Below are 57,134 nucleotides of genomic sequence, written 5' to 3'. Positions count from 1 at the left end.
AAGCCGTCGACGCGGTTCGCGCCTCCGACCTGGACCGCCCCACGCCGTGTGCGGAGTGGACGCTGGCCGATCTTCTGGCGCATATGACCGTGCAGCATCATGGGTTCGCCGCCGCCGCCCGCGGAAACGGTGCCGACGAAGCGGTCTGGAAGGCGGCGACGGTGGCCGACGCCGTACGCGCCGACCCGGCAGGCACCTATGCCGCTGCCGCCCACGACGTGCTCGACGCGTTCGCGGCCGACGGAATCACCGAGGCGACGTTTACCTTGCCCGAGTTCGGACCGGATGCGACATTCCCGGGCGCTTTGGCGATCGGGTTCCACCTTGTGGACTACGTGGTCCACGGCTGGGATGTCGCCGCCACCCTGGGGTCGGCCTACGAGTTGCCGGACGACGTGGTCGCCGCCGCGCTGCCACTGGTCATGCAGATCCCCGACGGAGACTTCCGCGAGACCGCAGCCTCGCCGTTCGGCCGCGCCGTCAATGGTTCAGCGGCAACAGATCTCGACAAAATCCTGGCTCACCTCGGCCGGACGCCGGGGTGGCGTCAGCCGTAGCTGACCGTCACCGGTGAGTGGTCGGACCACCGCAGCGCGTACAGCTCGGCCCGGTCCACCCGTGCCGAACTGGCCCTGGCGGCCAGTGTCGGGCTGGCCAGGTGATAGTCGATGCGCCAGCCGGCGTCGTTGTCGAAAGCCTTGCCGCGCCATGACCACCAGCTGTAAGGCCCGGCCACGTCGGGATGCAGCACCCGCACCACGTCCACCCAGCCCGTGCCCAAGAGCTCGGTGAGCCAGGCCCGCTCACTGGGCAGGAAGCCGGCCTTCTTGACGTTGCCCTTCCAGTTCTTGATGTCGTTCTCGGTGTGCGCGATGTTCCAGTCACCGCACAGCACCGCGTCCCGGGCCTGCAACTCGGCCATCCGGGCGGCGATGGTGGCCATGAACCGTTCCTTCTCCAGCTGGCGGTCCGTCTCGGCCTCACCGGTCGGGACGTACACGCTGGCCACCGTCACTCCCGCGGTATCCACCTCGAGGTAGCGCCCGTGGGCCTCGAACTCGTCGGAGACCAGCAGCCGGGCCGCCTCGATGGGATGCCGGGACAACACTGCAACCCCGTTGCGGCCCTTGACATGCGGAACCGCTGAGGCCAGGTGCCAGCCGTCGGCCAGGGCCGGCGCCAAGGCATCGTTGAGCTGCTCGTCGTCGGCCCGGGTCTCCTGCAGACACACCACATCGGCCTCGGTCTCCTTGAGCCAGGGCAGCAGGCCGAGATTGTCCGTGGACCGCTGTTTGACCGCGGCGCGAATGCCGTTGACGTTGATGGTGCTGACGGTCAGGGTTGCCGGAGATGCCACGGCCCAGACCCTACCGACCCCCGCCGACACACACCGACGGCCTCTTGCGGTACCGGCGGTATCACCTTAATGTCGGGCGGCATGGCCGAACGTGCACCCATCCACCTGGGATCAGGCGAGCCCCTCCTGCTCCTGCATCCGTTCCTCCTGTCACAGAGTGTGTGGAAGTACGTCGCACCCCAACTCGCACAGACCGGGCGCTACGAGGTGTTTGCACCCACCATGGCCGGCCACCACGGCGGCGCGCACGCCCCGCTCCTGCTCGACGTCGCGACACTGGCCGACGACGTCGAACGCCGGCTCGACGAACTGGGCTGGTGCACCGCGCACATCGTCGGCAACTCGCTCGGCGGCTGGGTGGCCTTTGAGCTGGAACGCCGAGGGCGGGCCCGCACGCTGACCGGCATCGCCCCCGCCGGCGGCTGGTCGCGGTTCACCCCGGCGAAGTACGAGATCATCGCCAAGTTCGTGGCCGCGCTGCCGATCGTGCTGTCGACTGCGGTGTTGGGCCAGCAACTGCTGAAACTCCCACTGACCAAACAGATCTCATATCTGGCCGTGAGCGCCACACCCGACGTGCTGAACGACAGCGATCGCCGCGACCTGATCGAGGACCTGGCTCACTGCCCGGCGTACTTCAAGCTCATGGTCAAGGCACTGACCACCGCGGGCCTGATGGAGATCAAAAACTCACGAACCCCAACCCAACTCGTGATCTGCGAGAAGGACCGGGTGCTGCCGGCGCCACGCTTCAGCCGGCATTTCACCAAGAGCCTGGCTGCGGATGCCGTGGTGAAGACACTCGAGGGCGTCGGACACGTCCCGATGTTCGAAGCGCCCGACACCATCACCCGGGTGATCACCGAATTCGTGGACCCGCACATCGGTAAGGCGCGCGCCACGGGGTGACGCGCGCCCTACCGCCTAAGCGTTCTCGGCCTCCGCCAGGACGTCGTTGAGCGTCTTGCTCGGCCGCATCACCGCGGCGGTCTTCTCGGCGTCCGGGTAGTAGTAGCCGCCGATGTCGGCCGGCTTGCCCTGCGCCGCATTGAGTTCGGAAACGATGGCCTGCTCCTGCTCGCCGAGCGCCTTGGCCAGCTGCGCGAAGTGCGCGGCCAGTTCCTTGTCCTCGGTCTGCTCGGCCAGCGCCTGCGCCCAGTACAGCGCAAGGTAGAACTGGCTGCCGCGATTGTCGAGCTCCCCGGTCTTGCGCGACGGGGACTTGTTCTCGTCCAACAGCTTTCCGGTCGCGGTGTCGAGCGCGGTGGCCAGCACCTTGGCCTTCTCGTTGTCGAGCTTGTTACCCAGATCCTCGAGGCTGGCCCCCAGCGCGAGGAACTCGCCGAGCGAATCCCAGCGCAGGTGGTTCTCCTCCACCAGCTGATGGACATGCTTGGGTGCCGAACCACCGGCACCGGTCTCGTACAGGCCACCGCCGGCCATCAGCGGCACGATCGAGAGCATCTTGGCGCTGGTGCCCAGCTCCAGGATCGGGAACAGGTCGGTCAGGTAGTCGCGCAGGATGTTGCCGGTCACCGAAATGGTGTCCTTGCCCCGGATCAGACGCTCCAGCGTGTAGCGCATGGCCCACACCTGCGGCAAGATCGTGATCTCCAGGCCCTCGGTGTCCTCTTCCTTGAGGTATGCCTTGACCTTCTTGCGCAGCTCGTTCTCGTGCGGACGCTCGTCGTCGAGCCAGAACACGGCAGGCATGCCGGACAACCGGGCGCGGTTGACAGCCAGCTTGACCCAGTCCCGGATCGGGGCGTCCTTGACGATCGGCATCCGCCAGATGTCGCCCTCTTCGACCTCCTGGCTCAGCAGCACCTCACCGGAATCGATGTCGACGATCTTGGCGACACCGGCCTCCGGAATCTCGAACGTCTTGTCGTGGCTGCCGTACTCCTCGGCCTTCTGCGCCATCAAACCGACGTTGGGAACCGTGCCCATAGTGGTGGGATCGAACTGACCGTGGGTCTTACAGAAGTTGATCACTTCCTGGTACATCCGCGAGAACGTCGACTCCGGGTTGACCGCCTTCGTGTCCTTGGTGCGGCCGTCGGCGCCATACATCTTGCCGCCGAGACGGATCATCGCCGGCATCGACGCATCGACGATGACATCGCTCGGCGAGTGGAAGTTCGAGATGCCCTTGGCCGAGTCCACCATGGCCAGCTCCGGCCGGTGCTCGTGGCAGCGGTGCAGGTCCTCGATGATCTCCTCACGCTGCGAAGCGGGCAGCGCCTCGATCTTGCTGTAGAGATCGGACAAGCCGTTGTTGACGTTGACGCCGAGCTCGTCGAACAGCTTCTGGTGCTTGGCGAAGGCGTCCTTGTAGAAGATCTTGACGGCGTAGCCGAACACGATGGGGTGGCTGACCTTCATCATGGTCGCCTTGACATGCAGAGAGAACATGACGCCGGTCTTGTAGGCGTCCTCGATCTGCTCTTCGTAGAAGGCGCACAGGGCCTTCTTGCTCATGTACATGCTGTCGATGACGTCGCCCGCGTCGAGCTTCACCTCTGGCTTGAGCACGACGGTCTCGCCGCCGGCCGTCTCGAGCTCCATGCGTACGTTGTGGGCTTTGTCCAGCGTGATCGACTTCTCACCGTGGTAGAAGTCGCCGGTCTTCATGGTGGCCACGTGGGTCCGCGACGCCTGCGACCAATCGCCCATGCTGTGCGGGTGCTTGCGCGCGTACTCCTTGACCGCCTTGGGGGCCCGGCGGTCCGAGTTCCCTTCGCGCAGAACGGGGTTCACCGCGCTACCGAGGATCTTGGAGTAGCGGTCCTTGAGCGCCTTCTCCTCGTCGGTCTTCGGGTCGCCCGGATAGTCGGGGATCGCGTACCCCTTCTCCTGCAACTCCTTGACCGCGGACATGAGCTGCGGAACCGAAGCGCTGATGTTGGGCAGCTTGATGATGTTGGTCTCAGGCAGCTGAGTGAGACGGCCCAGCTCACCGAGGTTGTCCGGGACCCGCTGATCCTCGGTCAGGTAATCGCCGAATTCGGCCAGGATGCGGGCCGCGACCGAGATGTCACTGGTCTGGACATCGATACCCGCCGGCTCGGCGAAGGCACGGATGATCGGCAGGAAGGAGTACGTCGCAAGTAGCGGCGCCTCGTCGGTCAGCGTGTAGATGATGGTCGGCTGCTGGGCAGTCATGGTTGCTCTCCCGGCGTCAGTCTCGTTCGACGAGGATCACTCGTTGTCACTCGTGGTTATTCGCTGCTCTTGTATCGCGGCCAGACTACAAGGAGGGGAACCGCCCGGAAGGGGCAGCTTTCATTACTGACCAGTAACTTTGGCTTCCGTTCGGGCGCCCGACACCTCCATGCGACCGCCGAACCGAACCTGTTCCAGCCCCGCGCGCGCAAGAACCGGCAAACACCCCGGACAACCGACTGGCACGGCCTCAGCGCGTTGCGATAAGCTGCAAGCCGGTCATGAGTGCCAGCGTCAAGCCCCGGCTTGCTGGCCGGCAACCCTCCAACCGCGGTGGGGTGCCCTGGGTGATGACCAGGTTGAGTAGCCGACGGAATTTTTCCGGCCGGCTGCAAGGCAAGCGCGGGTCCGAAGGTACGGGCCCCCAGACAGACAGGGAAACCTGATGGAGGCCAGCCATGTGTATGTGTCCGTGACCTGTTGGTGTCCGCATGTCGTCTTCGACGACGCGCCCAACCCCCGGTAGCCGACCACGCCCCTTCTTTCCTCATCCCTCACCAGGAGGAGACACCGAGCCATGACAACCCCCGAAAACGTCGACAGCTGGTCGTTCGAGACCAAGCAGGTCCACGCCGGCCAGACCCCGGACAGCGCCACCAACGCCCGGGCCCTGCCGATCTACCAGACCACGTCATACACATTCCGCGACACCGACCACGCCGCCGCCCTGTTCGGCCTGGCCGAGCCGGGCAACATCTACACCCGCATCATGAATCCGACCACCGACGTGGTCGAGCAGCGCATCGCCGCACTCGAAGGTGGCGTCGCCGCACTGCTGCTGTCCTCCGGGCAAGCTGCCGAGACCTTTGCCATCCTCAACCTGGCCGGCGCCGGTGACCACATCGTCTCCAGCCCGCGCCTGTACGGCGGCACCTACAACCTCTTCCACTACACGCTGCCCAAGCTCGGCATCGAGGTCAGCTTCGTCGACAATCCCGACAATCTGGACAGCTGGCGGGCGGCCGTGCGGCCGAACACCAAGGCCTTCTTCGCCGAAACCATCTCCAATCCCCAGATCGACATCCTCGACATCCCGAACGTGTCCGCCGTGGCACACGAGAACGGCGTCCCGCTGATCGTCGACAACACCATCGCCACGCCCTACCTGATCCAGCCGATCGCCCTCGGCGCCGACATTGTGGTGCACTCGGCGACCAAGTACCTGGGCGGCCACGGCTCGGCGATCGCCGGTGTGATCGTCGACAGCGGCAACTTCGACTGGACCAACGGCAACTTCCCCGGATTCACCACACCGGACCCCAGCTACCACGGCGTGATCTTCGCCGAGCTCGGGGCGCCCGCCTACGCGCTGAAAGCCCGGGTGCAGCTGCTGCGCGATTTGGGGTCGGCGCTTGCGCCTTTTAACGCCTTCCTTATCGCGCAGGGATTGGAAACGCTGTCGCTGCGTGTTGAACGCCACGTGGAGAATGCGCAACGCGTCGCTGAGTTCCTGGCCGGGCATGACGGCGTCACCTCGGTGAATTACGCCGGACTCCCCACCTCGCCCTGGTACGAGCTGGGCCAGAAGCTCGCCCCGAAGGGCACGGGCGCCGTGCTCGCCTTCGAGCTGAAAGGCGGAATCGAGGCCGGCAAGGCGTTCGTCAACGCGCTGACTCTGCACAGCCACGTCGCCAACATCGGTGACGTGCGCTCCCTGGTGATCCACCCCGCCTCGACCACCCACGCACAGCTCTCCCCCGAGGAGCAGCTGTCCACCGGTGTCACGCCCGGTCTGGTGCGGTTGGCAGTCGGCATCGAGGGGATCGACGACATCCTGGCCGACCTGGAGCAGGGATTCGCCGCCGCGCGTCCGTTCAGCGGCGTCGCGCAGACTGCGGCGACGGTGTAGGACGGCGAGAGAAGACCGGCATGACGATCACCGAAGAACCGGCCGTGTCCACCCTCCAGTTGCCTGCCGAAGGCGAGATCGGCGTGGTGCGCATCGGTGCATTGACGCTCGAGAACGGCACCGTCCTGCCTGACGTGTCGATCGCCGTGCAGCGATGGGGCGAACTGTCACCCGCACGCGACAACGTGGTGATGGTGCTGCACGCGCTGACCGGCGACTCCCACGTCACCGGACCGGCCGGCGACGGCCATCCGACCGCGGGTTGGTGGGACGGGGTGGCCGGACCGGGCGCCCCGATCGACACCGACCAGTGGTGCGCGATATCGACCAACGTCCTCGGCGGCTGCCAGGGCTCCACCGGGCCGGGCTCCCTCGCGCCCGACGGAAAGCCTTGGGGCTCAAGGTTCCCCCAGATCACGATCCGCGACCAGGTCGAGGCCGACCGGGCCGCCCTGGCCGCCTTCGGCATCACCGAGGTGGCCGCGGTGGTCGGTGGGTCGATGGGCGGAGCCCGGGCGCTGGAATGGCTCGTCGGGCACCCCGACGAGGTGCGATCCGGCCTGGTGCTGGCCGTCGGAGCCCGTGCCACCGCCGATCAGATCGGCACCCAGAGCACCCAGGTGGCCGCGATCAAGACCGATCCCGACTGGCAGGGCGGTGACTACTACGAAACCGGCCGGACACCGTTGGCCGGCATGGAGATCGCGCGACGCTTCGCGCATCTGACGTATCGCGGTGAAGAGGAACTCGACGACCGCTTCGCCAACGACGCTCAAGGCGACGAGGACCCGAGGACCGGCGGCCGCTACGGCGTGCAGAGCTACCTCGAATACCAGGGCGGCAAGTTGGCCCGCCGATTCGACCCGGGCACCTACGTGACCCTGTCCGATGCGCTGTCCACCCACGATGTGGGCCGGGACCGTGGCGGCGTCGCCAAAGCGCTGCACAGTTGTCCGGTGCCCGTCATCGTCGGCGGAATCACCTCCGACCGGCTCTACCCGATCCGCCTGCAACAGGAACTGGCCGAGTTGCTGCCCGGCTGCAACGGCCTGGACGTCGTCGACTCGGCCTACGGTCACGACGGCTTCCTGGTCGAGACGGAAGTGGTGGGCAAATTGATCCGCCGCACACTGGAGCTGGCACAGCGGTGAACGCGCCCAAGCAGCGTTCCCTGTCCTTCGGCTCGGAGGCCGCAGCCTACGAACGCGGCCGGCCGTCGTATCCACCGGAGGCGATCGACTGGCTGCTTCCCGAGGGCGCCCACGATGTACTGGACCTGGGTGCAGGTACCGGCAAGTTGACCACCCGGCTCGTAGAGCGCGGACTGGACGTCATTGCCGTCGACCCCATCCCGGAAATGCTTGAGCTGCTGTCGAACTCGTTGCCGGACACCCCGGCACTGCTGGGCACGGCCGAAGAGATCCCACTGGCCGACAACAGCGTCGACGCGGTGCTGGTGGCGCAGGCCTGGCACTGGTTCGACCCGGAGCGGGCCGTGAAAGAGGTCGGCCGGGTGCTGCGCCCCGGCGGCCGGTTGGGCCTGGTGTGGAACACCCGCGACGAGCGGTCGGGCTGGGTCAAGGATCTGGGCCGCATCATCGGACCCGAACACGATCCGTTCAACAGCGAGGTGACACTGGCCGAGCCGTTCGGCGCGATCGAACGCCACCAGGTGGAGTGGACGAGTTACCTGACGCCCCAGGCGCTCATCGATCTGGTGGCCTCGCGCAGCTACTGCATCACCTCACCGGAGAAGGTGCGCACCCGGACGCTGGAGCAGGTCCGGGAACTGCTGGCCACCCACCCGGCGCTGGCCAACTCTTCGGGGCTGGCGCTGCCCTACGTCACGGTCGGGATCAGAGCCAGCCTCGCCTAGTTACGTGGCACGGCCCAGAATGAACTCCCCGATGAGTGCAGTACCTGAGCCGGGCCGGGCACCTGGACCGGCCGTGGCCGAGGTTGTCGCGGCGTCCAGTTCGCCACCGCATTCGGCACAGACCGTTTTTGCCGTTGTGACGCAACCACATCCGGTGTGCACGAGTAGCGCAGGCGGCCCGTCCGCACCAGCCTGCCACTTGTCACCCCAGGCAAGCAGGGTCGCGATCACCGGGTAGAGATCACGTCCCTTGTCAGTCAGGACGTACTCGTGGCGCGGCGGTGCGCTCTGGTACTGCCGCCGTTCCACCACCCCGTGGCCTTCGAGGTCGTCGAGACGGGCGGCCAGGATGTTCGACGCGATACCCAAGTCACGACGAATGTCTTCGAACCGCACCAATCCGGCGAACAGGTCACGCAGGATCAACGGCGTCCAGCGTTGTCCGATCACGTCGACGGCCCGCGCGATCGAACACGCGATGTCGCCGAACGACTGCTTGGGCACCTCTCCACCCTAGTCCATTGCTAATTGCAACGGACTAGGGTTAGGTGGATTGCACATCGCAATCGACCTGGAAGGGCATGTCGATGACCGCTACCACCGACTCGGTTACCGCGTTCTGTGAGGCCACCCGCTCCAACGACATCGACCGATTGATGACCACGCTGGCTCGCGACGCAGAGCTCGTCTCACCGTTGTCCGGCCGCATGGTTTTCCGCGGACACGATGATCTCCGCACACTGCTCACCGCGGTGTACGGCGGTTTGCGAGAGCTCACCTGGGACGAGGTGATCGGCGAGGGTCCGACGCGCGTGGCCGTCAGCGAAGGCCGGGTCGGGGGCCTGAACATCACCGACGCGCTGGTGTTCGAACTCGACGACAATGGTCAGATTCGGCGTCTGCGACCGCACCTCCGGCCGTGGTTGGCGATCACCGCGTTCGCACTCATGGTCGGGCCGAAGATCGCCCGCCGTCCCAGCGTCCTGCGCCGCGCCCTCAGGCGCTGAGTTCCGCCAGATCCGTCTCGGGCCCGAACCAGCGCTCCAGCGCAGCATGCAGACGCTCCGGGTCGGCTTCGGTGGATTCGTCTGCAGCCCAAGCGATATAGCCGTCGGGCCGGATGAGGAGAGCCGCGGCAGGACCCCCCGCCGACGACACGCAGGCATCGACGCGATCGCGCCAACCCTGTGCCACGGCGGCGTACTCTCCGCCGGACAGGTCGAGCAAGACCGGTCGGCCCGCGCGCAGCAACTCGGCAACCCGACGCCCGTCGTCGAGCGCGAAGTCGGGAACGAAGTATCCGGACAGCCGGTGCTCATCGCCGACGTCATAGCGGACATCGGAGCCGGAGAGCAGCCCGGCGATGTGCGCCGAGCCGTCCGGCGTCGCCAGCAGCTCACCGAAAAGTGTTCGCAGCGCAGTGACTTCGGGACCAGCGGCCATCAGGGCGGCCTGGGCCATCGAGTGCATCATCACCCGCTGTCCGGCCGGCCAGCGCTCGCTGTGATAGCTGTCCAGCAGGCTGTCGGGTGCCCAGCCCTGCACGGCCGCGGCCAGTTTCCAGCCCAGGTTCATCGCATCCTGCATGCCCAGGTTCAGCCCGGGCCCGCCCATGGCCGAATGCACATGCGCCGCATCGCCGACCAGGAAGACATTGCCGGCGCGGTACTGCGAGGCCTGACGGGTGTTCTGGCCGTTGATCCGCCGCAGAGCATGCGGGCCAGGCCAGTTCGGGGGCGCTATCGGCACGTCGGCGCCGACAACCCGGTTCACGCTCGCCCGCAGTTCGTCGATGGTCATCTCCGGAGCGGCGTCGGGCAGCAGCGACCCATACTCGATGGTCCCGACCATCGACCGTCCCGGCTGGAATTCCGCATAGATCAGCACACCACCGTCGAAACGATTGTGCCCAAAGGGGATTCGCCCCAGACCGGGAACATTCAATTCTCCGTACCCGCTGCGCAGTTCATCCGGCACGCTGACGTGGGCCACCCTGGCGACCACATCCGTCGTGAGCCCGGGAAACTCGATACCCGCCTGCTTCCTGACCGGGCTGCGGCCGCCATCGGCCCCGACCAGGTAGGTGGCCGGCAACCGGTAGTGACCCGACGGTGAGGCGACGTCTATGAAGACGCCTGCAGCGCCCTGCTCTAGACCGACGAGCTCGTGGCCCCAGCGGATCTCGACCCCGAGGCTCTGCACCCAGTCCACCAATTGCCGCACCACGCGCGGCTGCTGGATCAGCATGCCGTACATCGGGTTGTCGACGACATCGATGAACGGCACCTGCATGCCCGCGAAGATGTAGCCGGCCATCGGCTCCGGCGCCTGACCCGTCCCGCTGAGCTCCTGGTAAAGGCCGCGCAGATCGAGGACTCGGTTGGCCTGTCCGACAATGCCGTTGGCCTTGAGCTCCGCACTGGGCTCGGGCAATTGCTCGAGCACCACCGGACGCACCCCGGCCAGGGCCAACTCTCCCGCCACCAGCAGGCCGTTGGGGCCGGCGCCCGAGATGACGACATCTGTTTCGGTCATGATTTCTCTCCATATGTTTCGTGCCCCGTGTGCGTCGGTTGCGACGCCAGGGCAGTTGACTGGCGGCCGCCGCAACCCTCAGGTAGAAATCGGCGGTGATGGTTCAGGCAGGCCCGCAGCGACCGCCGCGAACCCTTTGCGCAGCAGTGACGTGAAAGACACTGGCGGATCGGCGATCCCGTACTCGTCCATCGCGACATCGCCGACCGCTCGCACCACGGCGGCCACCAGACGCGGGTACATGTCCCGTTCCGGGTCGGTGCCGGTCCGTTCGGCGATCGCCGTCACCCACTCGTCGGACATCCCCCGGAAGGTCGCATCGCGAATCTCCGGGATCATCAGTAGTTTTCGGACCTCGCCCAGCTGCTGGCGGGTCGGCAGCGCGTTCTCCACACCGTAGACGTCAGACATGTCGGCATCCACCGGATTGAGCACGGACTCAGTGATGGCGGTCCACAGCGGTTCGTCGGCCGGGCGGGACCTCAGCAGGTCGATACTGCGGCGCAAGCGCTCCTGCTGCCGGTATGCCAGCGCGTCGTACTTGCCGGCGAAGTAGTTGGTGAAGGTGCGCAGGGAGACCCCGGCCAAATCGGCGATGTCCTCGCGGGTGACGTTCTCCAGGCCGCGCTCGAACGCCAGGGTCAGCGCCGCATCGCTCAGCGCCCGGCGCGTGTCGAGCTTCTTGCGTTCCCGCAGTCCCGGTGCCATGCCACCACGGTAGACCAATTCTTGCCCACTAGGCAATCTTGCCTGCTGGGCATTTCCTGTGAGGATCCGCAGTGGATGAAATCGCCAAAATGGCTAAAATGGCCACATGGCTACTCTGACTTTCCGCAACCGCGCCGGCGAGCTGGTCGACGTTCCCAGCGTGGCGGCCACCCGGTTCAAGAACGAGTTCGCCGCGATCGTCGAACAGGCGGCCCTCGGCGGCGCCGTCACGATCACCAAACACAATGCCCCCAAAGCGGTGCTGATCTCCTACGCCGAGTTCGAGGCGCTCACCCACGCCGGCGCCCCGGCCCTCGACGAACTGACCGACGAGTTCGACACCCTGCTGGCACGCATGCAGGCACCGGAATCCAAGGCCGCCATGGCGGCAGCTTTCGACGCCACACCCGAACAGCTCGGCGCCGCGGCACAATCGGCAGCTCACCGAGGCTGAGCGCGGCAGGTGCCCGGTATCTACGTCCTTGCCGGCGTCAACGGCGCCGGCAAGAGCAGCATCGGCGGTGCCGCCATCCGCTCCTTCGGAGGCGACTACTTCAACCCCGACGAGGCCGCCCGCAAGTTGGTGGCCGCCAACCCTGAACTCGACCAAACCCGGGCCAACAGCCTGGCCTGGCATCAAGGCAAGCGGCTGCTGGAACGCGCCGTCGCCGAAAAGCTCGACCTGGCCATCGAATCCACGCTCGCCGGCAGCACCATCCCCCGGCTGTTGACCGAGGCCGCCACCGAAGGCTTCGAGGTGCGCATCTGGTACGTCGGGCTGTCCTCACCCGAATTGCACATCGCGCGGGTGCATCACCGGGTCGGCACCGGCGGTCACGACATCCCCGAATCCTCGATCCGGCGTCGCTGGCGGCACAGCAGGCAGAACCTCGTCCAATTGATTCCGGTGGTCACCGAACTGCGCGTCTACGACAACTCCGCCGACGCCGATCCGGCCGGCGAGCAGGCACCGCTGCCGGTGCTGGTCCTACATGTGGCCCGCGGTGAGGTCGTCGGGCCGGCCGACCTGTCGAACACCCCGGACTGGGCCAAGCCGATCGTGGCCGCCGCCCTGAAGGCCACGCCGAAAATCAGTTGAAGCTGCATCACCACCTACCTACAGTGGCAGCCATGTCAGTGACCTACATCCGCTTGCGCATCGCATAACGGCGGATCTTCACTTTCTCCGAATCGTCCGCCGCAGCAGCTTTGTCCCTGCGTCTGCGGAGTATCCGTGTCTTCAACTCATCACGGCCGGCACGAGTTCGGCCAAAATTTTCTGTGCGACCGTCGAGTGGTCGCCGATATCGTCAGATTGGTCTCGCGCACAACCGGTCCCATTGTCGAGATCGGCGCCGGTGACGGCGCACTGACCCTGCCGCTCCAACGGCTGAACCGACCGCTGACCGCCATCGAGATCGATCGCCGAAGAGCAAGACGACTGGCTGCCCGAACCTCGGCCGAGGTGGTCACCACAGACTTCCTGCAGTACCGGCTGCCGGCGATGCCGCACGTGGTCGTGGGTAACCTGCCCTTCCACCTGACCACCGCGATCCTCCGGCGGCTGCTGCACGACCCGGGGTGGACCGACGCCGTACTGCTGACGCAGTGGGAGGTGGCCCGCCGGCGGGCCGCAGTCGGCGGCGCCACCATGATGACGGCGCAGTGGTGGCCGTGGTTCGAATTCGGTTTGGCACGAAGGGTTTCCGCGGACGCCTTTCGGCCACGGCCCGGGGTGGACGCCGGGCTGCTGATCATCGAACGCCGCGGCGAACCTCTGATCCCCTGGGCCGACCGTCGCCGATATCAAGCACTGGCGCACGAGGTGTTCACCGGCCGGGGCCGCGGCATGGCGCAGATCCTGCGCCGTCACGTCGACCGGCGGTGGTTGCTCGCCAATGGAATTCAGCCGTCGGCACTCCCACGGGATTTGACGGCACAACAGTGGGCGGCGTTGTTCGCCGCAGTCGGCTAACTGGTGCCGAGCGGGTCGATGGTCCAGGCGATGTAGAGCACGATGGCACTCACCGTCGCGGTGGTCGTGAAGTCGATGGTCTTCGAACGCACCACCAGGAGCCCGGCCCTGTCATCGGTCAGGGCCAGCCGCAGCGCCGCCGCCGCGCCCACGCCGATCCCGATGACCAGCGCGCCACGGCGCCAGTAGCCCGCCACCACCAAAGCGAACGCCGCGATGAAGATCAGCCCGACCGACAGGATCGGCCACTGCCCGGCGAACACCTTGCGGACGAACTCGTTCACGGTCACGCCAGTTTCGACTCTTCGAGCTCGACGACGTTGGTCAGCAGGAACGCCCGCGTCAGCGGACCCACCCCGCCCGGGTTGGGTGACACGTGCCCGGCCACGTCCCAGACATCGGGCGCGACGTCGCCGGTCAGCTTGCCGTCCACCCGGCTCACACCGACGTCGACGACGGCCGCGCCGGGCTTGACCATGTCGGCAGTCACCATGTGCGGTACACCGACCGCGGCGATGATGATGTCGGCCTGCCGCGTCAGAGCGGGCAGATCACGGGTGCCCGTGTGACACAGCGTCACCGTGGCGTTCTCCGAGCGCCGGGTCAGCAGCAGGCCCATCGGCCGACCGACGGTGACCCCGCGGCCGATGACCACGACATGCGCGCCGGCGATCGGCACGTCGAACCGGCGCAACAGGTGGACGATGCCGCGGGGCGTGCACGGCAGCGCTGCCTCCTTACCGAGCACCAGCCGACCGAGATTCGTGGGATGCAGACCGTCGGCGTCCTTGGCCGGATCGATGCGCTCCAACGCGGCGTTCTCGTCCAGATGCTTGGGCAGCGGCAGCTGCACGATGTAGCCCGTGCAATCCGGGTTGGCGTTGAGCTCGTCGATCGTCTCGTCGAGCTGGGCCTGGGTGATGTCGGCCGGCAGGTCGCGGCGGATCGAGTTGATCCCGACCTTTGCGCAGTCGGCATGCTTGCCGCGCACATATGCCTGTGACCCGGGATCGTCGCCGACCAACACGGTCCCGAGCCCGGGCGTCCGGCCCGCTTCGGTCAATTTCGCGACGCGCTGCTTGAGATCGACGAAGATCTCGTCGCGCGTGGCCTTACCGTCCAACACAATGGAACCCACGGGTGCCATTGTGTCAGTCGCGTGGCAGGCTCAGCATATGAACACCCAGCCCAATGTGTTCACTGATGTTTTCAGTGAGGCCAAACTCGGTCCGGTGACGCTGCGCAACCGCATCATCAAAGCCGCGACCTTCGAAGCGTCCACTCCCAACGCGCTGGTCACCGAGGATTTGATCAACTATCACCGGCTGCCCGCAGCCGGTGGCGTGGGCATGACCACCGTCGCCTACTGTGCCGTGGCCCCCGGCGGCCGCACCGACGGTTGGCAGATCTGGATGCGGCCCGAGGCCGTGCCCGGACTGACCCAACTCACCGAGACCGTCCACGCCGAAGGCGCGGCGATCAGTGCCCAGATCGGCCATGCCGGGCCGGTGGCCAACTCGCGCACGAACAAGGCCAAGGCGCTCGCGCCGGTGCGGTTCTTCAACCCGCTGTCGATGCGGTTCGCCAAGAAGGCCTCGATCGACGACATCCGCGACGTCACCGAAGCGCACGCGAACGCCGCGCGACTGGCCATCGACGCGGGATTCGACGCGGTCGAGGTTCACCTCGGCCACAACTACCTCGCCAGCTCGTTCCTGTCCCCGCTGATCAACCGGCGCACCGACGAGTTCGGCGGTTCACTGGAGAACCGGGCGAAGGTGGCCCGCGGTGTGGTGCGCGCGGTGCGCGACGCCGTCGACAAGCACGGCGGCAAGAAGATCGCCGTCATCGCCAAACTCAACATGAGCGACGGCATCCGCGGCGGCATCCCGATCGACGAGTCGCTACAGACCGCGAAGTGGCTCGAGGAAGACGGCGGCCTGGACGCCATCGAGCTCACCGCAGGCAGCTCGCTGGTCAACCCGATGTACCTGTTCCGCGGCGGCGCGCCGGTCAAGGAGTTCGCCGCGAACTTCAAACCCCCGATCAGCTGGGGCATCCGGATGAGCGGCAACAAGTTCTTCCGCGAATACCCGTACCACGAGGCGTATCTGATGCGCGACGCCGAGAAGTTCCGCGCCGAGCTGACCATGCCCATCATCCTGCTGGGCGGCATCACCAACCGCGAGACCATGGACCGGGCGATGGCGGCGGGCTTCGACTTCGTCGCGATGGGCCGCGCACTGCTCGCCGAGCCGGACCTGCTCAACCGGATCAAGGCAGAGAACGAAAAGGGTTCGGTCAGATCGCTTTGCACGCACTGCAACGAGTGCATGCCGACGATCTACAGCCACACCCATTGCGTGGTGACAGGAGCTCCGGACACACTCGTGAAGTGAGCACCGATTTCACCAGCGACACCATGGTGACCTACCGCTACGTGCGGGTCGGCCTGGTCGCGCTGGTGGTTTTCCTGTTGGCCTCACTGGCGTTGACGTGGACGCACAGTTGTCCGCAGGGGTCGATCAGCGCGTTCTTCTACACGCGCACCCACGCAGTGTTTCTGGCCTCCCTGTGTGCGATCGGCATCTGCCTCATCGCCTACAAGGGCAGCCGGATCGGTGAGGACGCCCTGTTGAACTACTCCGGGTTCATGGCCTTCATCGTGGCGCTGGTGCCCACCGGTCCCGGCGACGACCTGTGTCAGCCATGGCTTCCCACGGTGGCCGACCCCTTCGGCGGCGTCGCCAACAACGTCGCCGCGTTGTTCGTGGCCGTCGCCGTCGGCACCGGGATGTACCTGGCGCTCGGTCGCTGGCGTCGCCCGCAAATGCCGCCCGTGCCGTCCGAACCGTCCTGCGCTGAGGCCGCCACCCTGTGGAAGACCGTCGCCACCGCGCTGCTTCGCGTCGAAAAATGGCTCCCGACAGCACTGTTGGTCATCTCCATCGCCGGCGCCCCGTTGATGCTGTGGGACTGGTTCGCCCAACACGCACACGTCATCGCCGCGGTGGCGATGTTCCTGGCCATCACACTCGTCGCGGTCTACCACGCGTGCTACGCGCGGGCCGCCGTGCGCCGGCACCTGGCCCGGTTCTACGCGACCATCGCCGCGCTGATGCTCGTCACCGTGGTGGCCGGTGTGGTGTTGCTGATCCTGGGATGGCATTTCGGCGTGATCACCGTCGAACTCATCCTCATCGTGCTGTTCGCGGTGTTCTGGGCCGTGCAGACCTGGGACGTCTGGGACGCCCAGGACCGCTACCCGGCAGAAGCCGTACCCACACTGGCCGAGACACCCACTTAAGCGGTGTACCCGTCGATCTGCAGCGTCTGCCCGTCACGCCGCAGCACCAGCACCGTGCCAGGCACCGGGAGTAGTCCTTCGACCGATTCCGCGGGGACCGCCGCGGTCTGAGCGCACGTCTTCGCGTCGAAGGTACGCAGCGATCCTGCGCCGCCCCGCGAACCGCGGTCGGCGAGGAGCAGCGCGCCAGGGAACGAGACAAAGGCAGGTTGATCCACGCGGAGACTCGGCACGTTCATCCGAACCGGCTCGACACCATCGGGAATCTGGCACCGTTGACGCCCGTCAGGACCGAACAGGGTCAGCCGGGCATTCCCGTCGGTCAGATACCACACGACGAAATCATCACTGGGACCGTATGATTCGGCGAAGCGACCGTCTGCCGGCAATGCGGTGACGGTGCGGTGCACGATGTCGGCATACAGGGCACTGTCCGGCGTACCGGAGCCGAGCAGTGAAACGAATACTCCGATACCGTTGGCCGGGCGGGCCCCGAGTTTCAGGTAGCGCTGCTCGATCGGCGCCTTCGGATCGATCTTTCGCTCCGTCAGCACTGTGTCCCAACCGATTTGCCCGGTTTCGGGATCCAGCACACTCAACCAGACCTTGCCGTCCTGGCACTGCACCGTGGACACCACACCGGACGCGGCCACCACGGGTTCGACAACACCGCAACCAGGATGAGGTGCGGGCACGCTCCACAACGCGCGGCCGGTCCGGCTGTCATACCGGGTCCAGATGCGCTCGTCGTTCCAGCCCACGATGAACGGACCGGTTGCGGACCGAAAACGTCCGCGGGCCGCTTCATACACGTCCGCATCGGCACTGGCCCAAAGTTGCTCCCCGGTGAGGGCATCCAACCCGACCAGGCCACCTCCGATGAACGCCAATATCGTGGCGCCATTGTCGACCACCCGCATCCCGTTGACGCCGACATCGGTCGGTCCGGTACGCGCGTAGTGCCAGCGCTCCTTGCCGTCGGAACCGTACGTCGTGATGCGGCCGTCCCGATACACCGCGAAACCGGCCCCGGCAGAACCGATGTCGTACACCGGCACACCTTTGTCGGCGAACGCATCGGGCGCCGACACCGTGAACGTCCGCTTCCCCAGCACGGCCGGCATTGCCTCCGCATCGGTAGCTGCAGCTTTCGTGGCGTCGATGAAGCGTCCATCGTCACCGGCGCGCAACGCACCCACGGTCACCACCGCGGCAACCACGACAGCGATCGCTGCACCGACCGCCAGCAACTTCACCGAGCCGCGGTCCAAGCGCGGGATGGCCCGGGCCGCCAATAAGGTCGCCGCTGCACCGGCCAGGCACAACCACCACGCCCCCGCACCGAGAGGCAACGCCGTGGTGACCGGGGCGCTGTCCATCACCCTGCGGTAGAACGCCGGAATGCCCTGACTGACGTAGGCGATGACCAGCAGCGCCGCCACACCCGCCGCGCCCGCCGGGGTGGCCGCGAGGTCGCGGTCGGTGCGTCCGCGCCAGAGGCTGTAGGCCATCGCCGCGATCAGCACCACCGCGATCACCACCACCATCAGCGCCATCCGGTTCGGCAACGCATCACCCCAGCGGTGCAGGGTGAATACGTACCAGGCACTTTCACCTGCACTGCGGGGTGCGACCAACCGCGCCCAGGCACCCAGCACCGCCGCCCACACCAGCCACACCGCTGCCGCGCCGGCCAGCACCGTGCCCACCCACCGCAGCACGCCGAGCACCCGGCCGGCCACCTTCTGCGCCCCGTCAGAAACCATGCGTGTCATCGTCACACGCCGCGACACCCCCGCAACGGCCCGGCCCCGGTGAAAACTACCGATAGAGTTGAGCACGATGAGCCCTGCGCTGACCGTTCGTTACGACGGATCGACCCGTACCTTCGCCCCGGGCAACGATGTCGTCATCGGCCGGGACCTCCGCGCCGACGTCCGCATCGCCCACCCGCTGATCTCGCGTGCCCATGTGGTGCTGCGCTTCGACCAAGGTCGATGGATCGCGATCGACAACGGCAGCCTCAACGGCATGTATGCCAACGGCCGCCGGGTGCCCACGATCGACATCCACGACGGCCAGGTCGTCAACATCGGCAACCCGGACGGCCCGCAGCTGACCTTCGAGGTCGGCCGGGTCCAAGAGGGGTCCGTCGGCCGCACACCGACCGCGGCGGTGCCGATCGCGAACCGGCCCAGTGGTGCCTGGCCCACCCAGGCCGCTGCCCCCGCCCGGCAGCAGTACGGCCCACCGCCGGTGGCGCCGCGCCCCGGCCACTCCTCCGGTCCCCAACCGCGCTACCCGACGCCGCCGACCGGATATCCCAGCGGCCCGCAAGGCGGCTACCCGAGCGGACCGCAGAGCGGGTATCCCAGTGGCCCCCAGACCGGCCTCCCCAGCGGGCCCCAGGCCTATCAGCCCCAGCCGGTTCGCAACTCGAACCCGGCCGCCGCACCGACGACGATGGGCCCGGCCGCCACCTCGGACCGCGGTAGCAGCGAGCCCGGCGGCAACATCGCGACCAGCATGCTCAAGATCCTGCGGCCCGGGCGCACCACCGCGGCGCCGGCAGGTGCAGTGAAGATCGGCCGCGCGACCGACAACGAGATCGTCATCCCCGACGTGCTGGCCTCGCGGCATCACGCCACGTTGATCCCGATGACCGGCGGCACCGCGATCCGCGACGAGCGCAGCATCAACGGCACCTTCGTCAACGGCGCGCGGGTCGATTCCGCGGTCCTGCACGACGGTGACGTGGTCACCATCGGCAACGTCGACCTGGTGTTCTCCGGCGGCACCCTGGTGCGCGGCAGCAAGACCGAGGCCGACACCCGCACCGGAGGGCTCGAGGTGCGGGCCCTGACCTGGACGATCGAGGGCAACAAGACGCTGCTCGAGAACATCTCGCTCGACGCGCGACCGGGCATGCTGACCGCCGTCATCGGCCCGTCGGGTGCGGGCAAGTCCACATTCGCCCGACAGGTCGCCGGCCTGACCCATCCGACGAGCGGCACGGTCACCTTCGAGGGCCACGACGTCCACGCCGAGTACGCCTCGCTGCGCTCCCGGATCGGCATGGTGCCGCAGGACGATGTCGTGCACGGTCAGCTCACCGTCCGGCAGGCACTCATGTACGCCGCCGAGCTGCGGCTGCCGCCGGACACCACCAAAGCCGACCGCGAACAGGTCGTCATGCAGGTGCTCGAAGAACTCGAGATGACCAAACATCTCGACACGCGGGTCGAAAAGCTGTCCGGCGGACAACGCAAGCGCGCCTCGGTCGCACTGGAACTGCTGACCGGCCCGTCACTGCTGATCCTCGACGAACCGACCTCGGGTCTGGACCCGGCACTGGACCGCCAGGTCATGACGATGCTGCGCCAGCTCGCCGACGCCGGCCGCGTCGTGCTGGTCATCACCCACTCGCTGACATATCTCGACGTCTGCGACCAGGTGCTGCTGCTGGCACCCGGTGGGAAGACGGCGTTCTGCGGCCCACCTGACCAGATCGGCGAGGAACTCGGCACCACCAACTGGGCCGACATCTTCAGCACGGTCGCGGGTGACCCGGAAGGGGCCAAGCAGCGGTACCTCGCCAAGCACGGCCCGCTACCCCCGAAACCGCCCGCGGAGAAACCGGAAAGCCTCGGCGAGCCGACGCACACCAGCCTGTTCCGCCAGCTCTCCACGATCGCCCGCCGACAAGTGCGGCTGATCGTGTCCGACCGCGGCTACACCGCATTCCTGTTGATGCTGCCGTTCATCATGGGTGTGCTGTCGTTGTCGGTGCCCGGCGATGTCGGGTTCGGTCTGCCGGTGCCGGCCATCCAAGGCGGCGAGGCCCCCAACGAAGCAGGCCAGATCCTGGTGATGCTCAACGTCGGCGCAATCTTCATGGGCACCGCGCTGACCATCCGGGCTCTGATCGGTGAACAGGCGATCTTCCGGCGTGAGCAGGCGGTCGGCCTGTCGACCACGGCATATCTGATGGCCAAGGTCGCCGTCTTCGCGGTGTTCGCGGTGATCCAGTCCGCCATCGTTACGGTGATCACGATCCTCGGCAAGGGCTGGGGCCCGGGCGCAGTCGACAGCGGTGCCTTCATCGGTGGCCGCAACCTCGAATTGTTCATCGACATCTCGATGACGTGTGTGGCCTCGGCGATGGTGGGGCTCGCGCTTTCGGCACTGGCCCGCTCAGCCGAGCAGATCATGCCGCTGCTGGTCGTGACCGTGATGAGCCAGCTGGTGTTCTCCGGCGGCATGATCCCGGTGACCGACCGGGTCGTACTGGATCAGTTGTCCTGGATCACGCCGGCGCGCTGGGGCTTCGCCGCCTCGGCATCGACCGTCGACCTGACCCGCCTGGTGCCGCCGCCCCTGCTGCCCGCCGACTCGCACTGGAAGCACACCCCGTCGGTGTGGCTGATCAACATCGGCATCCTCGTGCTGATCTGCATCGTCTACACCGGGTTCGTCCGCTGGCGGATCCGCCTGAAGTCCGCCTGAGTCCTCTCCGCGAGCGGGAGAGGTCAGCCCCCGTGAACGTCGAGGCCATGCGCGGCCGAGTAGGCCAGCGCCTGGCTGATGTCGATCTTGGCGCCGCGCAGCTTCGCCGTGGTCCAGAAGGTGGGGTCGACGCGGGCGCCGCGCAGATCTGCCTCGTCCAGCTTCGCGTCCTGCACCCGGGCCCCGGACAGGTCCGCCTGCCGTAGCACCGCCTTGCGCAGGTCCACCCCGACCAGACTGGCCTCGCGTAACCGGCAGTCCGACAGGTCGACGCCACGCAGATCGCAGCCGCCCAACACGGCCAGCGTCAGATCCGACTCGACGATCTTGATCGGCCGCAGCCGGCACTCGGTGAACACCGAACCCAGCAGGCTGCAGTTGGTGAACGTGCTGTGCCACAACGTGGCGCGACGGAAAGTGCAGTTGCGGAATGCCGAGCCGAAATGATGAGACTCGGACAAGTCGACGCCACTGAAATCACACTCGGTGAACACCACACGCTCGGTGGTCAACCGGCTCAGAGCTCCGTCATATTCCTCGGCCCGGAAGTCTACGCCCGTGAATTCCCTGTCCGCCCAGGCGATTTCGTCAGCTACCACGCCTCAGCCAGGCAACGCGGAAAGCGTGCTCAACGAGTACTCGGTGACCGCGATCAGCGCAGCCTTGGCCGAGTTGCGGTCACGGGCATCCACGGCGACCACCGGGATGTGCTCCGGCAGCGCCAGTGCCTTGCGCACCGCCTGGGTGGGATGCTTTGGCGCTTCGTCGAACTCGTTCACCGCGACGATGAACGGCAGCTTGCGGGCCTCGAAGAAGTCCACCGCGGCGAAGCTGTCCTGCAGGCGACGGACGTCGACCAGGATGATCGCTCCGATCGCACCGCGCACCAGGTCGTCCCACATGAACCAGAAGCGTCGCTGCCCGGGCGTGCCGAACAGGTACAGCACCAGCTCCTCGTCCAGCGTGATCCGGCCGAAGTCCATCGCGACCGTCGTGGTGCGCTTGTCCGGGGTGCCGTCCAGGGCGTCGACGCCCTCGGACACGTTGGTGACCAACGCTTCTGTACGCAGCGGCATGATCTCGGAGACCGCGCCCACGAAGGTCGTCTTCCCTGCCCCGAACCCGCCAGAAATGACGATCTTCGTCGAGGCAGCCCCACGTCGGGGGGCGCCGCCGCCGGAGGCCGAGCGGGGTTCAGAGTGCTCGTAGGCCACGCAGGGTCCTTCCAATCAATTCGCGGCGTTCGTCGAAGCTAGCCGAGTCGTCGAGGGTGGCTTGCACCTCTAGATAACCCTGCGTCACCAAGTCCCCGATCAGCACGCGCGCGACGCCGAGCGGGAGAGATAAATGAGCGGCAATCTCGGCAACCGAAGGACTGCCGGTGCACAACTCTACGATCTGTGCGCGCACATCGTGTGTAGTCCAACGCGGTTCACGCGTCGTGTCGGTTTTTTGCACCGGTGCTTCCAGCGGAAGGTGCACACGCGAGTCGGTGCGGCCGGCCGTCAGGGTGTACGGCCGCACCAAACTCGGTCGATCGGTGGTTTCCGGTTCGTCCACAGGCACCTCGCGATGGGCAGAAGGGGTCGGGGACTCAGGACGGCTGCGGCGTACGGCGCGAGGACTGCACCACCGCGCCGACCCGCTCGACCAGAATGGCCATTTCGTAACCGACCTGCCCGATGTCACACGACGGGGCGGTCAGGGTGGCCAGGTTGGAGCCGTCACCGACCCGCATCAACAGCAGGTAGCCGTTCTCCATCTCGACCACCGACTGCATCACATGGCCACCGTTGAACAACTGCGATGCTCCGGTGGCCAGGCTGGCCAGGCCGGAGGAGACCGCGGCGAGCTGGTCGGCCCGCTCGATCGGCATGTGTTCGCTGGCTGCCATCAGCAGTCCGTCGGCCGAAACCAGCACCGCGTGGGACACCCCGGATACCTCGCGGGCGAACTTGGACACGAGCCAGTCCAGGGAGTCGCGTTGCGTCGGACGGGTCATTCGTTATCGGTTCCTCTGGTCTCACGGGCATGCGATCGCCCGGCGTGCACGCCTCCGAAAAGGTTGCTGGTGCTCGCGCGGACGGCCTCAGGATCACGCGGTTTGAACGCCGTGAACATGCCGCTGTCAGGTTCGTCTGCCGATGCTACCGTCTCGGAGCCGTCGTCGTTACGGTGTACTCCACCGTTGCGGTGACGGCCGTTGGACTCGCCCACGGCCGCGGCCACCGCTGCAACGCCGCCCGGCACCAGGCGGGCACCCGGCGTACGCATGGGCAGGCCTTCCTCGGTGTGCTGCTCGACGGGCGCATCCTGCGCCGCGGCGGCCACCGACCAGCCCTTCTCCCAGACCGTCTTCCAGTCCAGGTCGGCGCTGCGCACATGGGTCGTTGGATCGATGTCGAATTCCGACACCATCGACTGGTAGATCGAGTCGCCCTGCGCGTCTGGACTTTCAGCCTCGACCGGGGCGGATTCCAGCGGTTCATCCGGTTCCTCGCCGGAATCATGAACCGGTACGTGCACACCGTTGAGCCCGTTGACGCCGTTGAGACCGTTGACGCCGTTGAGGCCGTTGACGCCGTTGAGGCCGTTGACGCCGTTGGTGGCCTGTCCGCGGGATGCGAAGAACGACGAGGTGTTCGTGGGTGTCAGACGTCCGGACTCAACGTCGTCGTCGGCCGCGGTGTCGTCCGCTGCGTCCGCCGCTCCCCCGGGTTCGCCCTTGGCTTCACCCTTGGCCAGGGCCGCGCTCTCTTCGGTATGCACCGGCCACTGCTGCGGCCACTCACTGACCGGCTCGTCCGCAGACTCCTCGACCGGCTCCTCGGCGTCGGACTCGGGTTGCGGAGCGAGCGTGCCCGGCAGCTCCGAGATACCGCTGGCCCCCGGACTGCGTTGCGGCAGCAGATCGAACGGAACCTCGGCGCCGTTCTGGTTGGATTCGGCCAGCCCGAAGTCCGAGCCATCCGCGGAATCGGCGTCCAACGACAGCGCCGTGGCGATCCCGGAATGGGCGTCAACGGGCATGCCATAGGGAAGGTCGTCGACTGCGTCGCCACCGTCGCGGGCCAGCAGCGTGGCCGGGATGTAGACCCCTGCCGTGGTGCCCGAGCTCGGCTCTTCGGCGACGGTGCTGCGCAGCCGCACCACCAGACCGTGCTGAGTGGCCAGACGTCCGACCACGTACAGACCCATGTGCCGCGCTGTGTAGGGGTTGACCTCACCGCCGGACTGCAGACGGGTGTTGGCCACCCGCAGGTCGGCCTCCGTCATGCCGAGGCCGACGTCGCTGACCTCGATCACCAACGCGCCCTTGGCCGCATGCACGGCCGAAACCCGCACCTGCGAGATCGGCGGCGAGTAGCGCAGCGCATTGTCGAGCAGCTCGGCCAGCAGATGGATCAGGTCGCCGGCTGCGGAGCCGGTGATCTCGACGTCGGCGACCGACGCGGTGACCACGCGGGTGTAGTCCTCGACTTCCGACGCCGCGGCGTTGATGACTGTCGCCAGTTGCACCGGCCGGCTGTGCTCGCGAGCCAGCTTGGACCCGGACAGCACCAACAGGTTGGCCCCGTTCCGGCGCATGCGGGCCGCGAGGTGATCGAGCCGGAACAGGCTCTCCAGGCGTTGCGGGTCGTCCTCGTTGCGCTCCAGCTGATCGATGAGCGACAACTGCTGGTCGACCAGGGAGCGGCTACGCCGCGACAATGTCTCGAACATGTCCGAGACCTGCAATTGCAGCTGAGCCTGTTCACCGGCGAGGAACACCGCCTGCTCGTGCAGTTCGTCGACGGCATGGGCCACCTGACCGACCTCTTCGGTGGTCTGCACCGGGATCGGGGTCACCGGCACCAACTCGCCGCCGGCGCGCACCCGTTCGATCTCCTTGGCCAGATCCTGGTGAGCCACCCGCAGCGCGCTGTCCCGAAGCGTCCGCAACGGACGCACCAGCGAGCGCGCCACCAACAACACGATGACGATGGCGCTGATTATCGCGGTCGCAACCAGGATCGCGTCGCGGATCGCATCGTTGCGAGCGTCGTTGGCCTGAGCCTCGACCGCAGCCGGAATCGCCGCGGTGGTGTTCTCGATGATCTGCCCGGCGATCTTGTCGGTGGTCTGCAACGAGGCCAGCATGTCCGGATTACCGACCAGCGGTACCCCGGGGTTGGACATCATCGCCATCCGCTTGACCATCTCGGCGCGCAGGGTGGCCGCCTCCTGGGATCCACCCCCAAGCACCTTCGTCAGTGCCGCGACGGTGGACGGTTCGGTACCGGCCATCGTGATCATCGAGGTGCGCAACAACGGTTCGGGCTCGGCGCCGCCGGCCGTGACCAGCATCTGTTGGATGGCCATCTGTCCGCGGGCACCGACCGCCCGGGCCAGTGCCTCGACCTGGGCCTGAAGCGACTGCTGGTTGCTGTGCACCGAACCGGTGATGGCAGCTTCCCCGGTCAGCAGCAGCGGGCCGTAATTGAGGATGCGCTGACGCAGGTCGATCGAATTCGACATCACCGCATCGACCAGTTCCGGCCCCTTGGTGAGCAGGCCGTTCACGGCCTGATCCACGTCCTCAGCCGCATCGGTGGCATCCAGGCGTTGCTGCAGGTCCGATTTCCGCTCATTGAACGTGGACATCGCGGCCTGCCCATCGCCACCTTCAGTAGCTGCGATGAGTACGCCCTCCATCGCAGCCATATAGCTGTCGATGCCGGGAATCAATTCGGCCCGGTCAGCGGCCAACCGGAGATCTCCGGCGGCGCTGGCACTGGCATAGATACGTAAGCCACCGAACGTCGCAGCCAGAATCAACGGCACGACGACGATCGCGAGGACTTTCCGGTTGACCGGCCAGTTGGCCGGCGACCAGCGGGAAGGGCGCTTGGCCGGAACCGATGGTGTTGGGGAAAATTCGACGAGGGTGCCGTCAGCCTGTTTCAGCTGCGTAAAGGCAGTCATCGGCACCCAACCGCACTACCGGCTGTGTGGCCGCAATTCACTCGTGGGGCGTGATTCATAAGACTTCCTGCTGTTTCCGCCCACGCAGGGGCGGGCGTCAAACGCCTTGGCAATTGCACGAGTATGACAGCAGCGCGCGAGCGTTTCCACAATTCTTACTGAACAGACAGAGTTCGTGACCGAGCTGTAGCGGAGTTGTGTGGTAATCGAGCAAACAGTGCTGCGCTTGCCCAAACGTGCGCCGATTTCCAGCTCCGATTCTCCATGCCGATTCAGCACTGCATTTGCATCCCGATTCGTCACAGAGCAGGCCGCCATACGATCATCGTCGAATGTTCCGGGTGATGTTCTTTTCTCCTCGCATCGCACCCAACACCGGCAATGCGATCAGGATGGTGGCGGGCACCGGATGCGAGCTGCATCTGGTCGAGCCGCTGGGTTTCGATCTGTCCGAACCCAAGCTGCGCCGGGCCGGCCTGGACTACCACGACCTGGCATCGGTGACGGTGCACGCCGATCTGGCAGCGGCGTGGCGCGCCCTGTTACCGGCCCGCGTCTATGCGTTCACCGCGCACGCCTCGACGTCGTTCACGGACGTCTCCTATCAACCCGGCGATGTGCTGATGTTCGGCCCGGAACCCACCGGGCTGGATGCCCAAACTCTGGCCGATCCCAATATCACCGCGCAGGTGCGCATTCCGATGCTCGCCGGCAGGCGATCGCTGAATTTGTCGAATGCGGCTGCCGTCGCCGCCTATGAGGCTTGGCGCCAACACGGCTTCGCCGGCGGCGTCTAGTTACGCCGCGGGCGTGGGCCGACATGCGGCCCACGCCCGAATCCCACAGAGTGTTCATACTCCCGCTTCACAAAAACACCTCGGGCAACAGGCGCCCCGAGGCGCCCGCGTTCACCAACTGTCCCAGTGTGAGAACTGCTCGGCGGGAAGGCGCTTGGCCTTCTTGAAGTCGGTGCCCAGGGTGTAGGCGATCGGGAACAGGCCCGCCTGGGCATAGCGATCGAACGGAATGCCCAGCAGTTCGGCGGCCTGCTTCTCGCCGTCTCCGAGCAGGTGCAGCGTCGTCCAAGCCGATCCCAGGCCCCGCGACCGCAGCGCCAACATGAAGCTCCACACCGCGGGCAGCAGTGACCCCCAGAAGGACGCGCTCATCCCCGCCGGTGCGCCGTCGGGGCGGCCTTCCAGGCACGGCACCATCAGCACCGGGGCCTTCTCGAAGTTGTCGGTGAGGTAGCGCGCCGAGCTCATCACCGCGCCGATCTGCTCATCGCGGACGTCGCCGCGCTCGGGCTTGGGCAGGTCGAGGTAGGGATTGGCATTGGCCCGGTAGATGTCGGCCAGCGCCTTCTTCTTTGCCGGATCCTCGACGAAAACCCATTGCCAGCCTTGCGCATTCGACCCGGTTGGGGCCTGTAGAGCCAGGTCGAGGCACTCCATGATCACCTCGCGCGAGACCGGCTTCTCGAAGTCGAGGCGTTTGCGCACCGAGCGGGTCGTGGTGAGCAGTTCGTCAACGGTCAAGTTCAGGGCTGGTTCGGCTGTCATGCGGCGAGACTACAACTCTTCACCCAACCAGAGAAGCTCCCCAGCAGTTTGCTGGGGAGCTTCCAATCATCGTGCGCCGCAGTGAAACTCAGCTAACCGATGAACGTTGCGCGCCGGCCCCTGATCGATGCCGGCGCACAGGTTGTGCGTGGGGGTTCTCAGCCGGCGTTCTCGGAGACCAGCACGGGTTCCCAGCCGTTGGACTGCGACTCGTCCTGCGACCCGAAGTCGGCCGGGGCGGGGACGGCATGGATGCCGTGATCGTCGCCGGGCAACCCACCGAGCGCCGCGATGGTGTCGCGGATCTTCTGCGCCTCGGCGTCCGTCGGCGTTGCGCCCGCCTCGAGTTCGTCGAGCAGGCCGTCACGCAGACCGGCGCCGTTGGCCACTTCCTGCGCCGACAGCTTGGCGTGGATGCGGGTGACGTAGATCTGCTGCCCCAGAGAGGAACCCGGCGCCGATGCGGCGTGGGACATCAGCGAGTCATACCGCTGACGGACCCCGCTGAGCGCCACGATGACCGCAGGGGAAGGCCGGTTGCTGCTGGCCGCCTCGGACAGGGAGGCACGCAGCTTGCGCAGGCCGGACAGGACGACGTCGGCGCGCTTGTGGAACTTCTTGTCCTCGGGGAAAGGCAGTGCGTCGATCGCAGCGGAATACATATGCATCGCCGCTTCCGACAGACTGACGATGACCGCCGAATCACCTTCCAGCGTCGCGTTTTGTCCCATGGGCCCTCAATTCTCAAGCGAACAGATCAATAGAAATGAGCGGGCGGTCGCCCGGACCCCTCGGGTCCGATTCACCACCGCTCACGGTGAGCACGCCGATGACACTAGCGGTTTGGAAGCCGTCCGTCATCGCTAGGGGCACTTGAAGAATGACGAAGAACAGGGTATGCGAGTGCGGGAGCACCGGCCGGTAGCACGCGGGGCGGAGCGTGGCCCTACTCTGAACGCCGGCACGGTGGCAGGCTTGGCCGACGGGAGGTCGACATGGCCGGACTAACTGAATCGACAAGGGCCGCTGAGTCTTCAGTGGGTGCCCCGCCGAACTACGGCCAGGTGGGCGAGGTGACCGTGCCGATGCGGGTGGCTGTGGTGGATCCAGGCGCGGCGCCCAAGACGCTGTCGGGCGACACCAAGGCCAGTATCGGGTGGCTGGTGTGCGGGGGCCTGGGCAGCTTGGCCATCATCTCCTACCTGCTGTTCAGCCCGGGCGAACTCGGTAGCAAGGCCGAGTGGTTCTTCGGTGCCGTCGTCTTCGTCGCCGTGATGGTGACGATGTGGCTCATCCTCACGATCGCGCGTCAGGCCAAATACGACATCGCCCAGGCCGACGACCGCCTGCGGCGTGAACTGGCAGCTGCTGACGAGCGCTCGGCGCTGGAACTCGCGCTGACCCAGAAATGGCATCGGGCCCAGATGGAGTCCCAGCAGAAGCTGCACCAGGCCGAACTGGTTGCGCAACGAGAACTGGCCCGCATCGAACGCAACAACCTGCTCGAGCAGCTGCAGAAGCAGGCGATGATCGAGGTATCCCGCGCGGTCGGAGCCCACACGCGGATGTTGGCCACGCTGTGGACCGAAGGTGCGACGCAACTGCGCAACCCGGACCGCGACGAGCGGGAAGCCTCGATGAACGCGCTCTTCGCTCAAATCAGTCAGGTAGTCAGTGATGTCTCGGTCGAGCTGGACAACGCACACCTGCTCAGCCAGGACGACCGTCTGCAGGACGCCCTGAACCGGGTCAACGACGCGGTGCTGATGGCGATCCAGGTCTCCGAGGATCTGCACGCCGACGTGGTCGAGGGCCGTACCCCGGAAACCAACCCCATCCCGGCCGTCCAGCACCTCCTGCACGAGCGGGCCACCGCCGCGCGGCGGTTGGCGTGGTCACTGCTGCGGACCGGGCTTGAGCACAGTGCCACCGCCACTCCGGCAACCGACCCGTCCGCCTGAGTACCCGAGCGCTCAGCGGAAGTCCCGCGATCGCGAGCCGACTCGCAACGCGACCGGTTCCATCCGGTCGGCGATCACGGTGACCGCTCCCGTGGCGTTCTGCACAATGCCGCGCACCACCAGCGCCGGGGACGTCTGGGCCAGCTTGCGGTAGCGCGCCCACACCCCGGGGGCGCACAGCACGTTGACCATCCCGGTCTCGTCTTCCAGGTTCATGAACGTCACCCCCTGTGCGGTCGCCGGGCGCTGGCGGTGAGTCACCGCCCCGGCAACCAGAATTCGGGTCCCGTCGACGACGCCCAGCAACTTGTCGGCGGGAACCACCCCGAGGGCGTCGAGGTCGGCGCGCAGGTACTGAGTGGGATAGCTGTCCGGCGAGATGCCGGTGGCCCACACATCGGCGGCCGACAGTTCCAGGGCGCTCATCCCCGGTAGCGGCGGCACGTGCGAGGAAGAGCCCACCCCCGGCAACCGGTCCGGCCGCTGGGTGGCCGCCGCGCCCGCCGCCCACAGCGCCTCGCGCCGACTGACCCCGAAACAGCCCAGCGCACCGGCGGTGGCCAGCGCCTCGGTCTGGGGTACCGACAGCTGCACCCGGTTGGTCAGGTCGATCAGGGTGGTGAACGGCCCGTTGGCATTTCGTTCGCCGATCAGGCGCTCTGCCAACTCGTCACCGATATGGCGGACACTACCCAACCCCAGCCGCACGTCCATGCCGGCGTTTTCCAGCGTGGCGTGGGACAGGCTGGCATTGATGTCTGGTCCGTGTACCACCACCCCGTGCCGGCGTGCGTCGGCGACCAGGGACTGCGGTGAATAGAACCCCATCGGCTGGGCCCGCAACAGTGCCGCGCAGAACGCCGCCGGATGGTGCAGCTTGAACCACGACGAATAGAACACCAGCGACGCGAAACTCAGCGAATGACTCTCCGGGAAACCGAAATTGGCGAATGCTTCGAGCTTCTCATAGATGCGCTCGGCCACTTCGCCGGCGATGCCGTGCAGTTCGGCCATGCCTTCGAAGAACCGGGTGCGTAGCCGTCGCATCTTCTCGGTGGAGCGTTTCGAGCCCATGGCCCGGCGCAGCTGGTCGGCCTCGGCCGCGGTGAAACCCGCACAGTCGACCGCCAGTTGCATGAGCTGCTCCTGGAACAACGGGATACCCAGCGTTTTCTTCAGCGCGGATTCCATCGACGGATGGTCGTAGGTGACTTTCTCCAAACCGTTACGGCGACGGATATAGGGATGCACCGAGCCACCCTGGATCGGACCCGGCCGGATCAACGCCACCTCGACCACCAGGTCGTAGAACTCCCGCGGCTTGAGCCGGGGCAGGGTGGCCATCTGCGCGCGGGACTCGACCTGGAACACCCCGACCGAGTCGGCCTTCTGCAGCATCTCGTAGACCGCCGGTTCGGACAGATCCAGCTTGGCCAGGTCGACGTCGATGCCCTTGTGCTCGGCCAGCAGGTCGATGGCGTAGTGCAGCGCCGAGAGCATTCCGAGGCCGAGCAGGTCGAACTTCACCAAACCGATTGCCGCACAGTCATCTTTGTCCCACTGCAGTACGCTGCGGTTGGCCATGCGGGCCCACTCCACCGGGCATACGTCGGCGATCGGGCGGTCACAGATCACCATGCCGCCGGAGTGGATGCCGAGATGCCTTGGCAGATTGGCGATCTGGGTGGCCAGATCGATCACCGGCTGCGGGATGTCTTCCGCCTCCGGCGAGTCGGGGCGTCCGTTCCACCGGCTGAGCTGCTTGCTCCAGGCGTCCTGCTGCCCCTGGGAGAATCCCAGCGCCCGGGCCATGTCACGGACAGCGCTGCGTCCGCGGTAGGTGATGACGTTGGCCACCTGGGCGGCGTAGTCCCGACCGTAGCGTTCGTAGACGTACTGGATGACGTTCTCGCGCAAGTCCGATTCGATGTCGATGTCGATATCGGGCGGCCCGTCGCGGGCCGGGGACAGGAACCGTTCGAACAGTAACTCATTGGCAATCGGGTCGACGTTGGTGACCTTGAGCGCGTAGCAGACCGCCGAATTGGCTGCCGATCCCCTGCCCTGACACAGGATGTCGTTGTCCCGGCAGAACCTGGTGATGTCATGCACCACAAGGAAATAGCCGGGGAACTTCAACTGCTCGATGATGCGCAGCTCGTGTTCGATCTGCGCGTAGGCCTTTTCTGCGTTGCCGACGGGCCCGTACCGCTCGGCAGCACCCGCCATGACCAGATGTCGCAGCCAACTGTCCTCGGTGTGCCCGGCAGGAACGTCGAACGGGGGCAGCTGCGGGGCGATGAGCGCCAGACCGAAGGCACACTGCTCACCGAGATTTGCTGCGGCCGTCACGATCTCGGTACCGAACCGCCGGGCCATCTCCTCCCCCGAGCGCAGATGCGACCCGCCGAGCGGCGCCAGCCACCCGGCCGCGGTGTCCATCGAGTTACGGGCCCGGATCGCCGCCATCGCCATGGCCAGCCGGCCCCGGTCGGGCGTCGCGAAGTGTGCACCGGTGGAGGCCACCACCGCTGTTCCGAATCGCTGGGCCAGCCCGGCCAGGACGGCATTGCGCTCATCGTCACACGGATGGCCGTGATGGGTGAGTTCGATGCTGACCCGGTCAGCCCCGAAGCGATCCACCAGATCGGCCAGTGCAGCGGCGGCAGCCTCTGGGCCGCCATGGGAAAGCGCCTGGCGGACATGACCTTTACGACAGCCAGTGAGGATGTGCCAGTGCCCACCGGCAGCCTCGGTGAGCCCGTCGAAGTCGTAGCGGGGCTTACCCTTCTCGCCACCGGCCAGGTGGGCCTTGGCGATCTCGCGGGACAACCGCCGGTACCCCTCCGGCCCACGGGCCAGCACCAGCAGATGCGGGCCGGGCGGATCAGGATCCTCGGTGCGGGGGACGTTGCCCAACGACAACTCGGCACCGAACACCGTGGCCACGTCCAACTCCCTGGCCGCCTCGGCGAAGCGAACCACACCGTAGAGCCCGTCGTGATCGGTCAGCGCGATCGCCCGAAGGTTCAGCCGGGCCGCCTCCTCGACCAGTTCCTCCGGCGTGCTCGCACCGTCGAGGAAGCTGTACGCCGAATGCGTGTGCAGCTCGGCATAACGGACCGACGTTCGCGACCGGTCGAGCTCCGGCGGCTGGTAGCTGCCGCGCTTACGCGACCAGGCCGGGCCGTCCCCACCGTCACCCTCGGACTCCAACGGCAGGCCGGAACGGCGGGGCTTGCCATCCGCGGCGGGCCGGGGGTTACCAGAGAGCACCCGCTCCATCTCCGACCAGCTCGGTGGCCCGTTGTGCCAACCCACCGCACCAGTATATCGAACGCCTGTTCGAAACTTCACCTCGTGATGCCAATCACGCTGCCGCCCCCTACGATTCCTCTGGGCTGGGGATCGGCTGTGAGAGGACGGGCAATGGCATCGGCGTCAACGTCAGCATCAACCAGGTACATCGGCTACGTCGGTGGTGTCGCGGTGGCGGCAGGAGTCGGGGCGGCGCTCGCCGTGGCCGGCCAGGGCACTGCTCACGCTGATTCGACGGACGGTGCGTCCAAAGAGTCGACCAACAGCAGCGCATCGCAGCACGTCAACGCCGGACCCAAGGGCGGTCAGAGCAGGGCCGGTGGCGTCAAACGGGTCAAGCCACTGTCAAAGGTCAAAGACAGCGTCAAGGACAGCATCGACAAGCAGGCCGACAAGATCGAGAAGGCGGCCGCACGCGTCACCAAGACCGTTCAGGACGCCACGCCCGCCAAGCCGGTGGCCGTCACGCCCAAACCGAAGCCCAGCGCCGAGGAGTTCGAGGCCGGGCAGGTCGCCAAGCTCAAGGACCTGTTCTCCCCCAAGCAGGCGGCGGCTCCCAAGCCGGCGCCCGTGGAGGCCGACCAGTCGGACGCCGAGACCGTCGTGCAACCGGTGAGCAGGGCGCTCGTCACCCCGAAGGTCGGCGCCGTACAGACCCAGGCCGACACCTCAGACGATGTCCAGGCATGGAATCCCAACCCGTTCCGGGCCGACGATCCGGAGCCCACGGACATCCCCGAGCCGATCATGAATCTCCGGGACGCGTTGATGAACACCGCCCTTCCCGACGAACTCGACCCGTTCATCCGGGAAGCCACCGAGCAGATCTACCGGGGCAGTCAGATCGTGCCGTGGGTGAACGCCGTGATTCCGATCAGCAAGATCCTGCCGAGTCTGACGCCCGCCCTCGGCGATGACGCCGCGGCCCGCGATGCACGGCAGACGATCATCAACGAGCTGATCAAGACCACCCCGCCGGGATCGGCGGTGTACTACGGCTACGACATTGCCGTCGACCTGCTCAACATCGAAGACCAAGGCGCCGATCTCAAGGTCCAGGCCGTCGCAACGGTATGGGATCTGCTGGATCCGTTCCAGTTGGCGCACAACACCGGCAATTCCGGCATCGGCGGCTCTGTCGGCTAGCGCTGCGTCGTCCGGGTAGCGGGCCCTACTCCACGAGCGACGGTGTGTCGTGCCGGAGTGTCTCGCCCCGGAAGAACGCCGGGTTGACCGACCGCCAGACGAACATGAGCACGGCGCCCAGCAGCAGGATGCCGAAGCCCATGAAGAACACCAACCCGATACCGCCGATCGCAGCACCGCTGCCGTTCTCCGGGTTCATGCTCTCCCTGATCGCGATCACGAACACCAGAGCCAGCATGATTCCGCCGAGCAGGGGGAACAGGAACTTGAACACGATGTTGTGGGCGCTGGTGAACAACTCCCGACGGAAATACCAGACACACGCGAATGCCGTGATGCCGTAGTACCAGCAGATCATGATGCCAAGGGCGGCAATGGTATCCAGCAAGGCGCTCTCGGACAGCAGATTCACCACGGTGTAGAACACGCCGGTGACCACGCCTGCGGTGATGGTCGCGAAACCGGGCACGAGATAGCGCGGGCTGACATCGGCGAAACGCGGCGGGAAGGCCTTGTAGGCACCCATCGCCAGCATCGCCCGCGCGGCAGGCAGGAAGGTGGTCTGCAGGCTGGCCACCGACGAGGCCAGGATCGCCAGGAACAGCAACGGGCCCGCCCAGTTGCCCAGCACCGGATCGGCCAGCGCGGCGAATACGTTGTCCTCGTGCTCCGGATTACCGAGCCCCAGGCCCTCTTCCCCGATGCCGGCATACATCATCACCGCGACGGCAACCAGCAGATACGTGGCCAGGATCGAGAGCACGCACAGCAGTCCGGCCCGGCCCGGCACCTTCGTCGGGTCCTTGGACTCCTCCCCCAGCGTCAGGCAGGTGTCCCAGCCCCAGAAGGCGAAGATCGATCCAGTGAGGCCGACGGCGAACACACCGAAGGTCAGTCCGGTGAACGGATCGAACCAGTCCAGGTCCAATGACAGCCCGGCCGGTGCATCACCGCGGCCCACATGGATGAACGCCATCACCGCGAAGGCGAGCAGCACCACCATCTGGAAGCCGACCATGACGTACTGGACCCGCTCACTGGTCGTGATACCGCGGCTGGCGATGGCGGTGGCAATGGCCAGGAACACCAGCGTCGTGACGATGTTGATGGCCTTGTTGTCGGTGAGATCGGCGATCGGGGGATGGTTGGTGATCCTGGCGATGAACAGATAGAAGAACTCCACCGCGATGGCGGCGAGGTTGGACAGCACGATGATCGAGGCCATCACCATGCCCCATCCGCACATCCAGCCGACATACGGGCCAAATGACTTGGTGGACCACGTGAACGACGCCCCGCAATCGGGCGCACGCGAGTTCAGTTCGCGATAGGCGTAGGCGGTCAGGAACATCGGGATGAACCCGGCGATGAAGATCGCCGGCATCTTCAGGCCGACGGCGGCGACGATCAAACCGATGCTCGCGGTCAGCGTGTACCCGGGCGCGACGCACGAGATCCCAAGGATCGCACCCGAGAACGTGCCGACCTTGCCCGCGGCGAGCCCCTTGGACACCAACCCGCTGGACTGCTCGGCCGCCTCCAGCTTTTGATGCGACACGGATTCCGATGCGGACTCGGTCATGAGTGGTCCTCGCCGTCTTTCAGTTCATCCCGGGGCACAACCACCATCGGCACGTCCAACACCCGCAACATCTTGGCCGCCGTGGAACCGAGGAAGATCCGCCGCGGCGCACTGAGCCGGCTGGATCCGACCATGATGATGTCGCCGTCGTCCCAACCCAACTGTTCGACGGCGGCCTCGACGCTGGAACCGGTCACGATCGTGGAGGTCACCGGAAAGTCCGCCGGCAGTTCATTTCTGGCGGTCTCCAACGCCCGCTCGGCATGGGATTGCGCATGCGCCCGCACCGCCTCGCTGTCGCCCCGCAGCGAACCGAAGGTCGGATCGAGGGCGACCAGCGACACCAGACGCAACGGTATGCCCGCGGCCCGACTGGCGCGTACCGCGGTGGCGAGCAATAGATCCGATCCCTGGCGTTGACCGATGGCGCAGGTGATTTCGTGTACCCGCTGGACCCTGGAAAAGCGGGTTCCGCGCGGCGCCACCGCGACCGGTACCGGCGATGAGTGCAACAGCTCGTTGACCACGGACCCCAGTGAGTAGCTGCCGACCAGCCCTCCGCCCGCGCCCCCGACCACGATGGCGTTCGCCTGCAGCCGTAGCGCTTCGCGGATCAAGCCGTCGGTGAACGATTCGTCGAAGCTCAGATGCGTATGTGCCACAACGTCGTCGGGCACCGAGGCCAGCGCGTCGTCCAACCAGCCCTGCGCCTGTTCGGCCAGCACCTCTTCGTAGCCGCCGCCTTTGGGGACCGTGCCCGGCGGCGCGGTGTCGGGCGGTAGCACGATGCAGATGTCGACCTCGGCGTCCAGGGTTCGGGCGAACCGAACCGCCAAGGCCAACGCATCGGCGCCACCGGGAGTGGCCAGATATCCAACGACCAGGTTTACCTGTGTCACCTGCCACCGCCCATCCCGCACCGCGCCGTGCGCCCGTAGTGGTCCGATCCTGTCAATCCACCACGCGGTATGCAGCGCTTCTACGAAATTGCCGGATCGGCTGGATCAGTCGCCATACTCGGCTGCCCCGTCGTCGAGCACGACCCTGGCGTCGGCACCGTCGGGCCCCGCGGCCTCGGTGCGGAACACCGCCCGTCCCGGTTCGGTACGCCAGACCGACGTGGTCAGCGTCTCCCCCGGGAATACCGGCGAGCTGAAACGCGCCGCCACCGCGTGAACCTTCGTGGCGTCACCGCCACCGAGTGCGGCGACCAGCGCCCGCCCGGCCACGCCATAGGTGCACAGCCCGTGCAGGATCGGCTTCGGGAAGCCGGCGAGATTCTGCGCGAACCACGGATCGCTGTGCAGCGGATTGCGGTCCCCGGAGAGCCGGTAGATCAGCGCCTGGTCCTCGCGCGTCGGCAACACCACCTGGGCGTCGGGTTCGCGGTCCGGAATCTGGGGCGCCTCGGGACGCTGCCCGGGGCGGCCGCCGAATCCGCCTTCACCCCGAATCACCACGGTGGTAAGGGTTTCCGCGACAACCTCGCCGTCGGCCGGATCGGTGCCGATGCCCTTGAGCATGACCACCGCGTTCTTGCCCTCACCCTTGTCCTGGATGTCGACCACCTCGGAGACGACGCTCAACTTTCCGGCCGGGGGCAGCGGCCGGTGCAGCCGGATCTCCTGGGAGCCGTGCAGCAGCATGCTGAAGTTGAACGTGCCGATCTTGAGTGCCGCCGGGAAGGCCGAACAGGCAATCACCGCATAGGTGGGCAGCACCTGCTGTTCGATCTCGTGGCTGTTCTCGGTGGTGAACGCGAGGTCGTCTGTTCCCGCGCCGACGCCGATCGCGTACAGCAAGGTGTCGCGGTCGGTCCAGTCGAACGTAATCGGATCGGTCGTCTCGCCAATGGCATCCGGATTGAGTGGCATGCGTGCCGACGATAGTTGAGTCGACCGCCCTTGTTGACGTTTGCCCGTTCTCGGGCCACGATGGCTCGCATGCGTTATGTCGTTACCGGCGGTACCGGGTTTATCGGCCGCCGAGTGATCACCCGGATTCTGTCCCGCGAACCCGCCGCCGAGGTGTGGGTGCTGGTGCGTCGTGAGTCTCTGACACGGTTCGAGCAGCTGGCCCAGAACTGGGACGAGCGAGTGAAACCACTGGTCGGCGACCTGACCGCGGCAGATCTCGGACTGTCCGACACCGATATCGCCGAGCTCGGGGACGTCGCGCACGTGGTGCACTGTGCGGCCATCTACGACATGACCGTCGGCGAATCCGAGCAGCGGGCCGCCAACGTCGACGGCACCCGCGCGGTGATCGAGCTGGCCCGGCGACTCGACGCCACGTTGCACCATGTGTCCTCGATCGCGGTGGCCGGAAACCATCGGGGCGTGTTCACCGAGGACGATTTCGACGTCGCCCAGGACCTGCCCACGCCGTATCACCAGACCAAGTTCGAGGCCGAACTGCTGGTGCGCTCGACACCCGCCCTGCGCTACCGGGTGTACCGCCCGGCCGTCGTGGTCGGCGATTCGCAGACCGGCGAGATGGACAAGATCGACGGCCCGTACTACTTCTTCGGCGTACTGGCACGCCTCGCCGCACTTCCCAGGTTCACGCCGATGATGCTGCCCGACTCGGGCCGGACCAACGTCGTGCCGGTGGACTACGTAGCTGACGCGATGGTCGCGCTGATGCACGCCGAGGACAAGGATTGTGAGACGTTCCACCTCACCGCGCCGAAGACCATCGGGCTGCGCGACATCTACCGCGGGGTGGCGGGCGAGGCCGGGCTGCCCCCGCTGCGCGGCTCACTGCCCCGGGCCACCGCTGCACCGGTGTTGCGCGCGCGGGGACGGGTGAAGGCGGTGCGCAACATCGTCGCCACCCAGTTGGGCATCCCCGGCGAGGTACTCGACGTGGTCGAGTTGCGGCCGACCTTCACTGCCGAGAAGGCCATCGCCGCGTTGCGCGGTACCGGCATCGCGGTGCCCGAATTCAGCACGTACGCACCGAAACTGTGGCGGTACTGGGCTGAGCACCTCGATCCCGACCGGGCTCGGCGCGACGATCCGGCCGGCCCTCTGGTCGGCAAGCACGTCATCATCACCGGTGCCTCCAGCGGCATCGGTCGGGCCTCGGCCATCGCGGTGGCCGATCGGGGGGCTTGCGTCTTCGCGCTGGCCCGCAACGGTGAGGCGCTCGACGATCTCATCGCCGAAATCCGTTCTGGCGGCGGACAGGCCTACGCGTTCACCTGTGACGTCACCGATTCGGCGTCCGTCGAGCACACCGTCAAGGACATCCTCGGCCGCTTCGGCCACGTCGACTATCTGGTGAACAACGCGGGCCGGTCCATCCGCCGGTCGGTGGTGAACTCGACGGACCGCCTGCACGATTACGAACGCGTGATGGCGGTCAACTACTTCGGCTCGGTACGCATGGTGCTGGCGCTGCTGCCGCACTGGCGCGAGCGCCGGTTCGGCCACGTGGTCAACGTGTCCAGTGCGGGCGTGCAGGCCAACAGCCCGAAGTACAGCGCCTATCTCCCGTCCAAGGCTGCGCTCGACGCCTTCTCCGAGGTGGTCGGCACCGAGACCCTGTCGGATCACATCACCTTCACCAATATCCATATGCCGCTGGTGAAGACGCCGATGATCGCACCGTCACGCAAGCTGAACCCCGTGCCGCCGATCTCCGCCGAGCATGCCGCGGCCATGGTGGTGCGCGGCCTGGTGGAGAAACCGGCCCGGATCGACACGCCGCTCGGTACCGTCGCCGATTTCGGCAACTACCTGACCCCGAAGCTGTCTCGCCGCGTCCTGCATCAGCTGTATCTCGGCTATCCGGACTCGGCCGCTGCGCGTGGTCTGGACGACGCTGAGGGCACGGTGAGCGCGCCCCGTCGGCCGAAGCGGCCGGCCCGCAGCGGCCGCACCCTGCGGGTCCCCCGTGCAGTGGCCCGCCCGGTCAAGCGTGCGGTGCGGTTGGTGCCCGGCGTGCACTGGTAGACCTTCAGCGACTTCCGGGGCCGCCGTGGCTATCCAACAACGTTGTCCCACACAATCATTGCCATATCCGCGGTCGCTTCCATGTCGGCGCGGGAAGCGCCGTCCCTGGCCTGGATGGACAATCCGTAGAGCACCGTGATCATGAACGAGGCAAGCCGCTGCGCGTCGAGGTCCTCGGGCAGCTCGCCGTCTGCCATGCCCGCCCGGATCCGGCCGAGCAGACGCGCACGGTCCTCTTCGCGGCAGGCCTTGAGCAGGTCGCGCATCACCGCGGTTTCGCTCGAGTAGGCGATGCCGGCGAGCACGATGAGGCAGCCCGGCGGCGTTGCGGGATCGGCATAGTCGCGCACGTTGTCCCGCAGCATGGCCTCGACGGCATCCCGAACCGGACCCGGGCGCTGCAGTGCGATCGTGGTCGGTGAGCGGTCAGGCGCGTTGTAGTACGCGACCGCTTCGCGGAACAGATCCTCCTTGGAGCCGAACGTGGCGTACAGGCTCGGGGCATTGAGGCCCATCGCCGTGGTCAGGTCACTGACCCGAGCGCCTTCGTAGCCGCGCTCCCAGAACACGTCCAACGCCGCCTGCAGCGCGGTGTCCCGATCGAACGCACGAGGCCGGCCGCGACGGCCTACGGGTTGACGGGGCATGGGATCAGTCTATATTTGTAGTGTTCATTACAAAATTGATTGGAGCTCGGCATGCCGTTGACATCCAAAACCGCACTGGTGACCGGGGGCAGCCGCGGGATCGGCGCCGCGATCGCGCGACGACTGGCCGCCGAGGGCGCCGACGTGGCCTTCACCTACCGGTCGTCGCCCGAGCGAGCGGCCGAAGTGGTCGAGGCGATCACCGGATCCGGCGCGAAAGCCCTTGCCCTACAGCTCGACACCGCCGCTCCCGACGCTGCGCAGCGAGCCGTCGATGCGGTAATCGAGGCGTTCGGCCGGCTGGACATCCTGGTGAACAACGCCGGCGTCTTCCCCAACGGTCCACTGGACCAGGTGAGCACCACCGATATCGATCAAGCCATCAATCTGCACATCCGCGCGCCGTTCCTGTTCAGTCAGGCCGCCGCGGCGGTCATGGGCGAGGGCGGCCGCATCATCACGATCGGCAGCAATCTGGCAGACCGCACCCCATTTCCCGGCGTGACGCTGTATTCGACGACCAAGGCGGCCGTCGGTGCGCTCGCCCGAGGGCTGGCCCGCGATCTCGGACCACGGGGAATCACCGCCAATGTGGTGCAGCCGGGCAACACCGACACCGAGATGAATCCGGCTGACAGTCCCGAAGCCATCGCCGACCTCCCCAACATTCCGCTGGGACGCTTCGCACACGCCGACGAAATCGCCGCCGCCGTCGCCTATCTCGCCGGTCCGGATGCCCAGTACGTCAACGGCACCACCCTGACCGTCGACGGCGGCTACAACGCCTGACACGGAGGCAACCATGTCGTGGGTATTGCTGGTCTTTGCCGGGCTGCTGGAGATCGTCTGGGCGCTGGCGATCAAACAGTCCGAAGGCTTCACCAGGCTGTGGCCGAGCGTGGTGTGCGTGGTCGCCGCGGTTGTCAGCTTCGCGATCCTGGCGCTGGTGGTCAAACACCTGCCGGTGGGCACGGCGTACGCGGTGTGGGCCGGCATCGGGGCGGTCGGAGTCACCATTGCGGGCGTGGTGTGGTTCAGCGATGCGCTGACACCGTTGCGGATGATGTTCATCGCGCTGATCGTGGTGGGCCTGGTCGGCCTGCGCTTTGTTGAGCAGTGAGCCCGCCCGCCTTAAGGTTGGCGACGTGACGTCGCCGCTACCCGTATTCGCCGATGTCGATACCGGTGTCGACGATGCCATGGCGCTGGCGTATCTGTTCGCCAGCCCCGAGGCCGAGTTGGTCGGTATCGCCTCGACCGCGGGAAATGTTCCGGTGCAACAGGTCTGCACCAACAACCTGGGCCTGCTGGAGCTGTGTGGGGCGACCGGGATCCCGGTCTCCAAGGGGGCCGAGCAGCCGCTGAGTGCACCGCTGCGCACCGCCGAGGACACCCACGGGCCACAGGGCCTTGGATACGCTCAGTTACCGGACAGCGACCGACTGCTCACCGCCCACGACGCCGCCGAGGCCTGGATCCGCGCCGCACATGCGCACCCGGGTGAATTGATCGGGCTGGCCACCGGACCCCTGACCAACCTGGCGTTGGCCATGCGCGCCGAACCCACTCTGCCCAAGCTGCTGCGCCGCCTGGTGATCATGGGTGGGGTGTTCGACTACCGGGGCAACACCACACCGGTGTCGGAGTGGAACATCAGCGTCGACCCCGAGTCTGCCGCCGAGGTCTTCAGTGGCTGGAACGCCGCCTGGGGTCTCGACAATGCCACCCATGTGCCAATCGTGCTGGGCCTCAACCTCACCGAGAACATCGCGATGACGCCTGCACTGCTGAACCGATTGGCGGCCGCGGCCGGGTCACCGTCGGCAGCGATGAGCGTGCTCGACGAGCGGGGCACCCGGTCGACGGCGGGCAACCCGTTGATCCGCGTCCTGGAGGACGCCATGCGGTTCTACTTCGAGTTCCACTTCGACACCGGCGACGGGTACCTGGCGCATCTGCACGATCCGTTGGCTGCCGCAGTGGCCCTGGACCCGGAGTTGGTGAGCTACCGGGAAACCACGGTCGACGTCGAACTGAGCGGCACGTTGACCCGCGGCATGACGGTGGCCGACTGGCGCGGGCACTGGGGCCGCCCGCCCAATGCGCTCATCGGCACCGACGTCGACCCGACGGTGTTCTTCGACCGGTTCATCGATCGGGTGGGATATTACGCGAAGCGGCTTATGTAGCGAGCCGCTCAACGGTGGGACAGCGCTACCCGACGCCCCTGTTCGGCGCCATCGGTGAGGGTGCCGGCACCGGGCGACTGGGAGTCGGAATGGAGACATCTGGAGCGTCGACGATCTGAGGCGTTTCCACGACATCTTCGCGTGTGCAACAGCCAGGATCGATATCGGGCGCATCGCAGTAGGGAACGGTTCCTCCCATACCCTTCGTGTCTCCACCAGCCATGTAGCAACACTGCGCGACGAGATCGTCGTATTCGACACCCGGATTCCCTGCGGCCACGCAGGAGTTGTAGGCATCCTCGTTCAGGGTTTCCGGTCTGGCTTCGGCGATTGCGGTTGACCACAAGGTGATCCCGGCAAGGAGCACGGCTGCGGCCAGGTAACAGCTGGAGCGGGTGAGAACGGTGGCGCTGGTGTCCGGGGTTGTCGAGGTCATTTCTGGTCCTTGGTGGTCGAGTGATCTGGGCGTCCGACCGTCCTGACCGCTGTGGGTGGCATGCAATCGTGTCCGTGGTTCGCTGCGTTGACCCGAACCCACAGCAAGATTAGTGATTACGGGGGAGAATGTCTTTTGCTCGTTTCACTGACTGAAACGAGCATCATCAGCCCCGGCGCGGGAGGGGGCGGCAATGGTTGGCAAGATCGACGACGACCACACCATGGTCGGACGTGTCCTTGCCGTCATCGAGGCGGTGGCTGAGTTCGGGCCCAACACCACACTCCGGCAGCTGGCCACGATCACCGGTCTCCCGAAGGCAACCGCGCTGCGCATCGCGAATACCCTCGTGCGACGCGGGCTGCTGGGGCGCACTGTGTACGGCTATATGCTCGGAACGGAACTGAGTCGTTTCGGCGAGACAGCTTCGTTGCACCAGGATTTCGACCGTTACCTGCCGGTACTCGAGGAGCTGCACGCCGCTCACGGCGGTGTGGTGTGGCTGACCGCCGGACACGAATTGGTCAATGTGCAACCCATTATCGTGGTGTGCGACAACGGGTTATCCGTAGCGCAGGTAGGAGGGCCCGCCCCAGGAAGTGCGGCGATGCTACTCAACACCGCTGGGGGTCATCTGGTGTTGGCGCACCGGCCGCACCTGCTGGAAAGCATGGTCCGCAATGGGATGGCGCCCTCCACATCCAATTCCATACGCGACGTGACACAGCTCTACGCAAGCGTGCATCGAGCCCGGCAGGATGGAGTCGCCGTGGAATCCGAGCAGAGCAGTCCCGGATGGAGTTGCGCGGCGGCGCTGCTACCGAGCACGACCGACAAATGCGCCCTCATCGGCATCACCATCCCAGCCGGTCGAGCCAACACCCGCGAAAAACTCCGCTCCCTGCTTCGCGCGTTCGACGCGATCGTGGCAGATGCCGGACCCCTCAACGAATCCCGCACACTCGGCGGCAGGCATTAGCTATTCATAGGCGCCCTCCAGATACCACCGGCGCTGCCGATAACACAGCAGCAGAGCCAGATCTTCCCCGCCGCCCCTCTCGTCACGCCCCAGCAGCACCTGGACCCGTGCCGTGCGTCCAGCTCCTCGGTTCTCCGGATCCCACCACCGCTCGTCGACCGGCCACGGCCCCGCCCACCAGCGCAGCCTGCCGTCACGGCGGCCGGCACCGGCCAGCTGCGCCGGATCAGCCGAGAACAACCCACGGCTGGTGACCCGAACCGGATTTCCCTGTACATCAAGCAATTCCACGGGTTCATCGAGCAGCACGGTCGGTGAGGGTTCGGGCAACTGGCCGGGCCACGGCTGCCGCGGATCGGCTCGCGGTACCGGCTCGTCTCCCAAAGGTGTGAGGGTGATGCGTTCGGCAGGCCCGCGCCCGCCGCTGAGCACCGGAACCTGCACCGCTTCCGGGCCGAGCAGCCCCTGAACGCGCAGCAGCGCCCGCCGGGCCCGCAGCCGATCCTCCTCCCCCAGCCCGCCCCACAACGGCAATTGCAGCGCCGCCGACGACACCACCTCCACCGGGCGCAGGCGCAGCACCGTGACCGGGCCGGTGGGCCGCTCGGAAGTGCGACGGTTCAGCCAGCCGTCCAGTTGCCAACGCACCCGGTCCGCGGTGGCATCCTCGGTCAGCGGTTCGGCACACCGCCAGACCCGTTCCAGTTCTTCGCCATTGGCGGTGACAGCGTGAATGGCCAACCGGGTGCAGCCCACCCCCGCCGCCTCCAGATGACGATGCAGATCGCCGGCCAGGGACCGGCCTGCGAACGCTGCGGCGTCCACCCTTTCGATCGGCGGGTCGCAGTTCATCACCGCATCGAGTTCGGTGGCCGGATCCCGTCCGGAAGGACCCCGGTCCGGCTCGCCACAGGCAAACCGGTGCGCCGCCACCGCGTCAGCTCCGAACCGGGAGGCGACATCGGTGCGGGACAACTCGGCGAACTGCCCGAGGGTTCGGATACCCATCCGCCACAACAGGTCTGCCAGGTCCTCCCGGCCCGGGGCGGCCAGGGCCGGTTCCGTGGACAACTGCCGGATCGACAGCCCCGACAGAAACTGCGCGTCGTTCCCGGGTTCGACGATGCACCCCGCCCGGGCAGCGAAGACCGCGGTGGAAAGTTGATCGGCGATACCGACCTGGCATTCGGCCCCGGCCGAGGCGACGGCGTCGATCAATCGTTCAGCCGCAACCGGTTCGGACCCGAAGTACCGCGCCGCGCCGCGCACCGAGAGCACCAGCAGTCCCGGACGCAGCACCTCGGCGCGCGGCACCAGATCGTCGACGGCAAGCGTCACGTTCTCGAAATGGCGGGCGTCCCTGGCCGGGTCGGCGGTGACGACATGTAGTTGCGGACACCGGGCCTGCGCCTCGCGCCGGCGCAGGCCGCGCCGGACCCCGGCCGCACGTGCCGACGCCGAGCAGGCGATCACCCGGTTGGCCAGGGTGACCGCGACCGGCACCGTCGAGGTCAGCCCTGCCGCCGTCGCCGCGGCCACTGCCGGCCAGTCCATACACCAGAGGGCCAGCACCCTGGAATCCGCGGGCATGAACTATCCGCCTGCCGCACAAGCCGATCCGATGCCACGCCCCCGGCCACGCATGGCCAGCCGGACCCGGCTGATCCGCCCGCGCCCGGGCGTCGGGATGTCCTGTCCGGCGCCGGCCACCTCATAACCGCACACCCGGGCCTCCAGCCGAGCTGATGCTCCCTGCCAGTCACCGTCGGTGACCAGCAGGGTGCAGCCTTTCTGCCGGGCCCGCGCCACCATCACCCGGGCCCGGCTCGGCGGCACCGAACGCCCACCCAGCCCGAGCACCACCAGATCCATCCCGTCCATCAGCACCGAGGCCACCTCGACGGGATCGGCACCCGGGTCGGGGACCACCGCGAGCCGGCTCAGATCTGCGCCCATCTCCACCGCGGCCAACAGGCCGGCATCGGGCTGGCCGATGATCACCGCGTGCCCACCCGCGGCCGTGACCGCAGCCACCATGCCCAACGACAGCGACCGGGCACCGGCAGCCACCGCGACGGACCCGCGCGGCAGCATCGTCGGCAGACTCTCGGGCAACGTCTCAGCCAGCGTTTCAGGGGGCTTCAGCAAAGATTCTGCAGCCGGGACCGCAGCGCCGGCCCGAGGCACGCCACGATGCGCCGGACCAACCTTCCCCGACACCGAGGCAATCTTGCGGCGGAGGTGTTCCACCTGCTCAGAGCGGGTAAGTAGGCGCAAATCAAGTTCTGCCGCAACAGTCACAACAACACCTCCCACACCATCCATATCCAGCCATTTTCGAATATATGTTCGATCACTCGAGTAAACACCCACCCCCCGACAGCGTCAAGCTGCGGGCGGCGGCCATCGACCCAGGGGGCAGGACCGGCCGAAATGGTTCTGCGGCCATGCGGACCTTCAGTTAGAGTTCCCCTCACCAGAACCCGCTTCGGGATGGGACTGGCCACGACTTTGCGTTGCAGGTAGTGGGAATCACCGCGATTCGCCGAAGGCCAAGTTCTGTAACAGTCACGGGGGACAGTGAGGACACGCATCATGAAGTCAGGGCAGTTGACTCGTCGGCTCACCGTCATCGCAGGCGGTGCGGCCGTCATCGGGATGATCTCGTTCACCGCGGCGTGCGGTACCGAGGAGCAGAAGGGTCCCGAGACCACCACGCCGACCACTACGACGACGACCACCACCACGCCGGCCACACCTGCCCCACCGCCGACGGTCGAGCCGACCGAGAAATCGATCAACCCCACCGGCGGCAACCTCTTCACGCCCGGCGTGAAGGCACCCCCGGCTCCGACCGCCATCCCCGGCGACAACTAGACGCGGAGCGCAGAAAGTCGGTCGTTCACCCATGGCCGGGATGAACATCACCCCCGGACGGGCGTTACTGGCACTGATCCTGTTCAGCGCCCTGCTGGTCTCTGACCTGCGGACTGCGCCCGCCCCGGGTGGCACAGCGTACGGACCCGCCCACATTACGGGTCCGTACGCTCAACTGCTTTCTGCCTCAACCGATCTCGGCCCCGCCGACAACGGCTCGGCCCAGCTCACCATGACGCTGCACAACGCGACCCGACCAGCCGCACTGCTCGGGTGGGCCGACGAACATTCGTTGTCGGTCCGCTGGCGGCCCGGTGACGCCTGGGCGGTCACCGAGGGCCGATCCGCTGACCTGGCAACTGCTTTCGGGGTGGACATCCACGACTACCGGGGCCGGCGCGGCCAGGAGTTCTACGCCTCACCACAGCAGCCATCGATCCCCCGACGACTGTCCGTGGAGGTCACCGGAATCGGCCGCATCCTGGGATACACACCGCACCGGATGTCGCTGCCGGACCTCCGCAACCTGCCGACCGACGTTCCGGACCAGGGGTTGACACCGCAGGGGGTGCGCAACACCTACAACCTCGCCAACCTCGCGCAACAGGGCTTCACCGGCAAGGGCACCACCATCGTGTTCTTCGCGTTCGACGGCTTCGATCAGGCCGACCTGGACACCTTCGCCACCACCTTCGGCCTGCCGACGTTCACACCAATCGTGGTCGGCGGGCAACCGAGTGCCCCGCACGGCGAGACCACGATGGATCTGCAAGTCGCCCATGCCATCGCCCCGGATGCACAGAAGGTCGTGGTCAATGCCCGGCCGACAGTCCAGGGTGACGGCGCCTACGAGAAGATCGGGAAGATGCTCGAGTCCGCGGACCAGCAGTTTCCCGGTGCAGTATGGAGCTTCTCGATCGGCTGGGGCTGCGACAAGCTGATCACCGCCGCCGATCTCGCCCCGGTCCGCTCGGCTCTGGCCACCGCACACACCCACGGCACCACCGCATTCGATGCCAGCGGCGACCTGGCGGGCCTGGAATGCAAAGGCGGACAAGACTGGTCGTCTGCACCCGGCGAGGACGACATCGGCCTGGACTCGGTGGCCTCCCTGCCGGAGATGACCGGTGTGGGCGGCACGACCCTGTCCACCGACGCCCACGGCGGCTGGCTGGCCGAGCAGGCCTGGTTCGACGTCCCGCTGTCGCAGGGCACCGGCGGTGGCGTCTCGGCGATCTTCGACCGCCCCGAGTGGCAGCGCGACGTGTCTGCGCCAGGCAATGACAGCGCCGGGCGGCGGCTGACCCCGGATGTGGCCGCCGTGGCCGACCCCTTCACCGGCGTGAAAATCGTTCTGAACAACCAGGTTCTGGTCGGGGGCGGCACATCGCAGTCCGCACCGCTGTGGGCCGGGATGGCCGCAGTGATGAATCAGTACCTGATCGCCAACGGCGGCCGGGCGCTCGGCGACCTCAACCCGCTGCTGTACAAGATCGCCTCGGGCGCCCCGCTGCCGGCTTTCCGTGACGTCGACCTCGGCGGCAACGCAGTGGCCACCGCTTCACCCGGCTACGACGTAGTGACCGGACTGGGCTCGCCCGACGTGGAGAACCTCGCCAAGAACATCCTTGCCCTGCAGAAGGCACACCGATGACCGACGCACCCGACGACACCGACGTGCCCACCACCGAGTGCCGAGTCTGCAAGGTCGATGTGCCCGACGGGAAATACTGCGGGTTGTGCGGGGTACCGATCGACAAGGAGCGAGGTGACGGCCCGGAGTGGTTGCGCCTCAGCGCATCCTGCGTGGCCCCCGATGAACACCTGCTGCGACCGTCGATCGCCAGCTCCCTGTTCCCCCACCTGTCGCACCAGTCCCGCACCCCGTTCCGCATCGCGATGCTGGTCCTGTTGGCCGGGTTGGTGGCCTGTGCACTGCTGAAGTTGCCCGCGGCCCTGATCGCGGTTGCCGCGCTCGGGCTCCCGCTGCTGTTCGGCATCTATCTCTATGAGTCCGACGCCTTCCGCGACCTGCACCGCGTCAACCTCGTGCTGACCGTGGTGCTCGGAATTGCACTGGGGGTGGGATGGGTGCTTCTCACCGGCCACGCCATGGCCAGGTCCTACGGCGTCCCACTCGGTAGCGGGGTGACCACGTTCCGGATCATGCGCAACGGGTTGGGAATTCCGCTGGGCGGTGCCGTCCTGATGCTGCTACCTGCCGTTGTGGTGCGGGTGACCCACCGGTCGAGCCGGGAATCGTTGGACGGCTTCATGATCGGCGCCCTGGGCGCCACAGCCTTCACCGCGGCGGCCACCCTGACGCGGCTGGCACCACAGCTCACCACCGGCATGGTGGCGCGGGACCGCCCGATCTCCGGCCTTGTCGTCGAAGCCGGAATCCGTGGGGTAGCCATGCCTTTGACCGCCGCATCCATCGGCGGCCTGATCGGCGCGGCATTGTGGTTCACCCGCCCCGCCACCAAGGTCGACAAACACGTCGGTTATGTCCGGCTCGTGATGTTCTCCAGCGCATTTTCGGTGCTGATCGTCTACTGCGCGCTGGGTCTGATCGATGTGGCGCGGGTTCCCCAGTGGATCCAGTTGGCGGTGCACCTCGCGGTTTCCGCGATGGCGCTGCTAGCAGTGCGGGTGGGTCTGCATCTGGCGCTGCTGCACGAGGCGCAGGACGAGATCGCCTCCGATCAACCCATCCTCTGCGCCCGATGCGGCCACATCGTGCCCGATATGTCGTTCTGTCCGCACTGCGGTGCGGCCACCCACGCATCGTCGCGCACGTCCAGAGAAGTGCGGCGCGAGCACCGGCCGGTGCGTGACCCGGGATCCGATGCCGGGTGAGCACGTTCTTTCCCGGATACGCGGTACCGATTTCCACTGGCAGAACCCGAGCCATCCGCGGGACCTCGGCGCTGAAAGTGCTGGCGATCCTGGGCACCGGAATCGCTCTGGTCGCCGGCGTGCTGGCCTGGGTCTCACATGCGACGAGCTCGCCGCCGGCCCGCTACATGTGCCCACCGGACTGCGGGCGGCCCCCGACCGGGCAGGCGGTGGCCATCAATCCGGTATTCACCGCCCCAGACGGGAGTTTCTCGGTTTCCTACCCGGTGACCTCCTCGGCCTACAAGGTCACCACCAACCCCACCGGTGTCACCGCGGAGTTCCAGGCCGGTGACGGTGGCATGCTGCAATTGTTCAGCGAGCCGGCAAGCGGACGTAGTGCCGAGGACATCGCCAATTCCCTGGTCGACAGGACATTTCCGGATACCAAGACCGCCTACGACATTCCCAACGCCATGGTCGGCTACCACCCCGGTTTCGGGCTGGTCGCCGACTGCTGGCCACAGGGCGCCACAAGTAACTACATGCGAATGCGGGTGCTGGTGTTGGTCGCGGTGAAGAACGACCTCGCGCTCATCGCATCGGCCGTAGGACCGTACCGAGAATTCGGCCCCGGTTCGGGCGCCAGTAAGCCCTCGGGCGCCAACCTGCAGCTGGCACTGGACATGGGGAAGTATGTCAACAGTTTCCGGTGGCGCGGAGATCCCGACCGCTGACTCGCCCCGGTCGGAAAACACAATTGACGCCCGCGCCGGAGCGCACTGGGCTAGAGTTTGCTAGCAGACCCGCTCCAGGGCTGCATCTGCATCGTCCGCGGGGACCAGTGAGGACTAATCATGAGGTCACGTCGATCAACTCGTCGCCTCGCAGCTGCCGCTGCCTCCGCCGCAATCATCGGGATGATCGGGCTCAGTGCTTGCGGTACCGGCGAGAAGGCACCCGAGACCACCACGCCGTCCACCACGACAACGACGACCACGACTCCGTCGGCCCCGCCCCCAGTGCAGCCCACTGAGAAGCAGGTCTCCCCCGGGGGCGCCAACAGTTTCACGCCCACTCACGTAGAAGTGCCGGCGCCACCCACCGGGCGTCACGGGTTCGGCAGCCCTCATAGGCAGTAACGCCGGAACCGGCTCTGACAACCCAGCGCTCACCGTCGAATGCCGGGTATGCGAGGTATGCCGAACCGAGGTACCGGCGGGCACATTCTGCGGAGCGTGCGGCGCCCATCTGGACCCACAGGGCCACGGAGCCGCGTGGTTACGGCCACGTGCGTACTGCGCCGGCCGCGAGCACCTGCTGCGGCCGTCGGTGGTCAGCTCGCTGTTCCCCGCGCTACCGCACGATTCGCGCACGCCGTACCGACTCGGGATAGCAGCGCTGGCGGCCGCGGTAATCGCCTGCACATTGCTCCGGGTACCTGCCGCGATGATCGCGTTGGCTGCATTCGGCCTACCGCTTCTGTTCGTCACCTATCTCCGTGAAACGACTGTCTTCCAAAACCTTCCATCACGAACGCTGCTGCTGACCGCCGTCCTGGGCGCCGGATTGGGCGCCGCCTGGGCGCTGCTGACCGGAACCGCGGTTGCACGCGAGTACGACATGCCGATGGGTGTCGACGTGCCGCAGTTCCGAGTCATGCGCGACGGTCTCGCCGTCCCGCTCGGTGCCATGTTGTTGATGCTCGTCCCCCTGGTGGCGATCCGTCTGTTCGGGCCGCGCACCCGAGAATCCTTGGACGGCTTTGTGATCGGCGCCCTCGGCGCACTCACTTTCAGCGCGGCAGCCACATTGAGCCGATTGGCACCGCAGTTCGACGACGGGCTGGTGGACCACGACCGCCCTTTGGGCGGGCTGCTGGTCCAGGCCGGCATCCAGGCAATGGCGGTGCCGTTGACCGCAGCGGCCGCCGGCGCTCTCGTCGGCGTGGTCCTGTGGTTCACGGCGGCAGACAACGCTGGGCGCCCCAAACATGTGCGCGCCGCGTTGTTGCTGACGGCGGCAGTCGTCCCGGCCTGCTATGCGATCCTCGGTCTGATCGACGTCGCACCGGCGCCTGAGATCTCGGTGCTGGCAGTGCATTTCATCGTGACGGCGTTGGCCGTCCTGGCGTTGCGAGTCGGCTTGCAGCTCGCCTTGCTGTACGAGGTACACGGCACCATCCACGCCGACCGATCGCTGCAGTGCCGGCAGTGCGATCACACCGTTGGAGATATGGCGTTCTGTTCGGAGTGCGGCGCGGCGATCCGCGCATTGCAACGGACGGCACACCACCTGGGCCGCCCATTGCTGGGGGCATGGGGTACCGGCGTCGCGCTGTTGACGGCCGCCCTGGTCGTAGTGGCCGCCGTGGTCAGCAGCCCACCGGCACGCTATCGATGCCCACCGGACTGCGGCCGTCCGCCGACCACAGATCCGGTGACGACGAATCCCCGCTTCACCGCCCCGGACGGCGCGTTCTCGGTGTCCTATCCCTCGCCCGGCGCGGCGTACCGGATCACCACCGCCGACAACGGTGTGACAGCGGACTTTCTCGCCGGCGACGGTGGGACGATGCAACTGATCGGCAAACCCGCACACGGGCGGACGCCGGAAGAGATCGCCAAGGCCCTGGTCGAGGACACCTACCCCGACACCGAGGTCGACTACGAGATTCCGAACGCCATGGTCGGGTATCAGCCCGGCTACGGCGTGGTCGTCGACAGCTGGCCGCAGAACGCCACCGGTGACTACATGCGGATGCGGGTCGTCATTCTAGCTGCGGTCAAGAACGATCTGGCACTGGTCGCCATCGCGACAGGCCCGTACCACGAATACGGTCCTGACTTCGGCTCAGGGAAGCCCTCGGGGGCCAACCTCGATCTCGCACTGGATATGGGCAAGTACGTCAACAGTTTTCGTTGGCGTGGCGACCCGGCGCGTTGATCACTCCCACTCAATGGTGCCCGGCGGCTTGCTGGTGACATCCAGCACCACCCGGTTGACCTCTGGCACCTCGTTGGTGATCCGGGTCGAAATCCGTTCCAGCACTTCGTAAGGCACCCGGGTCCAGTCCGCGGTCATGGCGTCTTCACTGGACACCGGCCGCAGCACGATGGGGTGCCCGTAGGTGCGTCCGTCGCCCTGCACACCGACCGAACGCACGTCGGCCAGCAGCACCACCGGGCACTGCCAGATCTGATGATCCAGACCGGCTGCGGTGAGTTCCTCGCGGGCGATCGCATCGGCACGACGCAGGGTGTCCAACCGGTCGGCAGTCACCTCGCCCACGATGCGGATGCCCAGCCCCGGACCCGGGAACGGTTGGCGCCCAACAATTTCCTCGGGCAGGCCCAGCTCCCGGCCCACCGCGCGCACCTCGTCCTTGAACAGCAGCCGCAACGGCTCGACGAGCTTGAACTTCAGGTCGTCAGGCAGCCCGCCGACGTTGTGATGGCTCTTGATGTTGGCCGTGCCGGTACCACCACCGGATTCGACGACATCGGGATACAGCGTGCCCTGCACCAGGAATTCGATCTCACCCTCACTGTCGCCCAGGGTGTCGCGAACCACGCGCTCGAACGCCCGGATGAACTCGCGGCCGATGATCTTGCGCTTGCCCTCGGGGTTGGTCACCCCGGACAGTGCCTCAAGGAAACGATCGGCGACGTCGAGGGTCACCAGTTTGGCACCGGTCGCGGCGACGAAGTCACGCTCGACCTGCGCCCGCTCCCCCGCCCGCAACAGACCGTGGTCGACGAACACACACGTCAGCCGGTCCCCGATGGCGCGTTGCACCAGCGCGGCCGCCACCGCGGAGTCGACGCCACCGGACAACGCGCAGATGGCCTGGCCGTCGCCGATCTGGGCGCGAACCGCCTCGATCAGCTGCTCGGCGATGTTGGCGGCGGTCCATGTCGCACCGATCCCCGCGAACTCGTGCAGGAACCGGCTCAACACCTGCTGGCCGTGGGGGGAATGCAAAACCTCGGGGTGGTACTGCACGCCGGCCAGGCGGCGGGCCCGGTTCTCGAAACCGGCGACCGGGGCGCCAGAGCTGGAGGCGATCACGTCGAAACCGTCGGGCGCAGCGGTGACCGCGTCGCCGTGGCTCATCCACACCGGCTGAGTGCCCGGGAGGTCGACATGCAGATCGCCGCCGGCGACGTGCAGTTCGGTGCGCCCGTACTCGCTGGTCCCGGTGTGCTCGACGGTGCCGCCGAGCGCCTGGGCCATGGCCTGGAAGCCGTAGCAGATGCCGAACACCGGCACGTCGAGATCGAACAGCGCAGGGTCCAGCCGCGGGGCGCCCTCGGCGTAGACGCTGGCCGGGCCGCCCGACAGCACGATGGCCTGCGGATCCTTGACCTTGATCTCCTCGACCGTGGCGGTGTGCGGGATGACCTCGGAGAACACCCGCGCCTCCCGGACCCGGCGAGCGATCAGCTGTGCGTACTGAGCGCCGAAGTCGACGACGAGGACAGGACGGGGAGATGGTGATGCCACCGCAACAGTCTAGAGGCCAGGTCAGCGCGTGCTCGATGCGCCGGAAATCTGGGGTACGCGGCCGCTGACCGATCAGTGCGTGTTTAAGCGGACCGCCCGCGCGGTGATTACGCATGATGGAGAAGACGTCGGCGAAAGCGAGGTGCCCAGTGCTGGGCTTGCCCGAGCAGATCACGGCCTGCCTGTTCGACCTCGACGGCGTGCTCACCGATACCGCGAGCGTGCACAAGAAGGCCTGGAAGGCCATGTTCGACGACTATCTGCGCAAGCGTGCCGAACGCACCGGGCACGAGTTCGTCGCGTTCGACATCGACGCGGACTACCTGAACTACGTCGACGGCAAGCGCCGAGAAGACGGGGTCCGGTCGTTTCTGACCAGCCGTGGCATCGAACTGCCCGAGGGCACGCCGGACGACGCCGCCGATGTCGACACCGTCGAAGGTCTGGGCAACCGGAAGAACGCGATGTTCCACCGAACCTTGCTATCCGACGGCGTCGAGGTTTTCGAAGGATCCCGCCGCTATCTGCAGGCCGTGACCGATGCGGGCCTGCGCCGGGCCGTGGTGTCCTCCAGTGCCAATACCGAGGAGGTACTCAAGATCACCGGACTCGACACATTCATCGAGCAACGAGTGGACGGGGTGACCATGCGGGAGGAGAACCTGCCGGGCAAGCCGGCGCCGGACAGCTTCCTGCGCGCTGCCGAACTGCTGGGCGTCTCCCCCGCGCAGGCCGCGGTGTTCGAGGACGCCTTGGCCGGGGTCGCAGCGGGCCGGGCGGGAAAGTTCGGCTTCGTGGTCGGCGTGGACCGCGTGGGACAGGCCGAGCAACTGCACCGCGACGGCGCCGACATCGTGGTCACCGACCTGGCGGAGTTGATCTAGCGCCATGATGATCACCCACGACGCGTACCCGGTGGAACCGTGGCAGGTTCGGGAAACCCGCCTGGACCTCAACCTCCTCGCGCAATCTGAATCGCTGTTCTCGCTGTCCAACGGCCACATCGGCCTGCGCGGCAATCTCGACGAGGGCGAGCCGTACGGCCTGCCGGGCACGTACCTGGCCGGGTTCTTCGAGGTGCGTCCACTGCCTTACGCCGAAGCCGGATTCGGCTACCCCGAGGCCGGGCAGACCGTCGTCAATGTCACCAACGGCAAGCTGCTGCGGCTCCTGGTCGACGACGAGCCCTTCGACGTCCGTTATGGCGACCTGATCGATCATGAGCGCACCTTGGACATGCGCGCCGGCACCCTGACCCGCCGCGCCCATTGGCGTTCCCCGGCGGGAAAACAGGTCAAGGTGGTCTCCACCCGCCTGGTGTCGTTCGCCCACCGCGGCGTCGCCGCCATCGAGTACAGCGTCGAGGCAATCGACGAATTCGTCCGGGTGACAGTGCAATCCGAACTTGTCACCAATGAGGATCAACCCGAGACATCCGACGATCCACGGGTGTCGGCCGTACTGAAGCATCCGCTTCGCGCTGTACATCACGAAAACACCGACAGCGGTGCGCTTCTGGTGCATCGCACCGTCGGCAGTGGACTGATGATGGCGGCCGCGATGGACCACGACGTCGAGGTGCCCGGACGAGTCGAGGTCAGCACGGATGCCCGCGACGACCTGGCCCGGACCACCGTCATCTGTGGGCTGCGGCCCGGCCAGAAACTGCGCATCGTCAAATATCTCGGCTACGGATGGTCCAGCCTGCGCTCGCGTCCCGCGTTGCGCGATCAGGCCGCCGGCGCCATCACCGGCGCCCGGTACAGCGGGTGGCAGGGCCTGCTGGATTCTCAACGCGCCTACCTCGACGAGTTCTGGGACTGTGCGGACGTCGAAGTCGAGGGCGACCCGGACTGTCAGCAGGCGGTGCGATTCGGGCTGTTCCACGTGCTGCAGGCCAGTGCCCGTGCCGAGCGGCGCGCCATCGCGGGCAAGGGACTGACCGGGACCGGCTATGACGGCCATGCGTTCTGGGACACCGAAGGCTTCGTGCTCCCGGTGCTCACCTACACCAAACCGCAGGCCGCCGCCGACGCGCTGCGGTGGCGGGCCTCCACGCTGGACCTGGCACGTGAGCGTGCACAACAGCTTGACCTCAAGGGCGCCAGCTTCCCGTGGCGCACCATCCGGGGCGAGGAGTGCTCGGCGTATTGGCCGGCGGGCACCGCTGCGTGGCACATCAACGCCGACATCGCCGCCGCGTTCGAGCGCTATCGCGTTGTCACCGGCGATGATTCGCTCGAGCAGGAATGCGGCCTCGCGGTTCTCGTGGACACCGCCCGGCTGTGGATGTCATTGGGTCACCACGACCGCCACGGGATCTGGCATCTGGACGGCGTGACCGGACCGGACGAATACACCGCGGTGGTGCGCGACAACGTCTTCACCAATCTGATGGCCGCGCACAACCTGCGGGTGGCGGTGGCGGCGTGCACCCGCCACCCGGATGCGTCCTACTCGATGGGTGTCACCACCGAGGAGACCGCCGCCTGGCGCGACGCGGCCGACGCCGCCCACATTCCCTACGACGAGGAGTTGGGTGTGCACCCGCAGTGTCAGGGCTTCACCACCCTGGCTGAATGGGATTTCTCCGCCAACACCGCCTACCCGCTGCTGCTACACGAGCCCTATGTGCGGCTCTACCCGGCCCAGGTGCTCAAGCAGGCCGATCTGGTGCTGGCGATGCAGTGGCAGAGCCACGCGTTCACCCCGGAACAGCGGGCCCGCAACGTCGACTACTACGAGCGGCGCACGACCCGGGACTCGTCGCTGTCCGCCTGCACCCAGGCGGTCATGTGTGCCGATGTAGGCCATCTCGAGCTGGCCCACGA

At 66.8% G+C, this 57,134-nt stretch carries 51 protein-coding genes and 1 riboswitch (2 of these 52 cut by a window edge); of the genes, 27 read left to right on the top strand and 24 right to left on the bottom strand.

The window, feature by feature from the left end; translation table 11 throughout:
* Positions 1 to 557, top strand: the 3' portion of a protein-coding gene (locus ACZYZF_RS11475; protein ID WP_463835729.1) for a TIGR03086 family metal-binding protein. The gene continues 61 nt to the left of window position 1, outside the view; the window shows 557 of its 618 coding nt (coding positions 62-618); its start codon lies beyond the left edge, outside the window; it ends in the stop codon at positions 555 to 557.
* On the opposite strand, the gene ACZYZF_RS11470 is transcribed toward ACZYZF_RS11475, so the two are convergent.
* Entirely contained in the window at positions 548 to 1,339 is a 792-nt protein-coding gene (locus ACZYZF_RS11470; RefSeq protein ID WP_463835881.1) for an exodeoxyribonuclease III, read from the bottom strand. The two genes, ACZYZF_RS11475 and ACZYZF_RS11470, sit on opposite strands and share 10 nt — an antisense overlap.
* A gap of 99 nt (positions 1,340 to 1,438) precedes the next feature.
* On the opposite strand from ACZYZF_RS11470, the gene ACZYZF_RS11465 reads away from it, so the two are divergent.
* Complete coding sequence (locus ACZYZF_RS11465; RefSeq protein WP_463835728.1) at positions 1,439 to 2,266, top strand: alpha/beta fold hydrolase; 828 nt, start codon at positions 1,439 to 1,441, stop codon at positions 2,264 to 2,266.
* 15 nt (positions 2,267 to 2,281) lie between these two features.
* Here ACZYZF_RS11465 and ACZYZF_RS11460 read toward each other — a convergent pair whose 3' ends face one another.
* A complete protein-coding gene (locus tag ACZYZF_RS11460) occupies positions 2,282 to 4,522 on the bottom strand; it encodes an NADP-dependent isocitrate dehydrogenase (RefSeq protein ID WP_463835726.1) in 2,241 nt (746 codons plus the stop codon).
* 277 nt (positions 4,523 to 4,799) lie between these two features.
* Positions 4,800 to 4,931: riboswitch (SAM riboswitch) on the top strand.
* Positions 4,932 to 5,099: 168 nt separating this feature from the next.
* Between ACZYZF_RS11460 and ACZYZF_RS11455 the strand changes: the two genes are divergently transcribed.
* The 3 genes from ACZYZF_RS11455 to ACZYZF_RS11445 are packed head-to-tail and all read left to right on the top strand — an operon-like array spanning position 5,100 to position 8,307.
* Positions 5,100 to 6,431, top strand: a complete 1,332-nt coding sequence (locus ACZYZF_RS11455) for a bifunctional o-acetylhomoserine/o-acetylserine sulfhydrylase (protein WP_463744789.1) — start codon at positions 5,100 to 5,102, stop codon at positions 6,429 to 6,431.
* A gap of 20 nt (positions 6,432 to 6,451) precedes the next feature.
* The gene (gene metX / locus ACZYZF_RS11450) at positions 6,452 to 7,582 is read left to right on the top strand and encodes a homoserine O-acetyltransferase MetX (RefSeq protein WP_463835725.1); all 1,131 of its coding nucleotides are present in this window, start codon (positions 6,452 to 6,454) and stop codon (positions 7,580 to 7,582) included.
* Positions 7,579 to 8,307 carry a class I SAM-dependent methyltransferase gene (locus tag ACZYZF_RS11445; RefSeq protein ID WP_463744791.1) on the top strand — a complete coding sequence of 243 codons (729 nt, stop codon included), beginning with the start codon at positions 7,579 to 7,581 and terminating at the stop codon, positions 8,305 to 8,307. Before metX ends, ACZYZF_RS11445 begins: the two co-directional genes overlap by 4 nt.
* On the opposite strand, the gene ACZYZF_RS11440 is transcribed toward ACZYZF_RS11445, so the two are convergent.
* Positions 8,308 to 8,811: a winged helix-turn-helix transcriptional regulator gene (locus tag ACZYZF_RS11440; RefSeq protein ID WP_463744792.1), complete on the bottom strand. Its 504-nt coding sequence runs from the start codon at positions 8,809 to 8,811 to the stop codon at positions 8,308 to 8,310.
* 83 nt (positions 8,812 to 8,894) lie between these two features.
* Here ACZYZF_RS11440 and ACZYZF_RS11435 point away from each other — a divergent pair, with 83 nt between their 5' ends.
* Positions 8,895 to 9,314: a nuclear transport factor 2 family protein gene (locus ACZYZF_RS11435; RefSeq protein ID WP_463835724.1), complete on the top strand. Its 420-nt coding sequence runs from the start codon at positions 8,895 to 8,897 to the stop codon at positions 9,312 to 9,314.
* Here the strand turns inward: ACZYZF_RS11435 and ACZYZF_RS11430 are convergent.
* Together ACZYZF_RS11430 and ACZYZF_RS11425 are read right to left on the bottom strand one after the other, a co-directional pair.
* Entirely contained in the window at positions 9,304 to 10,842 is a 1,539-nt protein-coding gene (locus ACZYZF_RS11430; protein ID WP_463835723.1) for an FAD-dependent monooxygenase, read from the bottom strand. The genes ACZYZF_RS11435 and ACZYZF_RS11430 overlap by 11 nt on opposite strands.
* Before the next feature lie 78 nt (positions 10,843 to 10,920).
* Positions 10,921 to 11,550 (bottom strand): TetR/AcrR family transcriptional regulator, encoded by a 630-nt coding sequence (locus ACZYZF_RS11425; RefSeq protein WP_463835722.1) that lies wholly within the window; start codon positions 11,548 to 11,550, stop codon positions 10,921 to 10,923.
* A gap of 106 nt (positions 11,551 to 11,656) precedes the next feature.
* On the opposite strand from ACZYZF_RS11425, the gene ACZYZF_RS11420 reads away from it, so the two are divergent.
* The 3 genes from ACZYZF_RS11420 (at position 11,657) to erm (ending at position 13,525) form a co-directional block, all read left to right on the top strand.
* Complete coding sequence (locus ACZYZF_RS11420) at positions 11,657 to 12,004, top strand: type II toxin-antitoxin system Phd/YefM family antitoxin (RefSeq protein WP_463744796.1); 348 nt, start codon at positions 11,657 to 11,659, stop codon at positions 12,002 to 12,004.
* A gap of 9 nt (positions 12,005 to 12,013) precedes the next feature.
* Complete coding sequence (locus ACZYZF_RS11415; RefSeq protein WP_463835721.1) at positions 12,014 to 12,649, top strand: zeta toxin family protein; 636 nt, start codon at positions 12,014 to 12,016, stop codon at positions 12,647 to 12,649.
* A gap of 135 nt (positions 12,650 to 12,784) precedes the next feature.
* Positions 12,785 to 13,525: a 23S ribosomal RNA methyltransferase Erm gene (erm, locus tag ACZYZF_RS11410; RefSeq protein ID WP_463835719.1), complete on the top strand. Its 741-nt coding sequence runs from the start codon at positions 12,785 to 12,787 to the stop codon at positions 13,523 to 13,525.
* On the opposite strand, the gene ACZYZF_RS11405 is transcribed toward erm, so the two are convergent.
* Entirely contained in the window at positions 13,522 to 13,815 is a 294-nt protein-coding gene (locus ACZYZF_RS11405) for a DUF3017 domain-containing protein (protein WP_463744799.1), read from the bottom strand. The genes erm and ACZYZF_RS11405 overlap by 4 nt on opposite strands.
* Positions 13,812 to 14,663 carry a bifunctional methylenetetrahydrofolate dehydrogenase/methenyltetrahydrofolate cyclohydrolase gene (locus tag ACZYZF_RS11400; protein WP_463744800.1) on the bottom strand — a complete coding sequence of 284 codons (852 nt, stop codon included), beginning with the start codon at positions 14,661 to 14,663 and terminating at the stop codon, positions 13,812 to 13,814. The genes ACZYZF_RS11405 and ACZYZF_RS11400 overlap by 4 nt, the downstream gene beginning before the upstream one ends.
* A 37-nt stretch (positions 14,664 to 14,700) precedes the next feature.
* Here ACZYZF_RS11400 and ACZYZF_RS11395 point away from each other — a divergent pair, with 37 nt between their 5' ends.
* Together ACZYZF_RS11395 and ACZYZF_RS11390 are read left to right on the top strand one after the other, a co-directional pair.
* Positions 14,701 to 15,924 carry an NADH:flavin oxidoreductase gene (locus ACZYZF_RS11395; RefSeq protein ID WP_463835718.1) on the top strand — a complete coding sequence of 408 codons (1,224 nt, stop codon included), beginning with the start codon at positions 14,701 to 14,703 and terminating at the stop codon, positions 15,922 to 15,924.
* A gap of 23 nt (positions 15,925 to 15,947) precedes the next feature.
* Complete coding sequence (locus ACZYZF_RS11390; protein WP_463745282.1) at positions 15,948 to 16,832, top strand: diphosphate--fructose-6-phosphate 1-phosphotransferase; 885 nt, start codon at positions 15,948 to 15,950, stop codon at positions 16,830 to 16,832.
* Here ACZYZF_RS11390 and ACZYZF_RS11385 read toward each other — a convergent pair.
* Entirely contained in the window at positions 16,829 to 18,598 is a 1,770-nt protein-coding gene (locus ACZYZF_RS11385) for an outer membrane protein assembly factor BamB family protein (RefSeq protein ID WP_463835717.1), read from the bottom strand. The genes ACZYZF_RS11390 and ACZYZF_RS11385 overlap by 4 nt on opposite strands.
* A 76-nt stretch (positions 18,599 to 18,674) precedes the next feature.
* Between ACZYZF_RS11385 and ACZYZF_RS11380 the strand changes: the two genes are divergently transcribed.
* Positions 18,675 to 21,338: an ATP-binding cassette domain-containing protein gene (locus tag ACZYZF_RS11380; RefSeq protein ID WP_463744803.1), complete on the top strand. Its 2,664-nt coding sequence runs from the start codon at positions 18,675 to 18,677 to the stop codon at positions 21,336 to 21,338.
* 23 nt (positions 21,339 to 21,361) lie between these two features.
* Here the strand turns inward: ACZYZF_RS11380 and ACZYZF_RS11375 are convergent, their stop codons facing one another.
* Genes ACZYZF_RS11375 through ACZYZF_RS11355 form a run of 5 tightly spaced genes read right to left on the bottom strand, consistent with a single transcriptional unit; the run spans position 21,362 to position 26,303 of the window.
* Positions 21,362 to 21,937 carry a pentapeptide repeat-containing protein gene (locus tag ACZYZF_RS11375; RefSeq protein ID WP_463744804.1) on the bottom strand — a complete coding sequence of 192 codons (576 nt, stop codon included), beginning with the start codon at positions 21,935 to 21,937 and terminating at the stop codon, positions 21,362 to 21,364.
* 3 nt (positions 21,938 to 21,940) lie between these two features.
* Positions 21,941 to 22,552, bottom strand: a complete 612-nt coding sequence (locus ACZYZF_RS11370; RefSeq protein ID WP_463744805.1) for a GTP-binding protein — start codon at positions 22,550 to 22,552, stop codon at positions 21,941 to 21,943.
* Positions 22,533 to 22,898, bottom strand: coding sequence for a DUF742 domain-containing protein (locus tag ACZYZF_RS11365; protein ID WP_463744806.1), 366 nt, complete (start codon positions 22,896 to 22,898; stop codon positions 22,533 to 22,535). Before ACZYZF_RS11365 ends, ACZYZF_RS11370 begins: the two co-directional genes overlap by 20 nt.
* Before the next feature lie 34 nt (positions 22,899 to 22,932).
* On the bottom strand, positions 22,933 to 23,340 hold the full coding sequence (locus ACZYZF_RS11360) for a roadblock/LC7 domain-containing protein (protein WP_029107096.1): 408 nt from the start codon (positions 23,338 to 23,340) through the stop codon (positions 22,933 to 22,935).
* Complete coding sequence (locus ACZYZF_RS11355; RefSeq protein WP_463835716.1) at positions 23,337 to 26,303, bottom strand: HAMP domain-containing sensor histidine kinase; 2,967 nt, start codon at positions 26,301 to 26,303, stop codon at positions 23,337 to 23,339. Before ACZYZF_RS11355 ends, ACZYZF_RS11360 begins: the two co-directional genes overlap by 4 nt.
* A 332-nt stretch (positions 26,304 to 26,635) precedes the next feature.
* Between ACZYZF_RS11355 and ACZYZF_RS11350 the strand changes: the two genes are divergently transcribed.
* Positions 26,636 to 27,100 carry a tRNA (cytidine(34)-2'-O)-methyltransferase gene (locus ACZYZF_RS11350; protein WP_463744808.1) on the top strand — a complete coding sequence of 155 codons (465 nt, stop codon included), beginning with the start codon at positions 26,636 to 26,638 and terminating at the stop codon, positions 27,098 to 27,100.
* A 111-nt stretch (positions 27,101 to 27,211) separates the two neighbouring features.
* Here the strand turns inward: ACZYZF_RS11350 and ACZYZF_RS11345 are convergent, their stop codons facing one another.
* Together ACZYZF_RS11345 and ACZYZF_RS11340 are read right to left on the bottom strand one after the other, a co-directional pair.
* On the bottom strand, positions 27,212 to 27,865 hold the full coding sequence (locus ACZYZF_RS11345) for a nitroreductase family protein (protein ID WP_463744809.1): 654 nt from the start codon (positions 27,863 to 27,865) through the stop codon (positions 27,212 to 27,214).
* 158 nt (positions 27,866 to 28,023) lie between these two features.
* Entirely contained in the window at positions 28,024 to 28,596 is a 573-nt protein-coding gene (locus ACZYZF_RS11340) for an XRE family transcriptional regulator (RefSeq protein ID WP_463744810.1), read from the bottom strand.
* A gap of 264 nt (positions 28,597 to 28,860) precedes the next feature.
* On the opposite strand from ACZYZF_RS11340, the gene ACZYZF_RS11335 reads away from it, so the two are divergent.
* The gene (locus tag ACZYZF_RS11335) at positions 28,861 to 29,826 is read left to right on the top strand and encodes a hypothetical protein (RefSeq protein WP_463835715.1); all 966 of its coding nucleotides are present in this window, start codon (positions 28,861 to 28,863) and stop codon (positions 29,824 to 29,826) included.
* 12 nt (positions 29,827 to 29,838) lie between these two features.
* Here ACZYZF_RS11335 and ACZYZF_RS11330 read toward each other — a convergent pair whose 3' ends face one another.
* A complete protein-coding gene (locus ACZYZF_RS11330; protein ID WP_463835713.1) occupies positions 29,839 to 33,147 on the bottom strand; it encodes an error-prone DNA polymerase in 3,309 nt (1,102 codons plus the stop codon).
* Positions 33,148 to 33,255: 108 nt separating this feature from the next.
* On the opposite strand from ACZYZF_RS11330, the gene ACZYZF_RS11325 reads away from it, so the two are divergent.
* Positions 33,256 to 34,290: a hypothetical protein gene (locus ACZYZF_RS11325; RefSeq protein ID WP_463835712.1), complete on the top strand. Its 1,035-nt coding sequence runs from the start codon at positions 33,256 to 33,258 to the stop codon at positions 34,288 to 34,290.
* 25 nt (positions 34,291 to 34,315) lie between these two features.
* Here the strand turns inward: ACZYZF_RS11325 and ACZYZF_RS11320 are convergent, their stop codons facing one another.
* The 3 genes from ACZYZF_RS11320 to ACZYZF_RS11310 all read right to left on the bottom strand — a co-directional run bounded on the left by ACZYZF_RS11320 (position 34,316) and on the right by ACZYZF_RS11310 (position 37,746).
* Complete coding sequence (locus ACZYZF_RS11320; RefSeq protein ID WP_463744814.1) at positions 34,316 to 35,872, bottom strand: APC family permease; 1,557 nt, start codon at positions 35,870 to 35,872, stop codon at positions 34,316 to 34,318.
* A complete protein-coding gene (locus ACZYZF_RS11315) occupies positions 35,869 to 36,771 on the bottom strand; it encodes a universal stress protein (RefSeq protein ID WP_463744815.1) in 903 nt (300 codons plus the stop codon). The genes ACZYZF_RS11320 and ACZYZF_RS11315 overlap by 4 nt, the downstream gene beginning before the upstream one ends.
* 105 nt (positions 36,772 to 36,876) lie before the next feature.
* Complete coding sequence (locus ACZYZF_RS11310; RefSeq protein ID WP_463744816.1) at positions 36,877 to 37,746, bottom strand: MaoC family dehydratase; 870 nt, start codon at positions 37,744 to 37,746, stop codon at positions 36,877 to 36,879.
* 69 nt (positions 37,747 to 37,815) lie between these two features.
* On the opposite strand from ACZYZF_RS11310, the gene ACZYZF_RS11305 reads away from it, so the two are divergent.
* Entirely contained in the window at positions 37,816 to 39,831 is a 2,016-nt protein-coding gene (locus ACZYZF_RS11305) for an SDR family oxidoreductase (RefSeq protein WP_463744817.1), read from the top strand.
* 29 nt (positions 39,832 to 39,860) lie between these two features.
* Here ACZYZF_RS11305 and ACZYZF_RS11300 read toward each other — a convergent pair whose 3' ends face one another.
* Positions 39,861 to 40,478: a TetR/AcrR family transcriptional regulator gene (locus ACZYZF_RS11300; protein WP_463744818.1), complete on the bottom strand. Its 618-nt coding sequence runs from the start codon at positions 40,476 to 40,478 to the stop codon at positions 39,861 to 39,863.
* Positions 40,479 to 40,529: 51 nt separating this feature from the next.
* On the opposite strand from ACZYZF_RS11300, the gene ACZYZF_RS11295 reads away from it, so the two are divergent.
* The 3 genes from ACZYZF_RS11295 to ACZYZF_RS11285 are packed head-to-tail and all read left to right on the top strand — an operon-like array spanning position 40,530 to position 42,667.
* Positions 40,530 to 41,267, top strand: coding sequence for an SDR family NAD(P)-dependent oxidoreductase (locus ACZYZF_RS11295; RefSeq protein WP_463744819.1), 738 nt, complete (start codon positions 40,530 to 40,532; stop codon positions 41,265 to 41,267).
* Between the two features lie 13 nt (positions 41,268 to 41,280).
* The gene (locus tag ACZYZF_RS11290) at positions 41,281 to 41,598 is read left to right on the top strand and encodes a DMT family transporter (RefSeq protein ID WP_463744820.1); all 318 of its coding nucleotides are present in this window, start codon (positions 41,281 to 41,283) and stop codon (positions 41,596 to 41,598) included.
* A 25-nt stretch (positions 41,599 to 41,623) separates the two neighbouring features.
* Positions 41,624 to 42,667 (top strand): nucleoside hydrolase, encoded by a 1,044-nt coding sequence (locus ACZYZF_RS11285; protein ID WP_463835710.1) that lies wholly within the window; start codon positions 41,624 to 41,626, stop codon positions 42,665 to 42,667.
* A gap of 25 nt (positions 42,668 to 42,692) precedes the next feature.
* Here ACZYZF_RS11285 and ACZYZF_RS11280 read toward each other — a convergent pair whose 3' ends face one another.
* Positions 42,693 to 43,103 (bottom strand): hypothetical protein, encoded by a 411-nt coding sequence (locus ACZYZF_RS11280; RefSeq protein ID WP_463835709.1) that lies wholly within the window; start codon positions 43,101 to 43,103, stop codon positions 42,693 to 42,695.
* A 193-nt stretch (positions 43,104 to 43,296) separates the two neighbouring features.
* On the opposite strand from ACZYZF_RS11280, the gene ACZYZF_RS11275 reads away from it, so the two are divergent.
* On the top strand, positions 43,297 to 44,082 hold the full coding sequence (locus ACZYZF_RS11275; protein WP_463835708.1) for an IclR family transcriptional regulator: 786 nt from the start codon (positions 43,297 to 43,299) through the stop codon (positions 44,080 to 44,082).
* Here ACZYZF_RS11275 and ACZYZF_RS11270 read toward each other — a convergent pair whose 3' ends face one another.
* Together ACZYZF_RS11270 and ACZYZF_RS11265 are read right to left on the bottom strand one after the other, a co-directional pair.
* Entirely contained in the window at positions 44,083 to 45,672 is a 1,590-nt protein-coding gene (locus ACZYZF_RS11270; protein WP_463744824.1) for a DNA polymerase Y family protein, read from the bottom strand.
* A 3-nt stretch (positions 45,673 to 45,675) separates the two neighbouring features.
* Entirely contained in the window at positions 45,676 to 46,383 is a 708-nt protein-coding gene (locus ACZYZF_RS11265; RefSeq protein WP_463744825.1) for a hypothetical protein, read from the bottom strand.
* A 294-nt stretch (positions 46,384 to 46,677) separates the two neighbouring features.
* Between ACZYZF_RS11265 and ACZYZF_RS11260 the strand changes: the two genes are divergently transcribed.
* From ACZYZF_RS11260 to ACZYZF_RS11240, 5 genes are all read left to right on the top strand, one after another.
* Positions 46,678 to 46,959, top strand: a complete 282-nt coding sequence (locus ACZYZF_RS11260; protein ID WP_064960820.1) for a hypothetical protein — start codon at positions 46,678 to 46,680, stop codon at positions 46,957 to 46,959.
* 31 nt (positions 46,960 to 46,990) lie between these two features.
* Entirely contained in the window at positions 46,991 to 48,613 is a 1,623-nt protein-coding gene (locus ACZYZF_RS11255; protein ID WP_463835707.1) for a S53 family peptidase, read from the top strand.
* Positions 48,610 to 49,818 (top strand): zinc ribbon domain-containing protein, encoded by a 1,209-nt coding sequence (locus tag ACZYZF_RS11250; protein ID WP_463744826.1) that lies wholly within the window; start codon positions 48,610 to 48,612, stop codon positions 49,816 to 49,818. The genes ACZYZF_RS11255 and ACZYZF_RS11250 overlap by 4 nt, the downstream gene beginning before the upstream one ends.
* Positions 49,815 to 50,534: a hypothetical protein gene (locus ACZYZF_RS11245; RefSeq protein ID WP_463835706.1), complete on the top strand. Its 720-nt coding sequence runs from the start codon at positions 49,815 to 49,817 to the stop codon at positions 50,532 to 50,534. The genes ACZYZF_RS11250 and ACZYZF_RS11245 overlap by 4 nt, the downstream gene beginning before the upstream one ends.
* Positions 50,535 to 51,129: 595 nt before the next feature.
* Complete coding sequence (locus tag ACZYZF_RS11240; protein ID WP_463835705.1) at positions 51,130 to 52,743, top strand: zinc ribbon domain-containing protein; 1,614 nt, start codon at positions 51,130 to 51,132, stop codon at positions 52,741 to 52,743.
* On the opposite strand, the gene guaA is transcribed toward ACZYZF_RS11240, so the two are convergent.
* The gene (gene guaA, locus ACZYZF_RS11235) at positions 52,744 to 54,303 is read right to left on the bottom strand and encodes a glutamine-hydrolyzing GMP synthase (protein ID WP_463835704.1); all 1,560 of its coding nucleotides are present in this window, start codon (positions 54,301 to 54,303) and stop codon (positions 52,744 to 52,746) included.
* 113 nt (positions 54,304 to 54,416) lie between these two features.
* Between guaA and ACZYZF_RS11230 the strand changes: the two genes are divergently transcribed.
* Positions 54,417 to 55,187, top strand: a complete 771-nt coding sequence (locus ACZYZF_RS11230) for a beta-phosphoglucomutase family hydrolase (protein ID WP_463835703.1) — start codon at positions 54,417 to 54,419, stop codon at positions 55,185 to 55,187.
* Between the two features lie 7 nt (positions 55,188 to 55,194).
* A protein-coding gene (locus tag ACZYZF_RS11225; protein WP_463835880.1) for a glycoside hydrolase family 65 protein crosses the window boundary here: on the top strand, positions 55,195 to 57,134 show its 5' portion. 427 nt of this gene lie beyond the right edge of the window; only the first 1,940 of its 2,367 coding nucleotides appear in the window; the start codon lies at positions 55,195 to 55,197; its stop codon lies beyond the right edge, outside the window.

Source organism: Mycobacterium sp. IDUB_24 (assembly GCF_055419385.1).
This window is presented reverse-complemented; position numbering and strand designations above follow the sequence as displayed.

Bases quoted from the DNA above. Each gene is read 5' to 3' on its own strand.
- ACZYZF_RS11300 (WP_463744818.1), bottom strand. From the start codon at position 40,478: ATGCCCCGTCAACCCGTAGGCCGTCGCGGCCGGCCTCGTGCGTTCGAT.
- ACZYZF_RS11395 (WP_463835718.1), top strand. From the start codon at position 14,701: ATGAACACCCAGCCCAATGTGTTCACTGATGTTTTCAGTGAGGCCAAA.
- ACZYZF_RS11255 (WP_463835707.1), top strand. From the start codon at position 46,991: ATGGCCGGGATGAACATCACCCCCGGACGGGCGTTACTGGCACTGATC.
- ACZYZF_RS11305 (WP_463744817.1), top strand. From the start codon at position 37,816: ATGCGTTATGTCGTTACCGGCGGTACCGGGTTTATCGGCCGCCGAGTG.
- ACZYZF_RS11275 (WP_463835708.1), top strand. From the start codon at position 43,297: ATGGTTGGCAAGATCGACGACGACCACACCATGGTCGGACGTGTCCTT.
- ACZYZF_RS11385 (WP_463835717.1), bottom strand. From the start codon at position 18,598: ATGGTTTCTGACGGGGCGCAGAAGGTGGCCGGCCGGGTGCTCGGCGTG.
- ACZYZF_RS11425 (WP_463835722.1), bottom strand. From the start codon at position 11,550: ATGGCACCGGGACTGCGGGAACGCAAGAAGCTCGACACGCGCCGGGCG.
- ACZYZF_RS11345 (WP_463744809.1), bottom strand. From the start codon at position 27,865: ATGACAGCCGAACCAGCCCTGAACTTGACCGTTGACGAACTGCTCACC.
- ACZYZF_RS11295 (WP_463744819.1), top strand. From the start codon at position 40,530: ATGCCGTTGACATCCAAAACCGCACTGGTGACCGGGGGCAGCCGCGGG.
- ACZYZF_RS11350 (WP_463744808.1), top strand. From the start codon at position 26,636: ATGTTCCGGGTGATGTTCTTTTCTCCTCGCATCGCACCCAACACCGGC.
- ACZYZF_RS11380 (WP_463744803.1), top strand. From the start codon at position 18,675: ATGAGCCCTGCGCTGACCGTTCGTTACGACGGATCGACCCGTACCTTC.
- ACZYZF_RS11435 (WP_463835724.1), top strand. From the start codon at position 8,895: ATGACCGCTACCACCGACTCGGTTACCGCGTTCTGTGAGGCCACCCGC.
- ACZYZF_RS11260 (WP_064960820.1), top strand. From the start codon at position 46,678: ATGAAGTCAGGGCAGTTGACTCGTCGGCTCACCGTCATCGCAGGCGGT.
- ACZYZF_RS11465 (WP_463835728.1), top strand. From the start codon at position 1,439: ATGGCCGAACGTGCACCCATCCACCTGGGATCAGGCGAGCCCCTCCTG.
- ACZYZF_RS11390 (WP_463745282.1), top strand. From the start codon at position 15,948: ATGGTGACCTACCGCTACGTGCGGGTCGGCCTGGTCGCGCTGGTGGTT.
- ACZYZF_RS11430 (WP_463835723.1), bottom strand. From the start codon at position 10,842: ATGACCGAAACAGATGTCGTCATCTCGGGCGCCGGCCCCAACGGCCTG.
- ACZYZF_RS11455 (WP_463744789.1), top strand. From the start codon at position 5,100: ATGACAACCCCCGAAAACGTCGACAGCTGGTCGTTCGAGACCAAGCAG.
- ACZYZF_RS11355 (WP_463835716.1), bottom strand. From the start codon at position 26,303: ATGACTGCCTTTACGCAGCTGAAACAGGCTGACGGCACCCTCGTCGAA.
- ACZYZF_RS11290 (WP_463744820.1), top strand. From the start codon at position 41,281: ATGTCGTGGGTATTGCTGGTCTTTGCCGGGCTGCTGGAGATCGTCTGG.
- ACZYZF_RS11335 (WP_463835715.1), top strand. From the start codon at position 28,861: ATGGCCGGACTAACTGAATCGACAAGGGCCGCTGAGTCTTCAGTGGGT.
- ACZYZF_RS11280 (WP_463835709.1), bottom strand. From the start codon at position 43,103: ATGACCTCGACAACCCCGGACACCAGCGCCACCGTTCTCACCCGCTCC.
- ACZYZF_RS11325 (WP_463835712.1), top strand. From the start codon at position 33,256: ATGGCATCGGCGTCAACGTCAGCATCAACCAGGTACATCGGCTACGTC.
- ACZYZF_RS11360 (WP_029107096.1), bottom strand. From the start codon at position 23,340: ATGACCCGTCCGACGCAACGCGACTCCCTGGACTGGCTCGTGTCCAAG.
- ACZYZF_RS11320 (WP_463744814.1), bottom strand. From the start codon at position 35,872: ATGACCGAGTCCGCATCGGAATCCGTGTCGCATCAAAAGCTGGAGGCG.
- ACZYZF_RS11230 (WP_463835703.1), top strand. From the start codon at position 54,417: ATGATGGAGAAGACGTCGGCGAAAGCGAGGTGCCCAGTGCTGGGCTTG.
- ACZYZF_RS11250 (WP_463744826.1), top strand. From the start codon at position 48,610: ATGACCGACGCACCCGACGACACCGACGTGCCCACCACCGAGTGCCGA.
- ACZYZF_RS11460 (WP_463835726.1), bottom strand. From the start codon at position 4,522: ATGACTGCCCAGCAGCCGACCATCATCTACACGCTGACCGACGAGGCG.
- ACZYZF_RS11270 (WP_463744824.1), bottom strand. From the start codon at position 45,672: ATGCCCGCGGATTCCAGGGTGCTGGCCCTCTGGTGTATGGACTGGCCG.
- ACZYZF_RS11420 (WP_463744796.1), top strand. From the start codon at position 11,657: ATGGCTACTCTGACTTTCCGCAACCGCGCCGGCGAGCTGGTCGACGTT.
- ACZYZF_RS11310 (WP_463744816.1), bottom strand. From the start codon at position 37,746: ATGCCACTCAATCCGGATGCCATTGGCGAGACGACCGATCCGATTACG.
- ACZYZF_RS11340 (WP_463744810.1), bottom strand. From the start codon at position 28,596: ATGGGACAAAACGCGACGCTGGAAGGTGATTCGGCGGTCATCGTCAGT.
- metX (WP_463835725.1), top strand. From the start codon at position 6,452: ATGACGATCACCGAAGAACCGGCCGTGTCCACCCTCCAGTTGCCTGCC.